The following is a 57,212-nucleotide window of genomic DNA, read 5'->3' as shown; positions in this document are numbered from 1 at the left end:
CCTTCAGCAGGCTCATGCGCTGGCTCCACGGGCACGTGCGGCCAGTTCGGCCTGGGCCTGCTCGCCACCGGCGAACAGCGCGTCGAGCGCATCTACCAACGCCAACGGGAAACGATCCACATGCACGCCATTGCCGGCAGCATCCAGGCCGCGGCAGAACAGGTAGCGGATGCCGCCCATGTCGCGCTCGTAGTCGTAGGCCGCGCCCAGGCGGAAACGCAGCCAGCGATGCAGGGCCACGGTGTAGATCAGCGCCTGCAGGTCGTACTCGCTGTGCCGCATGGCAATGGCCAGCAGGTCCGGGCTGTAGCCGGGCAGGCGGTTGGACTTGTAGTCGAGCACGTACCAGCGCCCGTCGCGCACGTAGGTCAGGTCGATCATGCCGGTCATCAGCCCTTCCAGGCGGCGACGCTGGCCGAAGCCTCGACGACCACTGGAAACGCCGTGCGCATGAAGGACTTGCAGCAGCGCCGGCACCGTGGTCGGTTCGATGGCGAAATGGAAGTCGATTTCCGCGCGGCGCTCGCCTTCGGCCAGGCTGTACAGGGCGCCGCCTTCGGGCAGCGGTACGGTCAGCGTGTGGCCAACCAACGGCACCAGCACGGCGACGCCGTCGTCCAGATCGACATCGGCATAGCCTTCGTCGTGCAGCGCCTTGCGCAGCACCTCGGCCTGCCCCTCGGGCGCTTCCATTCCCGGTTGCCAATCCGCCCATGCAGCGAAGTCGACGTTCTCCATGGCCTCATGCAGCACGTTGCCGAAGCGACTGCCCATGAAGCGCGGATCGAGCGGTGCGCTGTCCTCGGCGGCCGCGGTGGGTTCCGGCAGGGCCGGTTCCAGCGGCAGTTCCGGGCCAGCCGGTTCGTCGGCCGCCGGTGCTGGCAGCTCGGTGGCGGCCGCTTCAATATCGTCGCCGGCGCCAGCATCGGCATGGGCCAGCTGGGTAAAGCTGTAAACCCACCAGTCATGCGGCACGCGCCGGGTCAGTGCACGCACCGCCGGAAGCTCACCCTCCACTTCGGCCGCCAGCTGCGGCAGCGCGGCCGGTATCTCACTGTCATCGATGTGCACATCGGCGTGCGCGCGCAGCGCCTGCAGGTCACCCAGCAGCGGCGCCAGACGTGTCTTGCCGAGCCCGGCCAGATCACCCACGGCGATCCACAGCGCATGCTCGGCGCGGGTCAGTCCCACATACAGCAGGCGCGCATCCTCGGCACGCTGCTCGCGCTCACGCTGGCTGCTGGCCGCTTCCCAGGCCTCGTCCTTATCCAGCTTCCAGTGCAGCTGGCGCTCGCCGCCGACGTGCACGGTGCAGTGCGAGGCGGTGTTCGGTGCGCCGCCGTCGATGCCGACAAAGGGCAGGAAGACCAGCGGATACTCCAGGCCCTTGCTCTTGTGCAGCGTGATGATCTGCACGCGGCGCGCATCCGATTCCAGGCGCAGCAGCTGCTGCTCGTCATCCTGGTCGGCGCTGGCCATCTGTCCCTGCAGCCAATCCAGCAGGCCATGCATGCCCAGCGCCTGCGCCGAGGCTTCCTGCAGCAGTTCACCCAGCTGCAGGTAATTGGTCAGGCGGCGCTCGCCATCGATCAGCGCCAGCAGGCGCTCGCCCTGCGCGGCACAGACATCGGCGATCACCGCGAACGGACCGCCGCGCTGCCAGCGCTCGCGCCAGTGCAGCAGCTGCGCCTGGAACCCGCGTTGCAGGTCACCCTCGCGTTCCATCGCCGCAATCGCACTTGCGCGCTGGCCGAGCAGTACCGTGGCCAGCGCTGCGCGCAGGCGGCCTTCGTCAGCCGGTTGCAGCAGTGCCAGCAGCAGCGCACGCAGATCGCGCGCTTCAGCAGTGGAAAACAGGCTCTGCTTGCCGGCTGCCACTGCCGGAATGCCGACCGCGGCCAGCGCGCGCTGTACCAGGGTGGCCTCGCGATGCGAGCGCACCAGCACCGCGATATCACCGGGCTGCACCGGGCGTCCGCGCAACACGGCATTGCCCGCACGCGCCTCGACCAGGATCTGGTGGATGGCGGCCACGCAGGCCTGGGTGGCCGCGTCACGCGAGGCGTCGGCACTCATCGCCTTGTCACCGCCATTACGCAGCACGCGCAAGGTGAGCGCCGCGGCGGCATGGCCGTCGCGCTGGTAGTCCGCATCGCTGCGCACGCCACCGGGCCGCACCGGCTCGAACTGGATGTCGCGTTCGAGGAAGGCGTCTTCGCCAGCGTTGTCGTACAGCGCCTGCAGCGCGCGCAGCACAGCGGGTCGCGAGCGGAAGTTCTGGTCCAGCACCGGCGCCTGCTGCGCCACCTGCTTGGCCTTCAGGTAAGTGTGGATATCACCGCCGCGGAAACCGTAGATCGCCTGCTTGGGGTCGCCGATCAGGAACAACGCCGGTGCCAAGCCCAGCTCGCGCACCTCCGGCGAATCGCCGAACACGGTGTGGAAGATGCCCCACTGGCGATCGTCGGTATCCTGGAACTCATCAACCAGCGCGATGCGGTACTGCGCGCGCAGCTGCCTGACCAGCGTCAGTCGCTGCGGGCCTTCGAGGGCGAGCGCTACGCCATCGATCAGATCGTCGTAGGTCTGCACCCGGCGCGTGCGCTTCAGCGCCTGCAGCCGCTGCGTGGCGTCGGCGCGAAGCGCGTGCAGGAAATCCAGCGCGGTGGCGCGCAACCAGGCATCGCGTTCGGCCAGCAACGCGACATAGCGCGCCAACGGCGCCTGCAAAGCGGATGACGGCGTGCGCTCGGCGAACTTCTTGTTGGTCTTGGCGGCCAACGCCTCCGGCAGCAGCGCCGGCAGGCGTTCGCTGATCAGCAGCTCGCGCGGGTCGGCGCGCCCTGCCCAAGCCAGCAGCTGCCGGCCCAGCGGATGCAGCCAACCCAACTTGTAGGACACACCGTTGAGCCACTTGTTGTCGACCGCATCGCAGAGGTCGATGAAGAACTGCTCGCCATGCTCGCGCACGCTTGCGGACAGTGCTTCTGCCGCGCTCTGCAATGCCGGGTGTGGATCGGCCAGTGTCACCGGCTGTGGCAGCGGATGCAGCGGTGGCGTGCCCAGCAACGCGCGCAGATCGGCGGCCAGCGCGTCCGGGTTGGACCACAGCCAGGTCAGCGGCTCCAGCGTGGCCGGGTCGTTGGCGTGCACCCGCCACAGGTCGGCCGCCAGCTCCTCCAGCAGCTCGCGGTCACTGGCCAGCAGTTCCGGCGGATCGAAGGTATGGCCGCTCTCCAGCGCATGCTCGCGCAGCACGCGGGTGCAGAAGCCGTGGATGGTGAAGATGGACGCCAGATCGATCTCGTCGGCCGCCACCTGCAGACGGCGTTTCAATGCGGCGGCGCTTTCGCTGCCCTCGTGCAGATGACGCTGCAGCACCGCGCGGGTGAGGCGCACGTCCGGCGCTTCGCCCTCGGCCGGTTCCAGATCGACCAGGCGTGCGGCCAGCGCCAGGCGCTCGCGGATGCGCTTGCGCAGTTCCTGGGTAGCGGCGTCGGTGAAGGTCACTGCCAGGATCTGGCCGATGCGCAGGCCCTGCTCCACCACCAGGCGGGTGAACAGCGTGGCCAGGGTGAAGGTCTTGCCGGTGCCGGCGCTGGCTTCGATGAGGCGGATGCCGTCCAGCGGCAGGGTCAGGTAGGGATCACGGCTGAGGGATTCGATGCCGTCTTCGGCGATGGCGGTGCTCATGCGTTGCCCTCCTGGCGTGCTTCGGCGCCGAGAGTGCGGCCTTCGCGCACCGCGCTGAAGACCACCTGGCTGTTACGCAGCAGGTCGGCATAGCTGGCATCGGTGGCGAACGGATCGGCACCGCGCAGCAGCAGCTGCCAGGCGTCGCTGCTGGATTCACCCCAGGTGCGGTCGCTGCCGTGCCACTGCTTCCAGCCTTCGCTGCGCTGTTTTTCTGTCGGCGCGTTGTACAGCACCCAGCCAGTGTACGGGGCAAAGCGCAGCGGCTCACGCAGGCCACGCTGACGCAGCTGCAGCAACGCACGCAGCGCCGCGCGTGCAGCGGGAACCCTCAGCGCCGGTACGACGTGCGGGCCGGGACCGGCATCGCCACCATCGTGGAACTGCACAAGTGGCAGCGCGTCGCCAGCGGCGTTGGCCAGCAGCCAGTCCAGGCCCTGGCGGATCACTGCATTGCCATTGAGCGTGCCGGCACGCAGGCGCACCAGCCCTTCGGGATGCCGATCGGCGACGCGGCCATGCAGGCGCACGCCGTCGATGTCCACTTCGTAGCGGCGGCTTTCCAGTGGTTCGCCCTGCATCCAGCCCAGCAGCGCGCTGGCATACGGGCGCGTCTTCAACTGCTCCACCTCGAACTGGCGCTCGCCCAATGGCCCCGAGGGCAGCAGGCCACGCGCGCGCAGCCGCGGGTACAACGGCTCGGTATCGCCGCTGAGCGTGGCGCGCACCACCGCCGCCTGCACGCTGCGCTTTTCCGGCCCGCGCGAGGACAGCACCAGCGGTTCCAGGTCATCAACCTCGTCGACATCGTCGGCCAGACGCAGGCCCAGCGACTGTGCGAGGAACTGCCCGGCCGGGTCGCACAGGAAGCGGCGCAGGGTATCGAGCGCGACCTCCTCTTCCACTGCATCGTCGAGCGGCGGCGGCAACGGTGCATCGAACCACGGCTGCAGGCCACCGCGCTGGCCGGTGAGGCGACCGGCGGCCGGATGCCACTGGCGGCGATAACTGAAACGGCGTGGATCACCATCGCCGAACGCGGCTGGCGAGAACGGCTGCAAGGCATGACGCACGGTGAAGTCGCGGACCGCCGCAGGCGGATCGAGGTGATACGCGGCGGCGGCATCGATCAGTTCGCTGACCAGTACCGACGGCTCGCGCACGCTGCCATCGCGCGGATCGGCGCCGAGATAGCTGAGATAGAACACCTCCTGCGCGGCCGCGAACAGCTGCAGGAACAGGAAGCGGTCGTCTTCCCGGGTAGAGCGGTCACCCGGACGGCGGCGCGGCGTGTCCAGCTCGGCGGTGAGCTGGTTGAGACCAGCGGCCGGGTCGCGGCGCGGGAAATCACCATCGTTGAGCCCGAGCACGCAGATCACCCGGAACGGCAGCAGGCGCATCGGCACCATGCGGCCGAAACTGATGCCACCGGTCAGCAGCGGCGCGCGCGTATCGGCCTCGCCCAGTACGCCGGCGAAGTGCGAACGCACCACCTCCGGCGGCACGCCGTCTTCGAAACCGGCCTTGGCGGCATCGTCGGCGAACTGGTTGAGCAGCTTGCGCAGGCGCTCCAGCGCGCGCTGGCTGTTGGGCGAGCTGGGCGCGGTGGGCAGCAGTGCATCCAGCAGCGACAGCAGGCGCTGCCGCCACTGCGCCGGGGTCAGCAGCTCGCCGAGGCGACGCTGATAGATCGCCAGCACGCGCAACAGGCGCAGCAGCCGGTCCAGCGCGTCCAGCGCGCCGCCTTCCAGTTCGATCCACGGCGCCACACCGGCCAGGTCAGCCTCACTGCCGGTGGCATGGCCGAGTACCAGGCGATCCAGCGCGAACTGCCAGGTGTAGGCGTCGTCGGCCGGTGCCTGGTGCTGGTTGCGGTGCTTCGCATCCAGGCCCCAGCGTGCACCGGCCTGCTGCAGCCAGCCATGCAGGCGATCGAAGTCCACCGCTTCCAGCCCGGCCGCCTCGGCCAGCGGCGCGCTGGCCAGCAGGTCCAGCACTTCGTTCAAGCCAAAGCGCGAGACCGGCAGGCCCAGCAGATGCACGAACACATCGGCCAGCGGCTCGCCCGCCAGTGGACTGCTGTCGGCCAGCGCATACGGAATGTGCTCCTCCTCGCCGCCGCGACCGCCGAACACTGCTTCCAGGTACGGCACATAGGGATCGATGTCCGGTGCAAGCACCGCGATCTCGCGCGCCTGCAGCGGCGGGTCGAAGCGCGGATCCTGCAGCAGGCTGCGCAGCTGGTCGTGCAGCACCTGCAGCTCGCGCAGCCGGGTATGGCAGGCGTGCACCTGCAGGCTGGGGTCATCACTGCGCAGGCCGTCGCGCAGCTCGCCCGAGGGCAGTGCGCGGCGGTGGAACAGATCGCGCTGCAGGCGATGCAGCAGGCTGTCGGACAGGCCGCCTTCGTCCAGGGTCGGCCGGGTGTCCTCCTCCGGATCGGAATAGGCGGCGATCTCGCCGGCCGGATGCACTACCTCGTAACTGCCCAGCACCGCCATGAAGTCGCGCCCGGCCGCACCCCAGGCTTCCAGCAGGCGGTTCTCGCCGGCCGCTTCACCGAAGGGATCGGGCGCGCCGCTGCGCAGGCGCTCGGCCAGTGTCTGCAGGTCGCCCCAGTACGACTGCACCGGGGTAGGCATGTAGAAGTGCAGCTCGCCCACCCGGGCCTGGGTGGCCATCACCCGCAGCACGTCGGGCGAGATGTTGAGCGTTGCGAACGCGGACATGCGCGGCGGCAAGCCCTGCGGCAGCGGCTGGCCAGCACCCTCGAAGCGGTCCAGGTACTCCTGGATGCGCCGTGCGCGATAGTCGTGGCCTTGGGTGATGGTGCGCCACAGGATCGCCTGCGGATCGGCCGGATCGGCGCCGGCCGCCCAGCGCAGCAGCCAGTCACGCCGCCAGGCCTGGTACTTCTCGAACACCGAGGCCAGCTCGCCGGCGAGCGCCCACGGTTTCAATGCGTCATCGCCGGCAAGATAGGACTGCAGCGCGCGCATCGGTGGCTGCGCCAGCAACGCCGGGTCGCGCAGCGCCTGGTACAGCTTCCAGTGCAGGCCGGCGGCGTCCAGATCATCCTGCTCCCCGCTGACGTTGGCCTTCAGCGCGCGCGCCACGAACTCACCCGGGGTCAGGAACTCGAGGTTGGCGGCGACACCGAACTCGGCCGCCAGTGTCGCCTGCAGCCAACGCCGCATCGCCACCTGCGGGATCAGCACCACTTCCGGCGCCAGCAGCGGCTGGCCCGGTACCGGCGCACGCACGTTGCGCGCCAGCAGCGCGGCCAGCACGTCCAGGGAGTTGGAATGGTAGAGGCGGAAATCGCTGCCTGGGTCACTCATCATGCACAGTGTGCAGGACGGCAGGCAGTATTCAATGGTCAGCCCATCGCCGGTACGGATTGTTCCGGGCTGCCGGGTGATTGTCCCGGCCTGCGCGAGGCCTTGCCGTGCAACAATACTGGACCGTCCAGTCTGCTTATGTTCAGCCGACGGGCCCGATCCTTCGATGTCTAAAAAACGTTAATGGTGCCCATGTCGGCTTCCACCTCCAGTCTGGTGCAGTTATCCAACGTCCGCATCGACCGGAGCGGACGCACGATCCTGCGCGACGTGTCGCTGCAGGTGCCCAAGGGCAGCATCACCGCGGTGCTCGGTCCGTCCGGCAGCGGCAAGTCGACCCTGCTGGCGGCGCTGACCGGCGAACTGCGCCCGGTCGCCGGCGAGGTCACCCTGTTCGGCAAGCCGATCCCGCATGACAGCGGCGCGCTGCTGGAAATGCGCAAGAGCGTGGGCGTGCTGCTGCAGGGCAACGGCCTGCTGACCGACCTCACCGTGGCCGAGAACGTCGCCCTGCCGCTGCGCACGCACACCCGCCTGCCGACCGCCGTGCTGCGCCGGCTGGTGCAGATGAAGCTGCATGCAGTGGGCCTGCTGGCCGCCGCCGATGCCTGGCCGCGCGAGCTGTCCGGTGGCATGGCGCGCCGTGTGGCGCTGGCCCGTGCACTGGCGCTGGACCCGCCGCTGATGATCTACGACGAGCCGCTGACCGGGCTGGACCCGATCGCCTCGGGGGTGATCATGAGCCTGATCCAGCGCCTCAACCACAGCCTGGGCCTGACCAGCATCATCGTCAGCCACCACGTGCACGAGACCCTGCCGATCTGCGACCAGGTGATCGCGATCGCCAATGGCGGCATCGTGTTCCAGGGCACGCCCGAGGCACTGCAGTCCAGCCAGGACCCGCTGCTGCGGCAGTTCCTGCACGGCCAGCCGGATGGCCCGATTCCGTTCGATGCCGCGCCACGCGCGAGGGTTGCCTGATGCCGTTCGTCCAAGCCACCCGCTCGCTGGGCCGCGCCGGCCTGTTCTCGCTGACCGTGCTGCGCGGTTCGCTGCCCACGCGTGATTTCCTGGCCGAGCTGACCCGCGAGATCTACAAGATCGGCGCGCGCTCGCTGCCGATCATCGCCGTCGGCGGTGCCTTCGTCGGCCTGGTGCTGACCCTGCAGGGCTACCGCACGCTGACCACCTTCGGCGCGGCCGACGCGCTGTCGACCCTGCTCGGCCTGTCACTGTACCGTGAGCTGGCACCGGTGCTGACCGCGCTGCTGTTCATCGGCCGCGCCGGCAGCTCGATCGCCGCCGAACTGGGCCTGATGCGTGCCACCGACCAGATCAAGGCGCTGGAGCTGATGGCGATCGACCCGGTGGCCAAGGCGGTGGCGCCGCGCTTCTGGGCGGCGGTGCTGACCGTGCCGTTGCTGACCGGCATCTTCTGTTCGCTGGCGATCAGCGCCAGCTACTTCGAAGCGGTGCATGTGCTGGGCCTGGACAACGGCGTGTTCTGGTCAGCGCTGCGCAACAGCGTGGATTTCTGGGACGACTTCGGCGTGGCAATGCTGAAGTCGGCGATCTTTGGCGGCACTGCCGCGCTGGTCGCCGCCTACGTTGGTTTCCATGCCGAGCCGACCATCGAGGGCACCTCGGTGGCGACCACCCGTGCAGTGGTCAACGCTTCGCTGCTGGTGCTGATGTTCAACTTCGTGCTGTCGGCAATGTTGTTCACCTAACCCCTCCACCGGCGGTGCGCAGGCGCGCGCGGCCACCACGACTCGATCAGGTAATCCACATGGCCATCCGCGGTCCCAGACTTGAATTCTCTGTCGGCGCATTCCTGCTGCTGGCCCTGGCCTCGCTGATGGTGCTGGCCGTGGCCTCCACCAACCAGCGCTGGAGCTGGGGCAGTGAAGGCTATGACCTGAAGGCGCGCTTCTCCCAGGTCGGCCAGCTGCGCAAGCAGGCGCCGGTGAAGATCGGCGGCGTCACCGTTGGCCAGGTCGCCTCGATCGACCTGGACCCGGTGAAGTTCGAATCGATCGTGACCCTGCGCATGGACAGCAAGGTCAAGGACCTGCCGGCAGACACCTCGGCCGGCATCTTCACCAGTGGTTTGCTCGGCGAGAGCTATATCGGTCTGCAGCCGGGCGGTGATCCGGACGTGCTGAAGGCCGGCGACGAGATCGTCTTCACCCAGCCGGCGGTGGACCTGATCCAGCTGGTCGGCAAGTACATGTTCAGTGGCGGCGCCGGTGGCGGCGCTGCTCAGAAGCCCAACGATGGCGCGCAGGCGCCTGCAACGGAACCGCAACCATGAAGATGAAACTGATCCCGGCCCTGCTCGCCTCGGCGCTGCTGGCGGCTACCCCGTTCCTGGCCCAGGCCCAGGCCGCCGCGCCTGCCGCCGCGCCTGCCGCTGCAGCGACGCAGAGCCAGGCCGGCAAGGTGGTGATCGATGCCAGCAGCCGCATCCTGTCCACGCTGCAGCAGCGCAAGAGCGAGTTCACCAGCAACCCGGCCAGCCTGCGCAGCTACATCGACAGCGAGCTGACCCGCACCTTCGACCGCGACTACGCCGCGCGCCTGGTGCTGGGCCCGCACGCCCGCGGTGCCTCCGACGCCGACATCAAGCTGTTTGCCGATGCCATGGCCGACAGCCTGATGCAGCGCTACGGCTCGACCCTGCTCAACATCCAGGGCAAGCCGAGCTTCCGCCTGAAGGGTGAAAGCCCGCTGCCGGGCAATCGTGGCGTGCGCGTGAGCACCGAACTGGTGCGCGCCGGCAACGAGCCGACCCCGGTCGAGTACTGGATGCGCAACGTGAATGGCCAGTGGAAGATCTTCGACGTCAACATCGAAGGCATTTCCTACGTGCAGACCTTCCGCAACCAGTTCGATACCCCGCTGCGCCAGAAGGGCATCAAGCAGGTGGCCAACGAACTGCACAGCGGCAGCATGCAGGCCGGGCCCGCGGGCAATGGCAAGTAACGCACTGGCGCTTCTGGAAGGCGACACCCTGCGCCTGCGCGGGGTGCTCGACCGTGCCGCGGTGATCGCGCTGTGGCCGCAGCTGCAGGCCCTGCCGGCGAAGCTGTCACGGCTGGAGCTGGGTGAGGTCGAACGCGTGGACAGCGCCGGCCTGGCGCTGCTGGCCGAACTGGCCGCACGTGCGCGCAACGCCGGCCACCCACTGGCGATCTCCGGCGCACCGGCCGGCTACAACGAGCTGAGCGCAGCCTACCGGCTGTCGCCCGACCTGGATTTCAACGCTACTTCTGCTGCGAGCTGACATGAACGTCGTACGCACTTTTCCCCTGATCGTCCTGGCCACCGCCCTGACCGCCTGCGCCGGCAAGCCCGCACGCAGCGATGCGCCGGCGGCCAGCACCGTGGTCCCGGCCAGTACCATCGCCGAGGCCTCCGCCCCCACCGCCGATGCCGCTACGGTCGATACCGCGCCGGCCGCAGCCGTGGTTGCCGCACCTGCACCGGCCACGCCACCATCCGCACCGGCCCGCAGCGCCGACACCGATGCGGCCAGGGCCGCAGCGGCAACCGCCCCCGGTGGTGATGACGACTTCGATGCCCTCTATGGTGGTGCCGGCAACACCGGCAGCGCGGCGGCCTACGATCCGTGGGAACCGTTCAACCGCAAGGTGCACACCTTCAACAACGCGGTTGACCGCGGCATCGCGCGCCCGCTGGCCACCGCCTACACCCACGTGGTGCCGCGCTTCGCCCGCACCGGCGTCAGCAACTTCTTCAGCAACCTGCGCGCACCGGTGACCATCACCAACCAGCTGCTGCAGGGCCGCGGTGCCGATGCGTGGGACAGCCTCGGCCGCTTCCTGATGAACAGCACGCTGGGTATCGGCGGCCTGTTCGATCCGGCCAGCAAGGCGATGGTGCCGCGTCGCAATGAGGACTTCGGCCAGACCCTGGGTGCCTGGGGCTGGCGGCGTTCGCGCTACGTGGAACTGCCGTTCTTCGGCCCGCGTACCGTGCGCGATGTGTTCGGCCTGGCCGGTGACATTCCGCTGTCGCCGATCCGCCGTATCGAAGAGGACAAGATCCGCATCGGCCTGCAGGGCCTGCAGCTGGTCGATACCCGCGCGCAGCTGCTGGCGATCGACAACCTGCGTGACACCGCCGTGGACGAGTACTCGCTGGTACGCGATGCGTGGATGCAGCGCCGCAACTACCAGATCGAGAACGATCTGCGCAGCAAGCGCGACCGCGGCCACGACGATGCCAATTCGCCGATCCCGGTCGATGCCATGCCGATGCCGAACTGGAGCAACTGATCGCTGCAGCCCGTGCATGAGAAAACCCCGCCTCGGCGGGGTTTTTCTTTTCCGGTAGGTGCCAACCCTGGTTGGCACGCTTTCCTCAGGCCGCCAGCGCGGCCTCGATGGCTTCGCGCAGGCGCGCGTCATCGGCAGCCACGTCCGGGGCGAAGCGCGCGATGACCTTGCCGTCGCGGCCAACCAGGAACTTCTCGAAGTTCCACAGCACCGCCGGTGCTGCGTGGATCGGAATCTCCTTGCTCGCCAGGCGCTCACGCAGCGGGCCTTCGCCGATCGACTGCGGCTGGGCGGCGGTCAGCTGCTGGTACAGCGGGTGGGTGTCATCACCGGCCACGCTGATCTTGGAGAACATCGGGAAGCTGACGTCGTAGGTGAGCTGGCAGAACTGCTGGATCTCCGCCTCGCTGCCCGGCTCCTGGCCGAGGAAGTTGTTGGCGGGGAAGCCCAGCACTTCCAGGCCCTGCGCGTGCTTTTCCGCATACAGCGCCTGCAGGCCTTCGTACTGCGGGGTCAGGCCGCACTTGGAGGCAACGTTGACCAGCAGCAGCACCTTGCCCTGGTAGTCGGCAAGCGAGGACGGCTGGCCGTCGATGGTGGTGAGGGAAATGTCCTGGATCGGGGTGCTCACGTGGGGGCTCCGGCAACAGCGGGGAATGGCCCACCAGCATAGCGCCGCGCGCGCTGTTGTAGAGCCGAGCCCACCACAGCCGCCGAGCGTGGGCTCGGCTCTACAGGCAGGATTCAATCCACGCAGATCGTGCCCTGCGCCTTGCCCTCATCAATGCGCTGGCGGCAGCCGAAGTTCTGGCGCACATCGCGCTGGCAGGTCCCGGTGGCGACGCTGCCGACAGTCACCTCGCCGCCGGCCAGGCACTGGCCCGTGCAGTCGCTCTTGCGGCTGCAGGCCTTGCCGGCGTCGGCGTAAGGAATCACGCACTGTTCGCGCTGCAGCCGGCCCAGCCGCTGCAGGGTGCCGCCAGCGGCCTGGCAGTCGACGTCGCGCGCTTCGCGGTAGGCCTCGGCTGCTTCAGGGCTGGTGGCTGCAGCAGGTGCGGCCGCCGTATCGGCAGCCGGTGGTGCGCTGCTGCAGGCGGCAAGCAGCGCAGTCAGGACGAGGCTGGAGCAGAGGCGCAGGCGCATGACGATACCTGATCGAAGCGGACAGGCCGCCAGCATACGCATCGGCGATGCAGGCGGCGTGTCAGCGTGGCTCAGGCCTCGTCGCCGTCGCCTTCACTGCCCTCGTCCTCGGCGGCCGCATCACCCTCGGCCAGATCGCCGAGCAGCGACTGCGCCTGTTCGGACGCCAGCGACTCCACGCCACGCAGGCGCCGTTCGATGGTGCGGGTCTTGCGGCTGGCCTCGCCGATGCTGCGACCCACCGTGGTGATCTGCTTCTCGGCCTTTTCGAGGATGCCGGCGAACTTGCCGAACTCGCTCTTCACCGCACCCAGCAGGCTCCACACCTCGCTGGAACGTTGCTCGATGGCCAGCGTGCGGAAGCCCATCTGCAGGCTGTTGAGCAGCGCGGTGACCGTGGTCGGGCCGGCCACCACCACGCGGTGCTCGCGCTGCAACAGGTCGACCAGGCCCGGGCGCCGGATCACTTCGGCGTACAGGCCTTCGGTGGGCAGGAACATCACCGCGAAGTCGGTGGTGTGCGGCGGCGCGATGTACTTGTCGCAGATCGACTTGGCCTGCACGCGCACCGCGCGCTCCAGCTGGATGCCCTGCAGGCGCACACCCTCGGCGTCTCCCTGTTCCTGCGCGTCCAGCAGGCGCTCGTAGTCCTCGCGCGGGAACTTGGAGTCGATCGGCAGCCACACCGGCGTGTCATCGCTGCTGCGGCCCGGCAGGCGCACGGCGATATCGACCATCTCGCCACTATCCGGGCGCACCTTCACCGCACGCGCGTACTGCTCCTGGGTGAGCGTCTGCTCGAGGATGTTCTCCAGCTGTACTTCACCCCAGCTGCCACGGTTCTTGACGTTGGTCAGCACGCGCTTGAGGTCGCCGACGCCGGTGGCCAGCTGCTGCATTTCGCCGAGGCCACGCTGCACCTGCTCCAGGCGCTCGGAGACCAGCTTGAAGGAATTACCCAGCCGCGTTTCCAGCGTGGACTGCAGCTTCTCGTCCACGGTGTGGCGCATCTGCTCCAGCTTCTGCGCGTTGTCGTTCTGCAGCGCGCGCAGCTGTTCTTCCAGCGTCGTGCGCATCTCGGCGATGCGCTGCTCGTTGCGCTGCGTCAGTTCCTGCAGGCGCAGGCCAAGGCTTTCGGTCAGGCGCTGCTGCGACTGCGCGCCCTCCTCGCGGCCCTTGCGTGCATCGTCCACCAGGGTCTGGCGCAGCGCGCCGAGCTGGGTATCGGTACGCCCGGTGAGCTCCTGCAGCTGCTGGCCAAACGCATGGATGCGCGCTTCCTGCTGCTGGCCGAAGGTCTCCAGCTGGCCGCGCAGTTCCTGCAGCCGCTGTCCCATCAACGCCGCGCCCCGCTGCTGGCTCTCGGCCGCTTCGGCGCGCGCCTTGCGGGCATCTTCGCCCAGCGCTTCGCGCAGCAGGTCCAGGCGCTGGTCGGTGCGGGTGGACAGATCGGTCAGCGCGCGGGCGAAGCCATCGAGCTGTTCGCGCAGTTCGCTGCGCCCGGCGCGCGCCTCCTCACGCACCGCCTGCTCCAGGCGGTCGTGCGGCGGGCGGCGCAGCAGGGCGACCAGCTGCAGGATGAGCACGGCCAATAGAAGACCGCCGATGAGCAGATATTCGGTTTGCATGGGGCAAGTGTAGGCTGGCCGAGTCTCAGCTGCTGCGTCAGGACCATGCTCGCTCTGTACGGAAAGCCCACCTCCATCAATGTGCGCAAGGTGCTGTGGCTGTGCGCGGGGTTGGATCTGCCCCTGCAGCACGAACCGGCCCCCTCGCCGGACCTGCTGGCCACGCTGAACCCCAACCGGCAGGTGCCGGTGCTGCGCGATGGCGACTTCGTGCTGTGGGAATCCAACAGCATCTGCCGCTACCTGGCGGCACGCGCCGACCGCGAGGACCTGCTGCCACGTGCAGCAAAGGACCGGGCCCGGGTCGAGCAGTGGATGGACTGGCAGGCCAGCGACCTCAACAGCGCCTGGCGGCACGTGTTCATGGCGCGCGTGCGCCAGCATCCGGACTACCCGGATGACGCCCGTGCGGAGGCCAGCCTGGCGCAGTGGAACCGATTGATGGGCATGCTTGATGCACAGCTGGCCACCACCGACGGCTACGTGGTGGGCAACACCTTCACCCTGGCTGATGTCGTGCTGGGGCTGTCGACCCAACGCTGGCGCAGCACGCCGGGCAGCAAGCCCGCGCTGCCCCACGTCGCCGCATGGTTCGAGCGCCTGCGAGAGCAGCCCGGTTTCGCCGAACACGTCGACAACGGCGTGGCGTGAGCCGTGGTTCCCGCAGCTGTTGGTAGGTGTCGACCTGGGTCGACACGGCTGATCCATGCCATGCGTGGATGAAGCTCCGTAGAGCCGGGCCCATGCTCGGCTGCCGCCCACGCTCGAACGGCAGCCGAGCGTGGGCTCGGCTCTACAGGAGCCTTACCAGCCTTGCAGCACGATCTTGCCCTTGGCGCGATGGCTCTCCAGCAGCGCATGGGCACGGCGCAGGTTGGCCGCATCGATGCGCCCGAAGTGCTCGCCCAGCGTGGTCTGCAGCACGCCCGTGTCGATCAGCTCGGCCACCCGGTTCAACAGATCGTGCTGGCGCTGCATGTCGGCGGTGCGGTACAGCGGCCGGGTGAACATCGATTCCCAGTGCAGTGACAGCGCCTTGCGCTTGAGCGCCATCACATCCACCTGGCCCGGGTCATCGATCAGGCCGAACTGGCCCTGCGGCGCCAGCAGCTCCACGATCTGCGCGTAGTGCTGGTCGGAGTGGGTCAGGCTGGCCACGTGCTGCACCTCGCTGATGCCCAGCCGTGCCAGTCCCTCGGCCAGCGGCAGGCTGTGGTCGATCACGTGGTGTGCGCCCATTGCGTACGTCCAGTCCTGGGTATCCGGACGCGAGGCGGTGCCGATCACGGTCAGCTTGGTCAGCTTCCGCGCCAGCTGCACCAGGATCGAACCGACACCACCGGCAGCGCCGATCACCAGCAGGGTCTGGCCTTCACCGCCGCCCTCGGGGATACGCAGACGGTCGAACAGCAGCTCCCAGGCGGTGATCGCGGTCAGCGGCAACGCTGCGGCAGCGGCATCATCGAGGCTGGCCGGCTTGCGGCCGACGCTGCGCTCGTCCACCAGCTGGTATTCGGCATTGCTGCCCGGGCGGTCGATCACGCCGGCGTAGTAGACCGCATCGCCGGGCTGGAACAGGGTTACCTCGCTGCCCACTGCGTCGACGATGCCGACCGCGTCCCAGCCCAGCACGCGCGGGCCGTCGGTGGCCACGCCACGGCGGACCTTGGTGTCGACCGGGTTCACCGCCACCGCGCGCACCGCCACGCGCAGGTCACGCGGGCCGGGCTGCGGCAGCTCCAGTTCGATGTCGATCAGGGCCTGGGCATCATCGATCGGCAGGCCGGCTTGGGTGTAGGCAATGGCGCGCATGGCAGCGGTCCAGTGGGGAAGGAGGCGACAGGTTGCGCCGCGCGCGCTCCCGCAGAAAGGCGCAGAATCGGGCAGCACTTTCACTCTGGCAATGAAGATGATCCGCTTCGACGATCTGCAGCTGTTCGTCCGCACTGCCGCGCTGGGCAGCTTCTCGCAGGCGGCGCGCGAGGCCGATCTGCTGCCGGGGCAGGTCGCTGCGGCGGTGGCGCGGCTGGAACGCGAGCTGGACCTGCGCCTGTTCGTGCGTACCACCCGCAGCCTGCGCCTGACCGGCGAGGGCGCACTGTACCTGCCATATGCGCAGGAGGTGCTGGCCACCCTGCGCGAGGGCCAGGCGCGCGTGCAGGGCGAGGACACCGAGCTGCACGGCACCCTGCAGCTGTCGGCGCCCTCGGATCTCGGCCGCAACCTGCTGCTGCCCTGGCTGAGCGCCTTCCGCGCCGCGCACCCGCGGCTGCGCCTGCACCTGCGCTTGTCCGACGAGGTGGCCGATGTGTTCCGCGACCCGGTCGACGTGGCCATCCGCATCGGCCACTTCGACGACGCCAACTACGTCGCCCTGCCCCTGCTGGAAGGCAATCGGCGCGTGCTCGCGGCCTCGCCCGACTATCTGCAGCGGCGCGGCACGCCCACCCGCCTGGACGAGCTGCGTGAGCACGACTGCCTGGTCTACCAGCTCAGTGGCCGCGCCTACGATCGCTGGTCGTTCGAGGTTGACGGGCGCCGCAGCGTGATTCCGGTGCGCGGTCCGCTGGTCTGCGACGACGCCGACGTGGTGCGGCGCTGGGCGGTGGCCGGCGAAGGCATCACCTACAAGTCCTGGCTGGACCTGCGCGAGGACGTGCTGGCCGGCCGCCTGCAGCTGCTGCTGGACGGTGTTGGCAGCAGCATCCCGCTGCAGCTGGTATGCCCGCACCGCAAGCAGTTCTCGCCAGCGGTACGGCAACTGCATGCGCAGCTGCGCCAGCACCTGCAACCGCTGCTGTCTGGCATGCCTGGTGGGTCCAACGCCCCCCTGTCGCCAATCCCGGCGCTGACCGACAATGGCGGCCCCCCGTAACAAGAGAACGCCGCCATGCCGTGGATGGGCATCCAGGACCTGTGGACGTTTCTGGTCGCTGTGCTGGTGTTTCTCGCCCTGCCCGGCCCCGGCACCTTCACCCTGCTGACCGCCACCGGCCGAGGTGGCGTGAGAGGTGGCTACACGGCGCTGGCCGGCCTGCTGGTCGGTGACCAGATCCTGATGTGGCTGGCGCTGGCCGGCGTGGCGGCGCTGCTCAAAGCCAATCCGCTGGTGTTCCACGCCGTGCAGTACCTGGGTGCGGCCTACCTGGTGTGGGTGGGGATCAGCCTGCTGCGCACGCCGAAGCACGAGGGTGATGACGCCGGCCCGATCCGCATGCAGCCGGGCCGCTACTTCCAGCAGGCGATCCTGGTCAGCCTGCTCAATCCGAAGGCGATCCTGTTCTACATGGCCTTCCTGCCGCTGTTCATCGACCCGAAGGCACACCAGGGCATCGCGACCTTCGCGGCACTGGCCGGCATCATCCTGGTGGTCAGCATCGCCTACTGCTCGATGCTGATCGGCGTGGGCAACCTGGCCCGTCGCCGGTTGATCCAGCACCCGCGCATCAGCGATGCGCTGCGCCGCGTGGCCGGCCTGTTCCTGGTGGGGTTCGGCATCCGGTTGGGGCTGAACGGATGATCCGGTGGCTGCTGCTGGTGGGGTTCATCGGTCTGCTGGCCGACACCGCAGCGGCCAGCGCGCAGGACCATCGCTGCCTCACCGGGGGCCGCAACGACGGCATCCACCTGCTGTGGCGCTGGCTGGACGATGGCAGCGCCGACGTGCAGTACACCGGGCAGCGCGGCCGCCTGCAGGTGCAACAGGTGTCGCAGGAAACGACGGTGCTGGCCGAAGACCGCCCGTACCAGTTCGACAGCGTCTGGGAAGAACGCATCGGTGGCCGCCTCAATGGGCGCTACTACCTGAGCACCCAGGGCGCGCACGTCTACGGTTTCAGCTACGAGCGCGCCCACGACGGGCGACGTACCGAGTTCAACGAGGACGTCGAGGCGTGGCACGAGGATGGCTGCCATTGGCCGGGAGGCGTAGCGGCGCGCGTGGTCGATTGAAGCATGCCAACCAAGGTTGGCATCTACCGGTCGTGCATCTCCGCGCGCAGGTGGTCGATGAACACCCGCAGCTTGGGCGCCATCTGCTCGCGCGCGGGGTAGTACAGGTGGAAGCCGGGGAACGGCGGCTGCCAGTCCTGCAGCACGCTCTGCAGTCGCCCAGCGGCGATGTCGTCGGCCATCAGCGAAGCGAAGCCCTGGGCCATGCCCAGCCCCGCCCGCACGGCGTGATGGGCGACGCCGGCATCGTTGAACACCAGCCGCCCGCTTACTTCCACGTCCAGGTCGTGGCCTTCGCGGCTGAACTCCCAGGGCATCAGCCGGCCATTGGCCAGGCGGTGCACGATGCAGGCGTGGCCATGCAGGTCATGCGGGGTCTGCGGCACGCCATGGCGTTCGAAATAGGCCGGCGTGGCCACCACCACCTGCCGCTCGGGTGGCCCGACCGGCACCGCGATCATGCCCTGCGCGAGTGATTCGCCCAGGCGGATGCCGGCGTCGAAGCCCTCGGCCACCAGATCGGTCAGCGCGGGGTCGACGCAGAGTTCCACCTGCACCTGCGGGTAGCGCGCAAGGAAATCGGGCAGCCGCGGCAGGACCATGCGATCGGCGACGATGCGCGGCAGGGTCACCCGCAGCCGCCCGGCAGGCACCGAACGCGCGCTGTCCAGTTCGGCAAAGGCCTGGTCGATCTGGTCCAGGCCGCCGCGCACGCGCTGCAGGAAACGCGCGCCGTGTTCGGTCAGGCTGACCCGCCGTGTGGTCCGCTGCAGCAGGCGCACGCCCATCCGCGCTTCCAGCGCGCGCACGCTCTGCGACAGCGCCGAAGTCGACACGCCCAAGGCATCGGCGGCGCGGGTAAAGCTGGCGTGCTCGGCCACGTGGACGAAGGCGACCACAGCGTTGAGGGGGACGGAGGCATCCATTGTGAAGCCAGCCTTCAAGGTAAGTCCGGTGGCACGCAGTTTATCCACATGATGGCGTGGAGGATGCTGTGCCCCTCGCCACTGCCCATCCAGGCGTGGCGCCTTCCCCAAGGAGATCCGCATGAAGACCCGTACTCTCGGCCCCGCCGGCCCTACCGTGTCCGCCCTCGGCCTGGGCTGCATGGGCATGAGCGCCTACTACGGCGGCCGTGGCAGTGACGATGACGGCATCGCCGTCATCCGGCACGCGCTGGACCGTGGCGTGACCCTGCTCGACACCGCCGATGTATATGGCCCGCACACCAACGAAGTGCTGGTCGGCCGCGCGATCGCCGGCCGCCGCAACCAGGTGTTCCTGGCCAGCAAGTTCGGCATCGGCCTGGACCCTTCCGACCCGCAGGCGCGGCAGGTCAACGGCCACCCGGACTATGTGCAGGCCGCCTGCGAGGCCAGCCTGCGCCGCCTGGGCGTGGACCACATCGACCTGTATTACCAGCACCGCGTCGACCCGACCGTGCCGATCGAGGACACCGTAGGTGCGATGGCGCGCCTGGTGGAACAGGGCAAGGTGCGCTGGCTGGGCCTGTCCGAGGCCTCGGCGGCCACCCTCCGCCGCGCCCATGCGGTGCACCCGATCACGGCGGTGCAGAGCGAGTACTCGCTGTGGTCGCGCGAGCCGGAGCAGAACGGGGTGCTGGCCACCACGGCGGAACTGGGCATCGGCTTCGTGCCGTATTCGCCGCTGGGCCGTGGCTTCCTGACCGGCGCCATCCGCAGCCCGGACGACTTCGACGCCGACGATTACCGGCGCACCTCGCCCCGCTTCGAAGGCGAGAACTTCCGGCGCAACCTGGCACTGGTGGACACCGTGCAGGCGCTGGCCGCCGAGCGCGGCATCGCCGCCTCGCAGCTGGCGCTGGCCTGGGTGCTGTCGCGCGACGAGCACATCGTGCCGATCCCGGGCACGACGCGGCGGGCACGACTGGACGAGAACCTCGGTGCGCTGCAGGTGGAGCTGGATGCGGCCACGCTGGACGCACTGGATGCGGCCTTCCCGCTGCATGCCGCTGCCGGTGACCGGTATTCGGCCAGTGGGATGGCCAACATCCAGTCGTAGCAGCAGCCGGGACCAATGCACACCGGTGGCTGTCGCCGGATTGTGCCGATTCCGGCAGCCTGGCCGGGGCGCAGCGCGCGCCCCGCCATGCATGACCCCCGTCAGTGGCAATGCTGCGCTGCGTTCGGTCACACTCGGGAACTTGTCGTTCTTAGTCACCCCTTCCGAGGCCTGCATGTCCCTGTTCCGGCGCAAGTCCCTAGATTCCGTCACCGTCCACGAAGCCGGCAGGCGCCTGATCCCGACGCTCAGCTGGCCGCACCTGATCGCGCTGGGCATCGGCGCCATCGTCGGTACTGGCATCTACACGCTGATCGGCGTGGGTGCCAACCTGGCCGGCCCGGCCGTGCTGATCTCCTTCGCCATCGCCGGTGCGGTCTGCGCCTGTGCGGCGCTGTCCTACGCCGAGCTGTCGACGATGATGCCGGCCGCCGGCAGTGCCTACACCTACAGCTACAGCGCACTGGGCGAGGTGTTTGCCTGGGTGGTGGGCTGGAGCCTGATCCTGGAGTACTCGCTGGTGGTGAGTACGGTGGCGGTGGGCTGGTCCGGCTACTTCGTCGGCTTCCTCGAATGGGTCCACACCCAGTTCGGCTGGAATGTGCACCTGCCGGCCTGGCTGGCGGCCGGCCCGCACGTGGAAGGCGGCATGATCAATCTGCCGGCGATCATCATCACCTGGCTGGTGGCCGGCATGCTGATGGCCGGCACCAAGGAGAGCGCGACGCTCAACGCCATCCTGGTGGTGTTCAAGCTGATCGCGCTGGCCATCTTCGTGGCCGTGGCCCTGCCCGCGTTCGACAGCGCCAACCTGCAGCCGTTCATGCCGTACGGCTTCGCCAAGTCGATCGGCCCTGACGGCGTCGAACACGGCGTGATGGCGGCAGCAGCGATCATCTTCTTTGCCTTCTACGGCTTCGATGCGATCTCCACCGCCGCCGAGGAAACCAAGAACCCGGGCCGCGACCTGTCGATCGGCATCATCGGTTCGATGATCGGCTGCACCATCGTCTACGTGCTGGTGGCGCTGGCCGCCGTGGGTGCGATGAGCTACGCGGTGTTCGGCCACAGCGCCGAGCCGCTGGCCCTGATCATGCGCCAGCTGGGCCATCCGACCGCGGCGATGGTGATCGGCGTGATTGCGATCATCGCCCTGCCGACCGTGCTGCTGGCCTTCCTGTACGGCCAGAGCCGCATCTTCTTCGTGATGAGCCGCGATGGCCTGCTGCCGCGTGGCCTGTCCAAGGTCAACGCACGCACCGGCACGCCGGTGGCGACCACGCTGTTCACCGCGGTGGTGGTGTCGGCGCTGGCCGGCGTTGCGCGCCTGGACGAGATCGCCGCGCTGGCCAATGCCGGTACCCTGGCCGCCTTCACCGCCGTGGGCATCTGTCTGGTGGTGCTGCGCCTGCGTGAGCCCAACCGCGAACGCACCTTCCGCACCCCGCTGGCCTTCGTGGTCGGCCCGCTGGCCGCGCTGGGCTGCATCTACCTGTTCCTCAGCCTGCCGCACAGCACCCAGATGTATTTCCTGCTGTGGAACCTGGCCGGCCTGGTGCTGTACTTCCTGTACAGCCGCCGCCACGCGTTGATCGCGAAATAAGGGCGCCGCCGGGCACGGCCCGGCGCCTCTCTGTAGAGTCGAGCGCGGCTCGACTCTACTTGCTCCCGGCGTACTCCTGCGCCTGGCGCATCACCCGCAGCAGGTTGCCGCCCCATATGCCGGCAATCTGCTTCTCGGTATAGCCCTTGCGCAGCAGCCACGCGGTGATCTTCGGCAGCTGGCTGACATCGGGCAGGTCGCTCAGGCCACCGCCGCCATCCCAGTCCAGGCCGATGCCCACGTGTTCCGGGCCGACCACCTTGAGGATGTGCTCGAAGTGGGCGAAGAAATCGTCCAGGCTGGCATGGCGTACCGGATGCTCGTGGTCCAGCGCCTGCTCGGCCTTCAGCAGGGCAACGCCCTGTTCGATGCCCATGCCTTCCCAACCGCCCAGCTGCTTGCTGAGCGCTTCCTCTGCCTGTTTGCGCTCGGGCGTCTTTGCGGTGTCGATCAGGTAACCGCCGTAGGCGTTCACCTGGATCACGCCGCCGGCCTTGGCCAGCTTGCGCAGGCGCGCATCGTCGAGGTTGCGCGGGTGGTCGTAGACCGCCTTGGCCGAGCTGTGCGAGAGCACGAACGGCACCGGCATCATTGCCAGCAGGTCATCGAACACCGCGTCCGACGCATGTGACTGGTCGATCACGATGCCCAGCTTCAGCGCCTGCCGCACCAGCTCCTTGCCGGCCGGGCTCAGGCCTTTCCACTCCGCACCCTTGGGGTCGGTGGCCGAATCGGCGAACTCGTTGTTGGCGAAGTGCACGGTGCTGAGCAGGCGCAGGCCGGCACGGTGATAGAACGAGAGCAGGCTGGGATCGGCCACCAGCGGGCTGGCGTTTTCCATGCTGATGTAGACCACGCGCTTGCCGGCAGCCTTGATCCGCGCCGCGTCATCGGCGGTCAATGCCAGCGCGAAACGCTCGGGATTGGCGGCCAGCATTTCGCGGATCTCCACCAGCCGCTGCAGGCCATGGTCACGCTCGGCCAGATGGGCGGCGGCGGTGCGGTCGCCCTGGTCGGTGTAGATCGCCCAGAAACCGCCGTCCAGCGCGCCTTCGACCATGCGCGGGTAGTCCACCTGCGAGAGCGCGTTGCGGTCGTGGCGCTGTTCGATGTCGAAGCCAGTGCGGCCGAAATTGGCCGGCGTATCCAGATGGCTGTCGAGGGTGACCAGGCGCTGCTGCAGGGCCTTGGCGCGGGCCAGTTCCTGTGCGCTGAACTCGATGGCATGAGCCGACAGCGGCGCGCACAGCGCCAGGGCAAGCACGACGGACAGCTGACGCAACGATGGCATGGGCTCTCACCGGCATTGGGAAGAGCCCGACCATAGCGCTGCCGCCAGCCTTTTTGTAGAGCCGAGCCGCGCCCCCTCATCAATGGGGCGCCATTCTCACGAACGCATCGCAATGCGCGGAAAGCTGGCCGCCGGGCAGTGGACATGATTCATGCCCGGCGAACGCAGAAGCCGACCGTCAATCCACCACGCGGCAGAACACGGCCTTCAGGTAACGCGATTCCTGCACGTGGGCCATGAACGGATGGTCCGGACCCGCACCAGCAACCTTCAGGATCTGGATCGTGCGACCGGAGAAATAGGCCGCGCGGCGCAGCATGTCGAGGAACTGGTCCTCGGCCACCAGGCCCGTGCAGGAGAACGTGGCGAACAAGCCGCCCGGCTTCACCACGCCCAGCGCCAGCTTGTTCATGTCCAGGTACTTCTTCAGCGCGGTGATGACCTGGTCGCGGTCGCGGGTCATCTTCGCCGGGTCCAGGATCACCACGTCGTACTGCTCGCCGCGGTTGGCGGCATCGCGCAGCCACGGGAAGATGTCGGACTGGACGAACTTCGGGCGCACGTTGTTCAGGCGCGAATTGCCCTTGGCGATCTGGATGACGTCTTCATCGATGTCGATGCCGACCACGTCCGAAGCACCACGCGCCGCCGCATACACGGCGAAACCACCGGTGTTGCAGCACAGGTCCAGCACGCTCTTGCCTTCCACCTGCTGGCTCAGCCACTCACGGTTCTCGCGCTGGTCGGCGAAGAAACCGGTCTTGTGCGCACCGGCCGGGTCGGCGCGGAACTTGATGCCGTACTCGGTGATCACCGACGCTTCGGTGGTGGTGTTGCCGTGGAAGTCGAAGCTTTCCTGCTTCTGCACGTGCTCGTCGGCGAAGCTGTGGAAGCGGCAACCCGGGAACTGTTCGCGCAGGGCGTCATAGATCCACTCGCGGTGGCGGAACATGCCGGCGGCGAAGAACTCGACCACCACCAGGTCGCCGTAGCGGTCGACCACCAGGCCGGACAGGCCGTCGCCTTCGCTGTGCACCACGCGCCAGGCATCGGAGACCGCATCGAGCTTGAGCACCTCACGGCGCAGCGACACCGCCTGGGCGATCTTGCGCGAGAACCAGCCGGCATCCACCGGCACGTTCTGATCGGTTTCGAGGATGCGCACGGCGATGCGCGAGTGCCCGTTGTAGAACCCGCGGCCAATGAACTCACCATCGATGCCGACCACGTCGACGATGGAACCGGGCTTGGGCCGGACGGTCGGCTTCTCGACCAGTTTCTGGAAGATCCACGGGTGGCTGGAACGCCACGCATTCTTGAGGCGGACAATCGGAAGGGGGGTATTCATCCACCTATTGTAAACCGGGCGCCGGGGTCAGATTCCCGTAGGGGCTCTGCCCCCGGCCGGTATGCCAACCAACGTTGGCATCTACCAGAGCGGGGGTGCGGAGCCCGGTTGGGGACTCGACCCCAGTGCAGGGGCATTTGACGGCGGCCCGGCCAGGCCGCAGAATCGGCGTCAGAAGGGGAGTAGCTCCCAGACGTTGTCGCCGTCATTTCGAGCCCGCAGGCTCCGGTGCAACGGCAGTTCCAGCCGACTGGGACTGCGAGCGAGACCTTCGCCGTACTGGCGAAGCTCTGTCCCTGGATCCCCCTCCCGATCCTCCGTTGCAGATCCTCGCCGTCCGGCCTGGCATTCATCTTTCCAACGGACATTCCCAATGCAGACGATCGGTAACGTGTGGTTGTGGGGCGGCTTCGCAGCGGTGGTGGTCATCGCCCTGCTGGTCGACCTCGTGTTGATGCGCCATGGTGGACCGCACAAGGTCACCTTCAAGGAGGCCCTGTGGTGGTCCATCGGCTGGGTCGCGCTGGCCCTGCTGTTCAATGCGGGCCTCTGGTACTACCTGAATGAGACTGCAGGCCAGGTGGTGGCCAACAAGGTCGGCCTCGAATTCCTGACCGGTTACCTGGTCGAGAAGGCGCTGGCAGTCGACAACATCTTTGTCTTCCTGATGATCATGAGCTACTTCGCAGTGCCGGAAGAACAGCGCCAGAAGGTGCTGATCATCGGCATCCTGGGCGCGATCGTGCTGCGTACGATCATGATCTTCGCCGGTAGTGTGCTGATCAGCCAGTTCCATTGGCTGCTCTACGTGTTCGGTGCCTTCCTGCTGTTCACCGGCTGGAAGATGTGGTTCGCCGCCGGCCAGGAGCCGGACCTGGAGACCAACCCGGCCCTGCGCTGGATGCGCAAGCACCTGCGCCTGCTGCCGGACTACGCTGGCAACGCGCTGAGCGTGAAGCGTGATGGCGTGCGCTGGTTCACCCCGCTGTTCGCGGTGCTGATCCTGATCGCAGTCACCGACGTGATCTTCGCGGTGGACAGCATCCCGGCGATCTTCGCGATCACCACCGACCCGTTCATCGTGCTCACCTCCAACGTGTTCGCGGTGCTGGGCCTGCGTGCGATGTTCTTCCTGCTGGCCGGCATGGCCGACCGCTTCCACCTGCTGCCGTATGGCCTGGCGCTGGTGCTGGGCTTCATCGGCATCAAGATGATGATCATCGACCTGTTCAAGATCCCGACCCCGGTGTCGCTGGGCGTGGTCGCGGTGATCATCGCCGCCACCGTGGTGCTGAGCCTGAAGTACCCGCCGAAGGAAGGCGAAGGCCAGGCCTGAGCCTGAGCCGCTGGATGGCGCGGCCGGTGGGATTGTCCCGCCGGCCGTTTCCACTCTCCCGCCGCGGTGGCCTTGGTTTCGCGCCAACCACCGCCATTGCTGAGGTATGAACAACAACGCGCCCCTGCCCGCTGGCGACGTGCCGGCCCCCCGCAATGACCGCTCGCGCATCCTGCGGGCGTTCAATGTCAGCCTGGCCGCCGTGCTGGTGCTGGTGGCCGTGTTCGCCCTGCAGGGCACGTTCGACTGGCGGCCGTGGGCCGTGGCACCGCTGGAAGCCAAGGGCCTGCTCGGCCTGATCGGCGGCCCGATGCTGCATGCCTCGGTCGAGCACATAGTCGCCAACAGCATTGCGGTCCTGATCCTCGGCACGCTGGCCGGCAGCGTCTACCCGAAAGCCACCGTTCGCGCGCTGCCCCTGCTGTGGCTGGGCTCGGGCATCGGCGCGTGGATGCTGGGCAATCCGGGCAGCGTGCACCTGGGCGCCAGTGGCGTGACCCATGGCCTGATGTTCCTGCTGGCCAGCCTGGGCCTGCTGCGCCGTGATCGTGCGGCGATCGCCACTGGCCTGATCGGCATGCTGTTCTACGGCGGCATGCTGATGACCATCCTGCCGCACGCCGATGGCGTGTCCTGGCAGTCGCACATGGGCGGCGCCTTCGCCGGCATCATCGCCGCGCTGCTGTTCCGCAACGCCGACCCGCTGCCGCCGCGCCCGCGCTACAGCTGGGAAGACGAAGAAGAAGACATCGAACCGCTGGCCGACGACGAGCTGGAGCCGCCGTCACCGCAACGCGTGCCGGTGCTGTGGCAGCCGCGCGAAGGACAGGATTACGTGGTGATTCCGTTCCGCCGCCCGGACGAGCCGCGCGGTTGAGGTGACGGTAGTGCCGGCCGCTGGCCGGCAATCTCATGAGCCGGTAGTGGCCGACCTTGGTCGGCACTCCTGCCGTGTGCCAACCAAGGTTGGCATCTACCAGAGCCCGTCAGTTCGCCGCATTCCCGGCCGCACCCATCCCATCCACCGCCTGCCGGCCCAGTGCCGGGTCATCGGTGAAGAACGCATCGATGCCGGTGGCCAGGTAGGCACGCATTTCGGCGATCGATCCCTCTGCATTGCGCGCGTTGTCGGCACCCTTGCGCAGGTTGCTGGCCTGGAAATGGTTCTCCGGGCGGAACGTGTACGGAATCACCATCAGGCCCACCGCATGCGCATCGCGCACCAGCGTGGTCGGCGTGCCCAGTACGCCCTTGTCATCCAGCGGAATGATCGAGCGCAGCTCCGGGCCGATGCTGTCGGCGTAGCTGGCGATGTCCTTCAGTCTGGCCGGCGTCATCATCTGCGCGTAGGTCAGCGTGCCACCGGCCTTGGCGATGTCGGCCGGCTGGGTATCGCCCTTCCACAGCAGCTGCAGCAGGCGGATGTTGCTGCCGCGCGGGATCTTGCCGCGCAGGTAGCGCAGGTTGGCGGTCTCGAACGACTGGATGGTGACCGGGCCGACGTTGGTATAGGCGTTGCCACGCAGCGCGGCCAGTAGTTTGTCTTCCATCGGCAGGCTGATCGACTGGAAGTAGGTCGGGTGCTTGATCTCCGGCACCAGGCCGATGCCGCGGTTGGCGCGGCCGGCCTGCTGGACCAGGAAGGCCAGGATCTCGTCCAGGCTGGCGATGCGGAACTGGCCGTCGTAGGCGGTGCTGCGCAGCTCCGGCAGGCGCTCGCGCGCGTACAGGGTCTTCAGCTCGGCCAGGGTGAAGTCTTCGGTGAACCAGCCGTCGACCTTCTGCCCGTCGATGACCTTGCTGGTGCGGCGGCTGGCGAACTCCGGATGCGAGGCGACATCGGTGGTGCCACCGATCTCGTTCTCGTGGCGTGCAACCATCACCCCGTCCTTGGTCATCACCAGGTCCGGTTCGATGTAGTCGGCGCCATCGGCGATCGCCTGGGCGTAGGCCGCCAGGGTGTGCTCCGGCAACAGCGCGCTTGCCCCGCGATGGCCGTAGACCGACACCTTGTGCGCGGCCGGGGTGGAGGATTCAGCACTCATGGCCACCGATGGTGCCACGGCCAGCGACAACAGCAACGCACAACCCCACGACTTCACTGCGACTTCCCCAAGCGGTATGTGATGGGCGTCAGTATGCGGCGGCAATGTGACAGGTGGGGGAAGCCGGTCCCTGTAGAGCCGAGCCCATGCTCGGCTGTTCTACCCGCCAGCCGAGCATGGGCTCGGCTCTACAGTTACTTGCCGATGCAGAAACTGGAGAAGATCCTTCCAAGCAGGTCATCGGCACTCATCTGCCCGGTGATCTCGCCCAGCGCGTCATGCGCCAGCCGTAGTTCCTCAGCAGCCAGTTCCAGGTGCTCATGCGCCAGCTCGCCATCGGCGCGCTGCGCGTGTTCCTGCGCACGCTCGATTGCATCCACATGCCGCGTGCGCGCCGAGAACTCGCCATCCACCTGCTCCCCTGCCCCGGCCGATGCGATCGAACGCAGGCGCGCGTGCAGATCCTCCAGGCCGGCACCGGTCGCAGCGGAGACGAACACGCGGTCCGGATCGTCCAGCGCCGGCAGCACATCGAGCAGATCCGATTTGTTGTGGATGTAGACCTTGTGCGGCACCGCTGCCACGGCCTCGCCCAGCGCGGCTTCACCCGCAGCGGGATCGCGCGCATCCAGCACGATCAGGGCCAGGTCGGTGCGCTCGATCTCCACATGGGCGCGGCGCATGCCTTCGCGTTCGATGGCGTCACCGCCGTCGCGCAGGCCGGCGGTGTCGACCAGTGTCAGCTCCAGGCCATCCAGGCGGATGGTCTCGCGCAGGGTGTCGCGGGTGGTGCCGGCGATGTCGGTAACGATGGCGCGTTCGCTGCCGGCCAGTGCGTTCAGTAGTGAGCTCTTGCCGGCATTCGGCGGACCGATCAGCACCGCGTGCAGGCCATCGCGCAGGCGGCGGCCACGTTCGGCGTCGCGGCGCAGAATGGCCAGATCGCTGCGCGCCTGTTCCAGGCCACGCCGCACCTGCGCACCACCGAGGGTATCCAGCGGTTCGTCGGCGAAGTCGATGGCCGCTTCCACGTGGATGCGCAGCAGCACCAGCTGTTCGACCACTGCGTCGATGCGGCGCGAGAACACGCCATCCAGCGAGCGGCGTGCAGCGCGCGCGGCGCGATTGTCGCCGGCCGCGATCAGGTCGGCGATGGCTTCGGCCTGGGCCAGGTCGAGCTTGCCGTTGAGGAACGCGCGTTCGCTGAACTCGCCCGGCCGCGCCTGGCGCGCACCGAGCGCGATGCAGCGCGCGACCAGTTGCTGCAGCAGGACCGGACTGCCGTGGCCCTGCAGTTCCACCACTTCCTCGCCGGTGAAGCTGTTCGGCGCCGGGAACCACAGCACGATGCCATCGTCGATCACCTCATCGTCGGCATCGCGCAGGCGTGCGTAGTGCGCATGGCGCGGGCGCAGCGTGGGCGCACCCAGCGCGTTGGCGATGGCCGCCGCGCGCGGGCCAGACAGGCGCAGCAGGCCTACACCGCCAGCACCCGGTGCGCTGGCAATGGCGACGATGGTGTCAGTGCGAAAGGTATCGTCCATCGCTCAGAGCTTCTCCAGCTGCGTGCGTGCCTGCGCGGCTCCGCTGCCCTGCGGCTGCAGCGCCAGGTAGGTGGTGTAGGCCTGCTTCGCCTTGGTCTTGTCGCCCGCGTTGAAGTAGGCGTCGCCCAGGTTGAGATAGGCCACGGCACGCGAGGGGTCGATCTTCAGCGTGTTCTCCAGCCAGCGTGCGGCTTCGGCGTAGCGCTGCTGGCGGTAATAGACGAAGCCGAGGTTGTTGGCAGCCTGGGCGAAGTCCGGACGCAGCTTCAGCGCCTCGGTGAACTGCGCCACCGCCTCGTCGTACTGCTTCTCGCGGTACAGCTGCAGGCCACGGTCATTGGCCTGCTGCGCGCGCTGGCGATCCGACGCCGGTCCGGCAGTAGGCACCACCAGCTTGGCCTTGCCGCCCTGCAGGTCGGCCACGGTCACCGGTGCCTGGCTGCCCTTGGCTTCGCTGGCAGCCTCGACCTTGTTGTTCAGTGCGATCGCATCGGCGGTCAGCTGGCGCGTATCGGCATTGAGGAACTCCTGGCTGTCCGGCACCTGGAACACGAACTCCCCGCCCTGCGAACCGGGCAGGCTGCCGAAGGCCGGCGTCTGGTGCGAAACGGCCGAGACGGCCGGCGCCACGTAGGCGGCCAGTTCGGTACCGGTGATCAGGCCGTCGCCGTTGAGGTCGCCCTTGCCGGCCAATGCCTGCAGCAGCACCCAGGTGAACACCGAGTGGCCGTTCGGGCCGGCATCGGCCACCTGCTGGTCGGCACCGCCGGCGGTCAGCATCTGCCGCGCGCTGCGACGCGCGTTCTCGCGCAGGAACGACGACGACGACGGGCCGCCACGGGTCAGGCCCAGGCCGCTGTAGCAGGCATCCATCACGAACATCACGTGCTTGGCCTGCATGCTCTCGGCGATGTTCTGGATGTCGGTCATCGCGATCGCGTCGGTGGCGAATTCCTTCGGGTCCGAATCAACCGGGATGATGTAGCCGAGGTCACGCCCGGAGGAGAGCTGGCGGGTGGCGCCATGGCCGGCGAAGAACACGAACACACGGTCGTTTTTTCCGGTGCGGTCGTCGGCCAGGCGGTCGTGGAAGGCGGCCAGGATGTTGTTGCGGGTGGCCTGCTCGTTCTTCAGCACGATCACCTGCGAGGACGGGAAGCCGAACTGCCCGGTCAAGGTATCGGCCACCGCCTGCGCGTCGTGGCTGGCGTATTCCAGCTTCGGCCACTTGGCGTAGTTGTCGATGCCGACCACGATCGCCCACGACTTCTCGTAGCCGGTGGTGACGGTGGCTGCGCTGGTGTCACCCTTGCGCGCACGGGCCACGGTGAAATCGCGGCCGTTCCAGCCAGCGAACTGGTAACCATCGGCGATCAGCCGGTCGAGGATCTGCGGCAGCGCCTTCACCGCACGGTCGTGGATATCATGGAACAGGATGATGCCGCGCTGTTCCTTGTTCACCTGGTCGAGCACGCGCTGCACGATCGATTCCGGCACCGGGTCGGCCCAGTCCATCGAATCGATGTTCCACATGATCGACTTCAGGCCGGCTTCGTTGAGCAGCTGCAGGCCTTCGGCGTTGCGCGCGCCATAGGGGAAGCGGAACAGCGGCGCGCGCTTGCTGTCGACATCCTTCAGCAGCGTGTCGGTGTCGAGCACCTGCTGGCGCAGCGCATCACCGGTGGTGCGCGAGAGTTGGGCGTGGGTCAGGCTGTGGTTGCCCACCGCATAGCCCTCTTCCATCAGGTTGCGGCTGATCTTGGCCATCGGGCCGAGGCTGACCTTGCCATCAGCCTCGACCTTGCCGAGGTTGCGGCCCACTTCAAAGAACACGCCCGGCACGTCGTAGCGCTTGAGGATGGCCACCACTTCATCGGTATAGGCCTTGTGCGGGCCATCGTCGAAGGTCAGCACCACGGTCTTGGCCGGCAGGTCGCGGCCGAAGATCTCGCGATCGCTGTCCTTCATCGACATCGGGTACGGCTCGATCACGCCGTAGTCGCGCAGGATCGCTTCGCGGCTGTAGTCCTTGTGCAGGTGGGCGATGTAGTCCTCCCACTTCTCGCGCTTCAGCTCGATGGCGCGGGTGCGCTCGAAGCGGCTGAAGATGCGGGTCAGTTCCTGGTTGTAGTTGCGCTCGATCTCATCAAGCGCTTCCAGGTCCTCGCCGATGCGCTGGTGCAGCTTCACCGCCGGCAGCGACGAGTCAGTGCCAACGCGCTCATGCAGGTCACGCAGCACTTCGCGGAAGGCCAGGCGGTCGGCGTCGAACAGTTCCGGCGCCGACTCGATGTAGTCCAGCACGGTACCGAGGGTGGCGAAGCGCTGGGCGCTGGAACCGCGCAGCAGCGTATCGAACTGCGCGGCGATGGCCGTGCGCTGTTCCAGCCCATCGTGGAACAGCTGCTGGCCCACGCGCGTGGAGGTACCGCGGTCGGCGGCCGACTGCTGGTCCTCGTCGGCCAGCAGCACGATGATCCGGCGGTAGCCGTCGAGCTGCTTCTGCAGCGCGGCCAGCAACGGCGCCGCGGCGGGATCGGCGGCGGCCGCGGCCTGCGCGCTGGGCTGGGTGACGGTGGTCGCCGGCGCCTTCGCATCCTTGTCGCCGCAGCCGGCAACGACCAGGGTCAACAACAGCGAGGGCAGGAACAGGCGGAACGACGACGCACGCGGCATGGCGGACTCAATGGATGCAGGATCGGTGTGCCGGCGATTCTAACGCCGGATGCGAAAAGCCCGCCTTGCGGCGGGCTTCTGCTGGGGTCAGCCGGCCAGCGGCCGGCTCTACCGATTACTTCTTTTTGACCGGAGCCGGCGCGGTGGTGGCCGGGACCGGCTCGCCGCCATGGCGCTTGGTCATCCACCACTGCTGCAGCAGGCCCAGGCCGCCGTTGACCACCCAGTACAGGACCAGGCCGGACGGCATGAAGGCCATCATGACGCCGAACACCAGCGGCATGAACTGCATCATCTTCTGCTGCATCGGGTCCATGCCCGGTGCCGGGGTCAGCTTCTGGGTGAACCACATCACTGCCACGTTGATCACCGGCAGGATGAAGTACGGGTCGCGTGCGGTCAGGTCCTGGATCCAGCCGAACCAGGGCGCCTGGCGCAGTTCGACCGATTCCACCAGCACCCAGTACAGGGCGAAGAAGATCGGCATCTGGATGAGGATCGGCAGGCAGCCGCCCATCGGATTGATCTTTTCCTTCTTGTACAGCTCCATCATCGCGGTCTGGAACTTCTGGCGGTCATCGCCATAGCGTTCCTTCAGCTGCGCGATGCGCGGCTGGAAGCGACGCATCTTGGCACCGCTCTTGTACTGGGTCGCCGACAGCGGGTACAGCACCAGCTTCAGCAGCACCACCAGGCCGACGATCGCCCAGCCCCAGTTGCCAACCAGCTTGTGCACCTGGTTCAGCACCCAGAACAGGCCCTGGCCGATCACCGCCATCATCGAGAAGCGGCTGTAGTCGACCACGCGGTCCAGGCCCGGCACGTCTTCCTTGGCGATCAGGTTGACCAGCTTCGGGCCGACCCACAGGCGGGCTTCGGTGCTGGTGGACTGGCCCGGGGCCACGGTGAAGGCCGGGCCGCGCGCTTCGATCAGGTCACGACCGGCCACCTGCGACAGCACGTAGTGTGCGGTCTGGTCCTTCTGCGGGATCCAGGCAGTGAAGAAGTGGTGCTGCAGCATCGCCAGCCAGCCACCGGTGATGTTCTGGTTCAGCGTGCCGTCTTCCAGGTAGTCCTTGAACGCACGACGCTGGTACTTCTTGTCGTTGTCGTACCAGGTGGCGCCGTTGAAGCTGAAGGAATCCGGATTGGTCATGCTCCGCGACAGGATGGTCGGGGTGCGGTCCAGGGTGCGGTAGACGTAGCCGTTCCAGGGAGCGGCACCAGTGTTGCTGACTTCGTCCTTGAAGCGCACGGCGTACTCGTTGCGCGAGACGGTCAGGGTGCGCTTGATGGTCACGCCGTTGTCGGCAGTCCACACGAACGGGATCTGCAGCTCGTTCTGGCCCTTGGCCAGCACGAAGTCCTTGGTGTCACCCACCAGCTTGAAGCCGTCAGCGCCGGGGACCGGGGTGTTCTTGTCTTCGCTGGCCCAGCCACTGATCGCGCTGTAGGGATGCGCGGGGTCTTCGGTCAGCAGGCGGACCGGCGGGCTGCCTTCGTCCTTGGTCTGCGGGAACTGCAGCAGCTCGGCGTCGAGCACGCGGCCGCCATCGAGCACCAGGCGCAGGACGTCGGTGGTGACGGTCACGCGCTGGCTGGCCGGGGTGGCGCTGGCCTGCGCCTGCACGGCGGCCTGGCCGGGCGCACCCGGAACCTGGGCGCTGGGGATGGCGCCCGGGGTTGCGCCCGGAACGCTCTGTGCAGCGGCCGGGGCCGACGTGGTCGTCGGTGCCGGGGTCGGAGCAGCCTTTTCACGGCTCCACTCCATCCACAGCAGCACGGCCACCATCAGCCAGGCAAAAATGAGGAATACGCGGGTCTGGTTCATCAGCGGACAGGCTCGGCGGGGCCGGGACGCGATGCCGGCTCGGTCAAAGAAGGAGTTGCGATGCCATCAGGCGGCGGCATTGTGCCGTCCACGCCCGGCGTGGGCAATGCACGCAGGCGACGCAGCAGGCGCAGGAAGGCCTGGCGGATCTCGTCGTTGCTGGCGGAACGCGCAGCACTTCGAGCCACGACGACAAAGTCGCCTGGCTGGATGTCGGTACGTGTCTGACGCAGGATGTCGCGCAGGACGCGCTTGATCCGGTTACGCCCAACGGCGTTCGGATCAACCTTGCGGGAAACCGCCAGACCCAGCCTGGCCGGCCGGTCAGCCGGCAGCCAGTGCAGGGTCATCAGCGGATCGGACACACGGCGGGCGCCGTTGAAGACCGTTGAATATTCGGCACGCGTGCGAACCCGCGCAGAGCGAGGGAATCGCTTGCGCGGGTCTGCAGTATTCACTGTCGAAGGGATTGCGTCTGCCGCGATGTGCGGCATGGCAATCAGGCGCTCAGGACTTTGCGGCCCTTGGCGCGGCGACGCGACAGGATCTTGCGGCCGTCAGCGGTCTTCATACGGGCACGGAAGCCGTGGTCGCGCTTACGCTTGAGGTTGCTGGGCTGGTAGGTGCGCTTCGTGGCCATTGGGGGCCTCTCGTATGAATGGGACGGAAAGAACCGGAAATTCTAGAGAGGTACCCCGCCCCAAGTCAACCCCTGGCAGCTACGCGAATTCACTGGGCTGTGCAATAGCTGTGGATGTTTTTGTGAATAAGTAGGGGACAAGCATTCCGAAGGCGGGCGCTCGGTGGTAGTCTGAGCCATCCATTTCCCCCCTTTCCGGCCTGTGTTTGGGCGCCTTGTCGCGTCCATGCCCCGGCCACCGGACGATTATTGCTGATGGATGCTTGGTCCCGTAGTCTCGAGCGCCTCGAAGCGGAGTTCCCGCCGGAAGACGTTCATACCTGGTTGAAGCCACTGCAGGCCGATCTGCGCGTGGACAGCCTGGTGCTGTATGCACCGAATGCCTTCATCGTCGACCAGGTCCGCGAGCTGTACCTGGCCCGGATCCGCGAACTGCTGGCGCATTTCGCCGGTTTCAGCGACGTTTTTCTTGAAATCGGCTCGCGCCCGCGTCCCGTGGAGGCGCAGAACGCGCCGGTTTCCACGCCCTCGGCGCATGTGTCCAGTGAACCGCAGGTACCGTTCGCCGGCAACCTGGACAATCACTACACGTTCGCCAACTTCGTCGAAGGCCGCAGCAACCAGCTGGGCCTGGCCGCCGCCTTCCAGGCAGCGCAGAAGCCGGGCGACCGCGCGCACAACCCACTGCTGCTGTACGGAGGCACCGGCCTGGGCAAGACCCACCTGATGTTCGCCGCCGGCAACGCCATGCGCCAGGCCAATCCGGGCGCGAAGGTGCTGTACCTGCGTTCGGAACAGTTCTTCAGCGCGATGATCCGGGCCCTGCAGGAAAAGACCATGGATCAGTTCAAGCGCCAGTTCCAGCAGGTGGACGCGCTGCTGATCGATGACATCCAGTTCTTCGCGGGCAAGGACCGCACGCAGGAAGAGTTCTTCCACACCTTCAACGCGTTGTTCGATGGCAAGCAGCAGATCATCCTGACCTGCGACCGCTATCCGCGCGAGGTCGAAGGCCTGGAAGCGCGCCTGAAGTCGCGGCTTGCCTGGGGCCTGTCGGTCGCGATCGAACCGCCGGACTTCGAGACCCGCGCCGCGATCGTGCTGGCCAAGGCACGCGAACGCGGTGCCGAGATTCCCGATGATGTTGCGTTCCTGATCGCCAAGAAGATGCGCTCCAACGTGCGCGACCTCGAAGGTGCGCTCAATACCCTGACCGCCCGCGCCAATTTCACCGGCCGCGCGATCACCACCGAATTCGCCCAGGAAACCCTGCGCGACCTGCTGCGCGCCCAGCAGCAGGCGATCAGCATTCCCAACATCCAGAAAACCGTTGCCGACTACTACGGCCTGCAGATCAAGGATCTGCTGTCGAAGCGTCGGACCCGTTCGCTGGCACGTCCGCGCCAGGTCGCCATGGCCCTGACCAAGGAACTGACCGAGCACAGCCTGCCCGAGATCGGCGATGCCTTTGCCGGTCGCGATCACACCACGGTGCTGCATGCCTGCCGTCAGATCCGGACCCTGATGGAAACCGACGGCAAGCTCCGCGAGGACTGGGACAAGCTGATCCGGAAGCTGAGCGAATGATGCACGGATGCCGATGAGGCGTCATCGCACAAAACGGTGCAGAATCCGGTAGCAAGCGCGGGACACGTTGTGGATAAAAATGGCGTTTGAAATCGCGCCGAATTTATCCACAGCTTTCCCCACCCCCTGGGGGTCGGTAATACAGAGGGTTTCGAGGTCTGAAATTCTTTTATTTACAAAGACTTAGCGTTGTTTTCCAGCGATTCTGTCTCTACCAGCACCACCAAGCTTTTGATTTATTCCACATTTTTTAAAGCATAGGGGCACGGAACCACATGCGTTTCACACTGCAGCGCGAAGCCTTTCTCAAGCCGTTGGCACAGGTCGTCAACGTGGTCGAACGCCGCCAGACCCTTCCGGTTCTGGCCAATTTCCTGGTCCAGGTGCAGAACGGCCAGCTGTCGCTGACCGGTACCGACCTGGAAGTGGAGATGGTGTCGCGGATCGCGGTTGAAGATGCTCAGGACGGCGAAACCACCATTCCCGCCCGCAAGCTGTTCGAGATCATCCGCGCCCTGCCCGATGGCAGCCGGATCACTGTCTCGCAGACCGGTGACAAGATCACCGTGCAGGCTGGTCGCAGCCGCTTCACGCTGGCGACCCTGCCCTCCAATGACTTCCCTTCGGTTGACGAAGTGGAAGCCACCGAGCGCGTAGCCATCGGCGAAGCGACCCTCAAGGAGCTGATCGAGCGCACCGCGTTCGCAATGGCCCAGCAGGACGTTCGGTACTACCTCAACGGTCTGCTGTTTGACCTGCGCGGTGACGCCCTGCGTACCGTTGCCACCGACGGCCACCGCCTGGCTCTTTGTGAAACCGACCTGGCCAAGCCCAGCGGTTCCAAGCGCCAGATCATCGTGCCGCGCAAGGGCGTGACCGAACTGCAGCGCCTGCTGGAGAGCGGCGATCGCGAGATCGAGCTGGAAGTCGGCCGCAGCCACGTCCGCGTCAAGCGCGACGATGTCACCTTCACTTCGAAGCTGATCGATGGCCGTTTCCCGGACTACGAAGCGGTGATCCCGATCGGTGCCGACCGCGAAGTGAAGGTGGATCGTGAAGCACTGCGTGCCTCGCTGCAGCGCGCCGCGATCCTGTCCAACGAGAAGTACCGCGGCATTCGCGTGGAAGTCTCGCCGGGCAACCTGAAGATCAGCGCGCACAATCCGGAACAGGAAGAAGCCCAGGAAGAGATCGAAGCCGACACAACGGTCAGCGATCTGGCCATCGGCTTCAACGTGAACTACCTGCTGGATGCCCTGTCTGCCCTGCGCGACGAGGAAGTGATCATCCAGCTGCGCGACTCCAACTCCTCGGCGCTGGTGCGTGAATCCAGCAGCGAGAAGTCGCGCCACGTGGTGATGCCGCTGCGTCTCTGACGGAAACGCTGTTTCACGTGGAACCCAGAAGCGCCCGGGACCTCCCGGGCGTTTTTTTATGTTCCACGTGGAGCATTGTCGAAACGGATCGGAGAAATCCCGGACGTGCCCTGCTCCGCCCCAGACCAACCCGATCTCGCTTGCTCTAAGCAACTCGGGATCCAGGACGCTGGGAATTCGCCTTGCAGTGCTCGTCGGGCTCCATGCGATTGGGGATCTGGCAGCGAGCGCTTCACATATCCCACTTCGCTGTCCTGATCTTCAATGCTGGAAGCAGCAGATCATCTTCCGCGGGAGGAGGTCCTCCGCTTCTGCGAACGGCACTGTCCACAGGCCGGCACGGAGGCAATTTTGGGCAATCCTAGCTTCTAAATCTGGGTATAAATCTAAAGCATGGTGGTGATGGTAGAGCCAGATTTCGTGGAAAAATGCACTATCTATTTGTTTTTAAAGATATTTATGAGCCTGAAACCCCCTGTATAGAGGGCCCTCGGGCTGGGGGGGAACCTGTGGATAGTTTTCACCGCGGATCAAAAGAGCTTTTTTATCCACAGATTGCCCATACCTTGTGTATAAGTCATACATACCTCCTGTGGACAGCGTGGAACGAGCGTCCTGAATTTCTTGAAATCTGTGGAACCCTCCAGGGCATCGGATCGCAGATTTGAAGGAATCGGCGGGGTCATCCGTCGGAACCACCCGCGAGGTGTCCCGCAATGGCCCTTCAGTGCTCGTGAAATCGGCGAAATCTGAGGGCCTGAACCCTGGAACCCCGCGCAGATTTGAAGAAATTTCGGGCCGTTCCAGCCCGGCACGCGCGGGAGCGTCACCCGCATTCCACGTGGAACGGGTCCATCGATGGGTGCAGAAGCTGCACCTTCGGCTCGACCGGCCTGCCCCCGCGCCCGGCTTGACCGATGCAGTAAGCTGATGGATTCCCTGCCCCTCTACCGCCTCGTGCGGATGGTCTTTCGCGCCCCATGCAGATCCGCCGCCTCGCCTTGCATCAACTGCGTCGCTTCAGTGCGGTGGACCTGTCGCCCCAGCCGGGATTGAACCTGCTGACCGGCGACAACGGTGCCGGCAAGACCAGCGTGCTCGAAGCCCTGCACCTGATGGCCTATGGGCGCAGCTTCCGTGGTCGAGTGCGCGACGGTCTGGTGCGCCAGGGCCAGGAAGCGCTGGAAATCTTCGTGGAATGGGACGAACAGCGTGCCAATCACCCGCCCCACCGCCGAAAGGCCGGGTTGCGCCACAGTGGCCAGGACTGGAAGGGGCGATTGGACGGCGAAGATGTCGCGCAGCTGGGTAATCTCTGCGCAGCGCTGGCCGTGGTGACGTTCGAGCCCGGGAGCCATGCACTGGTCAGTGGCGGTGGCGAACCCCGCCGCCGCTTCCTCGATTGGGGCTTGTTCCACGTGGAACCGGATTTTCTATCCCTGTGGCGCCGCTACTCCCGGGCGCTGAAGCAGCGCAATGCCCTGCTCAAGCAGGGCGGGCCGTCGCGGATGCTCGATACCTGGGATCACGAGCTGGCCGAGGCCGGGGAACCGCTGACCAGCCGCCGCCAGCACTACCTGGAGCGTCTGCAGCAGCGCACGGTGGCTTTGGCCGCCAGCCTGGCGCCGCAACTGGGCATCCAGGGACTGGAACTGAGCCCCGGTTGGCGGCGGCATGAGCTTCCCTTGGCCGATGCCCTGCTTCTGGCCCGGGAACGCGACCGGCAGGCCGGGTATACCTCGGTCGGCCCGCACCGGGCGGACTGGAGTGTGGATTTCCACAGCATTCCGGGGCGTGATGCACTGTCCCGCGGCCAGGCCAAGCTGACGGCATTGGCGTGCCTGCTGGCACAGGCCGAGGACTACGCGGAACAGCGCGGCGAATGGCCGGTGATCGCGCTGGATGATCTGGCTTCGGAACTGGATCGCACCCACCAGGCGCGGGTATTGGAGCGCCTGCTCAATGGCCCGGCACAGATCTTCATCACCGCCACCGAAACCCCGGCGGCGCTGCAGGAGCTGACCCACATCGCCCGGTTCCACGTGGAACATGCACAGATCGTGGCTGTGCCATAGTGGGCACACCAGGGCCGCTCGACCCCGGCTGGTATAATTCGGGTTGGAATCCTTTCATTCTCGGCGCATCGCCCCAAGCGGTGGCCGACCTGCGGAGCCTACGGCAAGCGCAATGAGCGACGAACAGAACACCCCGGCAAACAACGGCAATTACGACGCCAACAGCATTACCGCCCTGGAAGGCCTGGAGGCTGTCCGCAAGCGTCCAGGCATGTACATCGGCGACGTGCATGACGGTACCGGTCTGCACCACATGGTGTTCGAGGTCGTCGACAACTCGATCGACGAAGCGCTGGCCGGCCACGCCGACCATGTTGCAGTGACGATCCACGCCGACGGCTCGGTCTCGGTGTCCGACAACGGCCGCGGCATTCCGACCGGCAAGCACGAGCAGATGAGCGCCAAGCTCGGCCGCGAAGTGTCTGCGGCCGAAGTGGTCATGACCGTCCTGCACGCGGGCGGCAAGTTCGACGACAACAGCTACAAGGTTTCGGGCGGCCTGCACGGCGTCGGCGTCAGCGTGGTCAACGCGTTGTCGCAGAAGCTGCTGGTGGACGTGTTCCAGAACGGTTCCCACTACCAGCAGGAATTCAGCAACGGCGCAGCCGTGACCGCGCTGGCCAAGCTGGAAGCCACCACCAAGCGCGGCACCACCGTGCGTTTCTGGCCGTCCACCGTCGCCTTCCACGACAACGTGGAGTTCCACTACGACATCCTGGCCCGCCGCCTGCGCGAGCTGTCGTTCCTGAACTCCGGCGTCAAGATCGTCCTTGCCGACGAGCGTGGTGATGGCCGTCGCGATGATTTCCACTACGAAGGCGGCATCCGCAGCTTCGTGGAGCATCTGGCCCAGCTGAAGACTCCGCTGCACCCGAACGTCATCTCGGTCACCGGCGAGCACAACGGCATCGTGGTGGACGTGGCGCTGCAGTGGACCGACTCCTATCAGGAGACGATGTACTGCTTCACCAACAACATTCCGCAGAAGGACGGCGGCACTCACCTGGCCGGTTTCCGCGGTGCGTTGACCCGTGTGCTCAACAACTACATCGAGCAGAACGGCATCGCCAAGCAGGCCAAGATCAACCTGACCGGCGACGACATGCGCGAAGGCATGATCGCGGTGCTGTCGGTGAAGGTGCCGGACCCGAGCTTCTCCAGCCAGACCAAGGAAAAGCTGGTCAGCTCCGACGTGCGTCCGGCGGTGGAAAATGCCTTCGGTGCGCGCCTGGAAGAGTTCCTGCAGGAAAACCCGAACGAAGCCAAGGCGATCGCCGGCAAGATCGTCGATGCCGCTCGTGCACGTGAAGCCGCGCGCAAGGCCCGCGACCTGACCCGCCGCAAGGGCGCGCTGGATATCGCCGGCCTGCCGGGCAAGCTGGCCGACTGCCAGGAAAAGGATCCGGCACTGTCCGAACTGTTCATCGTCGAGGGTGACTCGGCAGGTGGCTCGGCCAAGCAGGGCCGCAACCGCAAGAACCAGGCGGTGCTGCCGCTGCGCGGCAAGATCCTCAACGTGGAGCGCGCGCGTTTCGACCGTATGCTGTCCTCCGACCAGGTCGGTACGCTGATCACCGCGCTGGGCACCGGCATCGGCCGTGACGAGTACAACCCGGACAAGCTGCGGTACCACAAGATCATCATCATGACCGACGCCGACGTCGACGGCGCCCACATCCGCACCCTGCTGCTGACGTTCTTCTACCGTCAGATGCCGGAGCTGATCGAGCGCGGTTACGTCTACATCGGCCTGCCGCCGCTGTACAAGATCAAGCAGGGCAAGCAGGAGCTGTACCTGAAGGATGATCCGGCGCTGGACAGCTACCTGGCCAGCAGCGCAGTGGAAAACGCTGCACTGGTGCCGGCCACCGGCGAGCCCGGCATCGAGGGCCTTGCGCTGGAGAAGCTGCTGCTGACCTACGCGGCCGCGCTGGATTCGATCGAGCGCAACGCACATCGCTACGACCGCAACCTGCTTGAAGCGCTGGTCGACTTCGTACCGATGGACCTGGAAAGCCTGCGCGCTGCCGGCGAAGGTGAAGGACTGGACGCACTGGCCAAGCGCCTCAACCAGGGCAGCCTGGGCAGCCCGCGCTTCACGCTGGAACTGCAGGAAGCCAACGACGAGCGCCCGGCCGCTGTGCTGGTGACCCGTCGCCACATGGGCGAACAGCACATTCAGGTGCTGCCGATGTCGGCCTTCGAAAGCGGCGAGCTGCGCGCGATCCACCAGGCATCGAAGCTGCTGCACGGTCTGGTCCGCGAAGGCGCGACCATTTCCCGCGGTGCCAAGTCGATCGAAGTCGACAGCTTTGCCAAGGCACAGAACTGGCTGCTCGAGGAGGCCAAGCGCGGCCGCCAGATCCAGCGATTCAAGGGCCTGGGTGAAATGAATCCGGAGCAGCTGTGGGACACCACGGTGAATCCGGAAACCCGTCGACTGCTGCAGGTGCGCATCGAAGACGCTGTCGCTGCTGACCAGATCTTCAGCACGCTGATGGGCGATGTCGTCGAACCGCGTCGCGACTTCATCGAAGACAACGCGCTGAAGGTCGCAAACCTGGATATCTGACACAATCGGGACACGGCCGGTGCGCGGGGAGGCGCGCCGGCCTTCGACTCTTGAACACAGGTACCTGATGTCCGCATCCGCCCCGGTTTCCGCTCCGCCCCCGGTTCCGCCGGCTTCTGCCGCGCCGCGTGCCGTTTCGCCGTTGGCGGGGTTCTTCATCGACCTGGGCATCGCCGCCGTCACTCTGTTCGGCCTGAGCCTGATCAGCGGCCTGCTGTGGGGCCTGTACCGTGGCGTGGTGGTCGGTTACGCGAACGCGCAGGCCGGCGCTGGCGCACCCGAGGCCAGTTCGGTAGCGGCGTCACTGGGCCAGCCCGGCGCGCTTGCGCAGATTCTCATGGCGCTGTTTGCCACCGGCGGCGCCGCGCTGCTGCTGTACTTCTGGCGACGGCCGGCCAACGCGGCCGAGCGCCACGCGTCGCGCCAGGCGCTGCGCCGTCCCTCCACCTGGGGCTGGACCCTGCTGGTGGCGACTCTGATCGTGCTCGGCAGCAATGGCATCGCCTTCCTGGCCAAGCAGTTCGGTATCGAGCCGGTCCCCACCAACCTGGCGCTGATGCAGAGCGCGATCGCGCGCTTCCCCTTGTTCCTGGTGCTGTTCGCGGTAGTACTGGCACCGGCCTACGAGGAGCTGCTGTTCCGCCGCGTGCTGTTTGGCCGCCTGTGGAAAGCCGGGCGCCCGTGGCTGGGCGTGGTACTGAGCAGCCTTGCTTTCGCCCTCATCCATGAAATCCCTGGCACCAGCGCCAACGGCCCGGCCGAGATCGCGCAGCTGTGGCTGGTCTATGGCGGCATGGGTGCCGCGTTCTGCTGGTTGTACCAGCGCACCGGTACGCTCTGGGCCGCGATCGCCGCGCACGCGCTGAACAACGGCGTGGCGCTTGCCGCACTTGTGTTCTTCGGGGCAACGTAACGCCGTGTCCGCTTGACGAAAGATTAAGCCGTTACGCTACACACTGCGCATATGAACACGGGGGTGGATCCATGAAACAACTGCTGCTGGCCTTTGTCATCACCACCCTGGTCAGCGCCTGCGCGACCACGACCTCCCCTACCGGCCGCCGGCAGATGGTGGGCGGGGTGTCGCAGGCGCAGCTGGATCAGCTCGGCGCACAGGCGTTCGCCGAAACCAAGCAGAAGGAAAAGATCAGCACCGACGGCCGCCAGAACGGCTACGTGCAGTGCGTGGTCAATGCCCTGGTCGCGCAGTTGCCGCCTCAATACCGTGGCGTACGGTGGGAGACGGCGGTGTTCGTCGACAAGGAGCCCAACGCCTTCGCCCTGCCCGGCGGCAAGGTCGGCGTGAACACCGGCATCTTCACCGTCGCCAAGAACCAGGATCAGCTGGCTGCCGTAATCGGCCATGAAATCGGCCACGTCATCGCCCGCCACCACGAGGAGCGCATCACCCGGCAGATGGGCGCGCAGACCGGGCTGGCCGTGCTCGGTGCGCTGGCCGGCGCGGCGTACGGCGAAGGCGCTGCCAGCACCGTCAACCAGCTCGGTGGCATGGGCGCGCAGACCGCCTTCCTGCTGCCCGGTTCACGCACCCAGGAAAGCGAGGCCGACGTGATCGGCCAGCGACTGATGGCCCAGGCCGGCTTCAACCCGGCGCAGGCGGTCGACCTGTGGCAGAACATGATGGCCGCCAGTGGCGGTCGCAGCCCACAATGGCTGTCCACCCACCCTGACCCAGCCAACCGGATCCAGGAACTGCGACGCGATGCACCGGCTTTGACACCGGTCTATCAGCAGGCGCAGGCGGCCGGGCTGCGGCCAAAGTGCGGATGAGTGCGCATTTCTATGCTGTATTGCAGCACATAAAACGATTTCTCACGCCATCTGTTTCTGATACGTTTGGCGGCTCAGATTTTTCTGACAGTCCGACTTTGCCGCTAACCGGCGGTTCGATCGAGGTGAACGATGATTTTCCGTAACCACAAAGCTGTGCTTTCCGTCCTCGTCGCGACCGCCCTGACCGGCGCCGTGGTCACCGATGCCTTCGCGCAGTCCTCGCGTTCCTCCGAGCGTGGCAACCGCGGCGGCAAGCAGGCCAAGGCCGAAGCGCTGTACCCGAACGCGACCCGCGAGGAGCCGACCGTCAAGGCTTCGGCCAAGCTGGGCAGCAAGCTGCAGAAGATGATCGACAGCTACAACAAGGAAAAGTTCCCGGAGACGCGCACGCAGGCCGACGCGATCCTGGCTGACAGCGCCGCGAACGAGTACGACAAGTCGCTGGCCGCGCAGCTGGCCTCGCAGGCCGCCTACCAGACCGACGACACCCCGGCTGCCGTTGCCTACCTGAAGCAGGTCCTGCAGTTCAACGGCCTGGACAACAACGGCCACTTCCAGTCGATGCTGATGCTGGGCCAGCTGCAGCTGCAGGAAGACCAGACCGCCGAAGGCCTGGCGACCCTGGACAAGTACTTCGCCGAGAGCAAGTCGACCAAGCCGGAAGAACTGATCGCCAAGGGACAGGCGCTGTACCAGCTGGAGCGCTACCAGGAAGCGATCCCGGTGCTGAAGCAGGCCATCGCCGGCGCCACCGAACCGAAGGACAACTGGAACCAGCTGCTGATGGCGGCCCTCTCCGAAGCCGGCCAGTCCGGTGAAGCGGTGAAGGAAGCCGAGGCACTGGCCGCCAAGAACCCGAACGACAAGAAGGCCCAGCTGAACCTGGCCAGCATGTACATGCAGGCCGATCAGATGGAGAAGGCGGCCGCGGTGATGGACAAGCTGCGCAGCAGCGGCCAGCTCACCGAAGAGCGCGAGTACAAGCAGCTGTACTCGATCTATGCCAACACCGAACACAAGGAAAAGGACGTCATCGCGGTCATCAACGAAGGGTTGCAGAAGGGCATCCTGAAGCCGGATTACCAGGTCTACCTGGCGCTGGCCCAGTCCTACTACTACTCGGACCAGGTGCCGCAGGCGATCGATGCGTGGCAGAAGGCTGCCCCGCTGTCCAAGGACGGTGAGACCTACCTGAACCTGGCACGCGTCCTGCATGCCGAAGGTCGCATCCCGGAGGCCAAGCAGGCCGCCCAGCAGGCGCTGGCGAAGGGTGTGAAGAACCAGGCTGATGCCAAAAAAATCATCAACCTGAAGTAAGTAGGAATAACGCCTGAATGCCTGCACAGTTGATGCGCAGGCGCTCAGGATTGGTATAAGCTTGGAGGTTCCTGCGGTGTCATGCACCGCTGATCAGGGATTCCGCCCCCGGCATCCCGGCCCCACTATTGAGCTCTTGGCGCATGACGGAACAACTAGTCGTTCACCGGTACGAACAACCCGATGACAAGGGGCTGAGCTGGCCTCGCATCGTCGGCATCGCGTTTGTAATTGCCCTGCATCTGGCCGCGTTCATGATGCTCCTGATCCCCGCCGTGGCTCCCAAGGCCGTGGCTGAGAAGGAGCGCAACGTCATGGTGACGATCGTCGACGCCCCGCCGCCGCCGCCCCCGCCGCCGCCGCCGCCGCCGCCGACCGATACTCCGCCGCCGCCGGTGAAGAATCTGTCGCCGCCGAAGCCGTCGCCGGTCCCGCCGCCGCCGCAGGCGCCGGTCGTGGATGTGCCGGAACCGCGCCCAAGCGATATCGTCACCCCGCCGTCGCCTCCGTCGCCGCCGGCTCCGCCGACCTCGATCGAGGCCAGCGTGGACATCTCGTCGAAGGCCATGAATCCGCCGCGCTACCCGCCGGCAGCCTTCCGCGCTGGTATCCAGGGCGAAGTGATCCTGATCATTGATGTCGATGCCAGCGGCAACGTCACCAATGTCACGGTGGAAAAGTCCAGCCGTAACCGCGACCTGGACCGTGCTGCGATGGAAGCAGCTCGCAAGTGGCGCTTCAACGCCGCTGAATCTGGCGGTAAGAAGGCGGCAGGTCGCGTTCGCGTCCCGGTCAACTTTGCGCTGAACTGATGCGACCGGGTGGCCGCCTGGCCACCCCCGCTCCCAGTTCGATTGTTTAGCTTAGCTACACCCTTTATCACCACACACAACAAAGGTAAGCGTCATGCTGCAGGAAATTTTCATCGCCGCTGCTGCCGGGGGCAATCCGTCCAACGCCCTGTCGCAGATGGGCTTCGAGCACCTGATCCACGAAATGACCACCAAGCCGGGTGATTTCGCGGTTTCCTGGGTCGTGCTGCTGACCCTGGTCGTCATGTCGGCCATGTCCTGGTACTGGACCGTCATCAACATCTTCCGCGCCACCCGCCTGAAGAGCGCCGCTGATCGCGTCGTCAGCCTGTTCTGGGATACCCCGAACGCGCAGGACGCCATCCGTGCGATGGAAGAACAGCCGGCTTCCGAGCCGTTCTCCAAGATCGCCCTGGACGCTGCCCAGGCTGCTGCCCACCACCAGCGCGCTGAAGGCGGCGCCACCGGCGGCGTGGGTGAGAACCTGAGCCGTTCGGAGTTCGTCGACCGCGCCCTGCGTCAGGCCGTGACCCGCGAAAGCAACAAGCTGCAGTCGGGCATGACCCTGCTGGCCACCGTCGGCGCGACCGCTCCGTTCGTCGGTCTGCTGGGTACCGTGTGGGGCATCTACGGCGCGCTGATCAAGATCGGTGCCACCGGCTCCGCTTCGATCGACGCCGTTGCAGGCCCGGTGGGTGAAGCGCTGATCATGACCGCGATCGGTTTGTTCGTCGCGATCCCGGCCGTGTTTGCCTTCAACTTCTTCAGCAAGATCAACAGCGCGACCATCAGCAAGTTCGATACCTTCGCGCACGACCTGCACGACTTCTTCGCCACCGGTTCGCGCGTCCGCTAATTGCGACGCGCTGTACCCAGCGAGAACGTAGTCAACACGATCTAGACGGAGCCCGTTATGGCTTTCAGTAGTGGTAACAGCGGCGGCCCCATGGCCGACATCAACGTTACGCCCCTCGTGGACGTGATGCTGGTGCTGCTGATCATCTTCATCATCACGGCGCCCCTGATGTCCCACAAGGTCAAGGTGGATCTGCCGGAGGCCAACCTGGTCCAGAAGCCGGACGACACCAACGACCGCAAGGGCCCCATCACCCTGGCAGTCAAGGAAGATGGCTCGATCTACTGGAACGACGAAGAAATCAACAAGCAGACTCTCGAGTCGCGCTTGGCGACCGCCGCCCAGCAGACCCCGCAGCCGCCGTTGAACCTGCGTGGTGACCGCACCACCAAGATGCGTGTCATCAACGAGATGACCAAGATCGCGCAGGAACAGGGCATGCTGGACGTCGGCTTCGTCGCGACCAAAGAGAAGGGGCAGTAAGCCATGGCATTCAGTAGTGGTGGTGGCAAAGGCCCCATGGCAGACATCAACGTCACGCCCCTCGTGGACGTGATGCTGGTTCTGCTGATCATCTTCATCGTGACCGCGCCGATCATGACGTACCCGATCGCCGTGGACCTGCCGCAGCGCGTGCTCAACCCACCGCCGCAGCTGGTCGAACCGCCGCCGCCGATCGAACTCAAGATCGACGCCAGCAACCAGGTCTCGTGGAACAACAGCCCGATCAATGCGAGCGAGCTGCAGCAGCGGATGGAGAACGAGGTCCAGAAGGACCCGACCAACCAGCCGGAACTGCGCATCGACGCCAGCCCGGATTCCGAGTACGACGTGATGGCCAAGGTTCTGGCTGCCGCGAAGAACGCTCAGATGAAGAAGATCGGTTTTGTGCAGCAGTAACTGCTACACCGCAATACAACAGTCATGACGCGACTGCAGACGCCCCTGGAAACAGGGGCGTCTTTTTTATGCCTGACAGCCTGGACCGTTATGATCGGCGGATGCTCGCCCTCTTCGACTCCCTGCGCCACTGGCTCGACGGCATCGCCCACCTCGGCACGATCCTGGCGGTAGCCTACCTGCTGTACCTGTTCGCGCTGGCGGGCTGGATCATGCTGCAGAAGCGCGAGCCGGTGGCCACACTGAGCTGGATCCTGTCACTGGCGCTGCTGCCCTACCTGGGTCTCTTCATCTATTACCTGCTGGGCCCGCAGAAGGTGAAGCGGCAGCGCCTGCGCCGTGGACGCGCGCGGTCGGGCATGGAGCACTACAGCGACGTCTGCCCGCCCGATGCCGACTGCACCGAGCTGGCCAAGGTCGCGCAGGCCACGACCGGGCTCGCGCCGAGCAGCGCCACTGAAGTGACTTGGCTGGTGGACGGCGCGGCAACCTACGCGGCCCTGCTGGACGCCATCACGCAGGCCCGCGATCACGTCCACCTGGAGTACTACATCTTCAACCCGGACCACGCCGGCACCGCCCTGCGCGATGCCCTGGTCGAGCGCGCCCGCGCGGGTGTGCAGGTGCGCCTGCTGCTCGACGCGGTGGGTTCGTCGGCCCTGCCCCGTCGCTTCCTGCAGCCGCTGCTCGATGCCGGTGGCGAAGCGATCTGGTTCCACCCACGGCAGCTGCTGAAGCCGTTCAAGCGCCCGTGGTTGAACCTGCGTACCCACCGCAAGCTGGTGATCGTCGATGGCCGCCTCGCCTTCACCGGTGGCATCAACATCACCGACGACGAGGATGAAAGCCGCAGGGCGGATGCCTACCGCGACCTGCACATGCGCATCCGCGGCCACGTGGTGCGCAGCCTGCAGCTGGTGTTTGCCGAGGACTGGCTCTACGCCAGTGGGCAGGACCCCTCGCGCATGGACATCGCCCGTCTGTGGCCGGCGGACATGCCGCTGCGTGGCGATGGTGCCATCAACGCCCAGGTGCTGGTCTCCGGCCCGGACTCGGGCTGGGAAACGATCCATCGCCTGCATGTGGCGGCGATCCAGGAAGCGCACGAGCGTGTCTGGCTGGTCACGCCCTACTTCGTGCCGGGCGAAGCGGCGCGGATGGCACTGACCTCGGCCGCGCTGGGCGGGCTGGACGTCCGCCTGCTGGTGCCGAAGATGAGCGATTCCTGGTTCGTCACCCAGGCCGCCCGCTCCTACTTCGACGAGCTGCTGCATGCCGGGGTGAAGATCTACGAGTACGGCCCACGCATGCTGCATACCAAGGCCTTCATCGCCGATGACGACGTCTGCATCGTTGGCAGTGCCAACTTCGACCACCGCAGCTTCCGGCTGAACTTCGAGCTGTCGATGATGATCAGTGACCGTGACCGGGTGGCTGCCCTGGCCGAATTGCTGCAGGGCGAATTCGACCGTTCCACGCGGGTGCGCGACCAGGCCGGCCGCTCGTTGTGGCTGCACCGCCTGCCCGAGGCCTTCGCCCGGCTGGCCTCGCCGCTGCTCTGACGCAGCGCTACACTGCGGCCATCACCCGGGGAGCCCCACTATGTACTGGTTGTACCTGCTGCTGGCGCTGGGCTGTTTCGCCTTCGCGCTGAAGACCCCCAGCGCCGGGCTGATGACCCTGTGCCTGCTGGCCGCCCTCGCCTTCCTGCTGGCCTGGGTACGAGGCCGCTACGTGGCCCGCTTCGGCGATCTGCAGCGCGATCCGTCCACACTGGTCGATGCCGACGAACTGCGCCGCCTGCGCGAGCAGGCCCAGGCCCGCCCTGGTGACGACCACAACGATCACGATCCATCCCCTCTTTCCAAGTAGTTCCGTTCCATGACCCAGCTCAGCGTCAACGTCAACAAGATCGCCGTCCTGCGCAATTCGCGCGGCGGTGCCGAACCGGACGTGGTGCGTGCCGCCCAGGCCTGCCTGGATGCCGGCGCGCATGGCATCACCGTGCACCCGCGACCGGACCGCCGCCATATCACCGCCGAGGACGTGCTGGCCCTGTCCACGCTGACCCGCGCGCGTGGCGTGGAGTTCAACATCGAAGGCAACCCGTTCGCGCCGCCGCGCGAGGGCTATCCGGGGCTGCTGCCCCTGTGCGAACAGACCCGTCCGGCGCAGGCCACCCTGGTCCCCGATGGTGATGGCCAGATCACCTCCGACCACGGTTTCGACTTCGAGCGGGATGCCGAGCGGCTGCGCCCGCTGATTGCCGAACTGAAAGCCATGGGTTGCCGCGTCAGCCTGTTTGTCGACGCGGGCAACCCGCTGCTGGAACAGGCGGCCGAAGTCGGGGCCGATCGCATCGAGCTGTATACCGGCCCCTACGCCGAAGCCCACGCGGCCGGCGATGCTGACGCGATGCTGGCGCTGTTCGCCACCGCCGCACGCCGTGCACAGGCCGTCGGCCTGGGCGTGAACGCCGGCCACGATCTGTCGCAGGACAACCTGCGCGATTTCCTGGCCCACGTGCCGGACGTGCTGGAGGTGTCGATCGGCCACGCGCTGATCGGCGAGGCGCTGTATGACGGGCTGGATGCTACGGTGCGCGGCTACCTGGCGCTGCTCTGATGCATTGCAGCCGAGCGTAGGCTCGGCTCTACAAGGTCTCTGCATCCACTGTAGAGCCGAGCCCATGCTCGGCTCAGCACCGCCCTGAACCCTTCAGGCGGCCGTCGCAGCCATTGAGACGGCCACGACGTACGCTGCCGCAATGGGTATTGCGATCAAGGGCCGAGGTTCCACGTCCCACCTTGCCGGGCGCTTTGAAAGCACCGTCAGCGAGGCGGTGGACGACGGCTGGGCGGTGGACGAGAGCGAGGAGTTCCTTGCCCCGCGCCTGCGCACCGAGGTGCGTGCCGAGACCGCGCGCAGCATCATCACCCGCAACACCTCGCCGGACGTCGGCTTCAGCCAGTCGGTAAATCCCTACCGCGGCTGCGAGCATGGTATCAATACCCCCTGATTGTTCACTAGATAAATCCATATAGATCAACAGGTTAGAGAATAATCAGTAAACACATTGCTATCGGCACAATCCCCCGCGCAGTGCCGGCCAAACACGCCCATCCTGGAGAGGTTGGCCAACCTTCGTGGTCTGCAAAGAGTGTTAGAGCCCTGCGGCGCGCAGCAGGGCCGACATCGAGGTACCCATGCCTTTAGCAACTCGCTCCAAGGTAGCGAGAGTGAGGTTCTTTTCGCCACGCTCGATCTTGCTGTAGTAGGCGCGGTGCATCTGGATGTGGTCAGCAAAGGCTTCTTGGCTGACACCCAGATCAATGCGATGCGCGCGGATCACATCTGCAAGTTTCGCTTGGTTCGTATGCTCGACCATACGAAGCAGCTTGTGGTTCCAGTACTTTAAAGACTACGCCTCTAAAGGTAGTCTACTTATAAGTACTAATTGCATCTCCCATGAACTTTTACCTCGTATGTCCGGAACTGGAGTTCACTCTTGAGCTTCCCTTTTCTCCCATGGGCAGGGAGCAGGTCGCTATGCAGATGCGTCGAATGCAAGAAGAGGAAGGGCAAGCAAGAGGCTTTGAGTACCGCCTGGCAGAAGAGCTCTCAAAGCTCATCCCCCAGCTAACGGATTGGGACATCAAGCCGCCCACGGGTGCACAGATGGCATATGCGACTTCGCTCTGCGCACAGTTGGGCATTCCACTGCCTGCAGCAACACGTCGATCGCGGGCATTGATGCAGATCTTCTTGGCGGAAGCCAAAGCGCTCCATGGCCAACGCAGCTGATAAAGGCCTTGCCAGCCGAAGCTGTGGATAAGCCTGGGCAGAACCTACTCGCCAAACGACCGTATGGCCTACAGCTAGCTGAATTTCACGGTGTTGCGGCGCCTGTGGTTAGCAATAATACTAACGGCCCGACCTTCCCAAGTTGTCGCCATGGAACAGGATGCTCGAAAGGCCCAAGTTCCCCTCAAAGGCAGAGGGGCCGCATCGCGTGTCCCAAGCCGTTTCGATACCACTGCAACAGTGGGAGTCGACGACGGCTGGGAGTCGGTCTACCAGGAGATGGAAGACGCGCCACCGCTGAGAACTCAGGTGCAGGAAGAGCGAGCGCGCACAGTGATCAGCCACAACTCATCCCCTGACGTTGGCTTTAGCGCGTCGGTCAACCCGTACCGCGGCTGCGAGCATGGCTGTGTTTACTGTTTTGCTCGCCCTTCTCACTCCTACTTGAGCCTTTCACCAGGCTTAGACTTCGAGACGCGCCTGTTTGCAAAGACAAATGCCCCGGAGCGCCTCAGAGCAGAAATTAGCAAGTCGAACTACAAGTGCACCCCGATTGCGTTGGGGATAAACACAGACGGCTATCAGCCGATTGAAAGGAATTACCAAATTACACGCCAATGCCTTGAGGTGCTTGCTGATGCCAAGCATCCGGTGAGCTTCGTCACCAAGAGTGCCTTGATCACCAGGGACGTCGAACTGCTGGCGTCGATGGCCAAGGATCGGTTGGTTACGGTCTACTTCTCGGTCACCACGCTCGACAGGAAGCTATCTGCAAAACTGGAACCACGAGCTGCTGCTCCCCACGCAAGGCTGCGAGCAATGAATCAGCTGCACGAGGCAGGAGTACCGGTAGGGGTTTTGATCGCGCCGGTCATTCCCATGATCACCGACCATGACCTAGAAGCCATCCTTGAGGCTGCTCACGAACACGGCGCTCGGGCAGCAGGCTACGTGCTTCTCAGGCTACCCAACGAGATTAAGGACATTTGGAGAGAATGGCTCGAGCTGCACTATCCGGACCGCGCTGCGCACGTGCTTAGCTTGATGCGACAGATGCATGGTGGAAAGGAGTATGACGCCAGCTTTGGCACCAGGATGTCCGGAACTGGCCCTGTAGCGGACTTGATCCGGAAGCGCTTTGAAAAGAAGCATCGTGAACTCGGTTTCACTAGGCTGCCAGCGCTGGCCACTCATCTTTTTCAACCTCCCCAAGACAAGTCGCCACAGGGGCAACTTTTCTAGCCGAACGGAAAACGAGGCTAGCATCAGTACAAAGCTATGGATGCAGTCCGAGCGGCGCCTACAGGGACAGAGCGTCCTAGGTTTCTGAGTACTGATACCATCTCCCCGAAAAGGAAATAGCATCTCCTCCGCAGCAAGCTTAGACGGCTTTCCAAACATATTTGGTTATCCCGCTTCCTCATGAAAAGGACCAGCGTATGCCCAAGCAAGTGAGAGGTTTATCAGTCTACCGAAGCACGATTGAGCGGCTGCCACAGTTTCGCATTCTTAGCGGCCCACTCACAGAACACCAAGCGGCGATGCTGGGATTCGACGACCTTCCGCTCGCAGGCGCTTCCATTGTGCCAAGCGCCGAAGGACCCGCGACGTTATTCAATGCCCGAGGCAAAGAGATCATCCGAAAGGACCTTCCGATGGTCACCAAGTCTCGATCAATCAATACCTCGTGGAAGGACTGGCACGGACACACTCACCACGGTACTCAGACAAGATCCTATGAGACCTATCCCAGGGAATACGTTGCACCACCTGGTGAATTCCTCACTGCTGTAGATACAGACAGTGGTATCGCAATGGCTACTAGGATCATTGACCGGACGGAGCCAGAAGAGAGCATTGCAAACCTCCTCAACATCTACCTGGAATGCTTCCAACACTTCGAAATCGTTGACCCGGACCTCGCGGTGCCGGTCAGGGTCGAGAAGATCAACTGGCGCATTCTCCCTCCGGGGAAGTTCCCGTTCGATAGAGCGATGCAGGTATTGGATAGTTATCTGAAGCAGTTGACCGACAGCGACCGCGCAGTCGCTAAGCAGCGCATCCGGACCATCACTCGTCACGAGCCCGACTTCATGGCAGTCGGATTAGGCGGTTTCAGTGAGTACATCGTTTTTGGGTTCACGGGAAGGAATCGATACGTGTTCGAGAGTCCCGAGTCAGGCAATGCCACTTACATCTTCAGGAACGAGTGGGAGGCGGTGTCTCAGCTCACCAAACGCCAGATCCTTCAAGAGCAGCTGCAGGAGACCAGGATCATCCACACCTCGCGTTGGGCCGTAGAGGTCTCAGAAGCAATCCAACGGAAGTGAAGTGGTTGGGCAAAGTTTCAGAGGGGCGTAGCCCGAACCGGTACCCTGTGACCCACGCCATGGATAGCTACCTACCGATGCGTTTACTCAGGCTTAGAAGCTTAGACAGGAACTCCCAATGAAGCCAACCATCCTGGCACTGGACCTCGAAGGCACGCTCATCTCCAACGCAGTCAGTCAGATTCCTCGCCCTGGGCTTCACCGGTTCCTAGAGGATGTCCGATCGCAGTTCGAGGAACTTGTACTGTTCACTACGGTTCCCGAGGCACTTGCAAGAAGAATTGCCGGACTCCTGGCTAGGGAAGGCAGTGTTCCGGCATGGTTTGTCGAGCTTCGATACATCCACTGGTCTGGAAGGACAAAGGATCTTTCCTATGTCTCCCCCCACGTGGGTGAAGCCCTTCTCTTGGATGACCATGGCCCCTATGTGCATGATGGGCAGGAGAGACTGTGGGTCGAGATCCCGCTGTTCGGCTCCCCGTACTCGTCAGACGATGACGGGTTGCAGATCGCAGCTGAACGCCTGACCGATCGCATCATTGAACTGCAGAGTGCATCCGACCTTGGCCACATGATCGCCGATCATGGCTGAGCAGCGCGTTGTCTCGATGGCTCGTTGAAAGAGCGCGTATGCAGCGGCCGTCCTCTCGCACATTCGGCACAGTTAGGGATCAGCACGCGGGCAGCACTCGAGAAACTCTTTGATAGCGTCGCTCCGGAGAACCCGGAGACGGCCAACCAAAGGTTGCCAGCAATCAAAAGTGGTGCAGTGGCGTTGCGGCAACCTTACCTTTGCCGGCAGCAATTGAATCGGTAGCTCCAGGCGTACCCACTGCCCAGCCAACACGCTTCCCTAAAGAACGCGCAGTAGCAACCGCGGCGTCTCCCGATTGATGATGTCAACTCACTGCCAGCCTTGGGTAGCCATTGACCGCGCGCTACCGATTGCCGCGCCAAGCGGACACCAACATTGGTACTGAAGGAGCAAATCTAGCCTGCGCGACGAACGAACCCACCTCTCTGTTGCGCACTTCCCCCGTACCAGCGAGCAGGTCTTCCTTCACACCGAGCGTACCAGTAGGGTCACGATCACGCGTAAATATATGAATCAATGGAAGTAAAAAGTAGGCATGATTCTCATTTCAGTTGTTAACGTACCGTAAGGCTCACAGCAAAAAAAACTTTCCGTATACCTGATAGCTTTCGGCGCCATGGTCTATGACGTCGAAATATGCACCGCACGTGCAATCGCTTCGGAAGCGACAGGAATCAAGTGTGCGCAAGGCGTACCCTTACCCGAAGGCTTCTGCTTTTTGGTCAGCAGGTCTGATGGAACGATCGTTCAGCCCGCTTTTGAATTCTTTGCAGATGCCCATCTAACGATCGGTCCAAAGCCAAAGCTTGCCTGCAGCAAGAACACAACCGCAGCTATCGCGGCTGACCTCACCGACTTCCATCACTTTCTTGACGCAAGAAAAAAGCTCGTTTCCGACGTAGATGAGGATCTCCTCAGATCCTATGCGGACACCTTGACTGACCTGGACTCTGCGGTGACCTTGGATAAGCTCGCCGCCGCGACTATTCATCGAAGATGGTCGACCGTGACCAAGCTAATCGCATTCTGCGTGAAACGGGGATACCTGAGGAAGGCACCAGCGCTGCTGAGCAAGCAGACGAAGCGAGGAACTGTTCAAGTTCTCGACGTTGGCGTCGACCTTCCCGGGCTGAACGACGCTGACGAACTCATCACTGCGCTCCATCCCGAGACCGTCGTCGGTATTCTTGACGAACTAGGTCCAAACCCTGTGCTCGAGCGAAACGGTCTGGTTGAACTGGCATACGCAACCACGGCGCAGCGATTGATGGCTGAGCTTTGCTATCAAGCAGGACTGAGGCGGGCGGAAGTGTGCGATCTCAAAGCGAAAACCATCCTTCAGGCCCGTACGGAAGGGCGCGATCCTCTCACTGCAGTCGCCATCCCCGTGCTCGGGAAAGGTAACAAGAAGCGCAATGTTCCCGTTCCAGTCTGGCTACTCAACGCGTTGAAGCGCTATGCCAAAGGTGTTCGGCAGCGCCTCGTTGACCTCCGACTGGGATACCACAAGCTCGAGGATCACGGCGTCCTATTCGTCCTCGACGCAAACAACCGCAAGCATGCGGGCAATCCGATAACCCCGCAGATCTTCGACCGGCATTTCGCCCAGGCCAAGGACAGGCTGCTCAAACGGCTCTCCAAAGAGCGTGACCTGGCTCGCTACGAATCCACGCAGCGCGAGCGAATAACCATTCACGCCCTTCGACACACCTTCGCCTTGTACACGTACATGGAGAAGCGCGCAAACGGTGACATGGATGCGATCAAGTATGTTCAGTCGGTACTGGGACACAGTCTCAGGGATACGACTGAGTCCATCTACCTGCGAAGCGCGAACGCATTCGAGAGCGAAACCAGGGAATCGATCAGACTGCACCTTGAAGGTCAACCCTTTATGCGAATCGGCGTCGAGGCCTGACGAGTTGGAGCTCACACGGCTCCACGGCCAGCATACGCACTACTCCTCGCATGTGACCGACTCACCTTATCAAATCAGATTGAACACGGATTGGAGCGTTACGTGGCAGGAAGAAGATCCGCCCAGCTGCGGCACGCCGTAGTAGTTGAGGAAAAGGTAGGCAACACAAAGAAATGGGATGTCCGCGAGAGCGCTGGTCGCCTAGAAGTCGCGTTCAGGCGCGCCGGAGACCTGCGCGACAACATCGTTAATCTCAGCCGGTGGAAGGGCATAGGTGCAGCGGCACCGCTCTTCGCCGAGGCGTTCTGCCGAGCTAACAAGAACAGCAGGGAGACGACTAGATCCTCTTCAGCTAACAACATCGTGAGTGGCCTGGTGCAGTACCTAACCGTAAAAGGGGTAAAGATAAGCGGCCCAGACGACACTCCAATGGATCTCGGCGAGTCCTTTCTAACGTATCTGAAAGGTAGGGATACCACGCACCCGACAGTTCTCTCGGTGGAGACCCAGCGCCACTATTACGGGACCTTCAAGAAGGTCGTTCTTGCGCTGCACGAGATGGATCCACGGTGGAAGGTGATCCGTATTCCGCCAAAGCCGTTCGCAGGACTGCCACGGAAGAGCAAGCCGAAAGAGCTGGACCGTGCGGCTTGGGCCAACGTCATGAAGGCGGCGGTCGAAGAATGCATATCGACAATGGACGAAGTGTGGCCGCTTCTAGATAGGGTTCACAGTGCCCTCGCTCAGAAGAAAAAGGGCGACGCTGTATCGCTAAGCGATCCGGCAGAGGCAATTGCTCAAATATTGGCAAACTTTGACGGTCATCTTCCTCGCCAAGGCGCGGTTCACAAGCTCCCAGGCG

At 65.4% G+C, this 57,212-nt stretch carries 50 protein-coding genes and 2 pseudogenes (2 of these 52 cut by a window edge); 35 read left to right on the top strand and 17 right to left on the bottom strand.

The features are described from left to right. The 3 genes in view from recD to recC are tightly spaced (each overlapping or abutting the next) and all read right to left on the bottom strand, a layout consistent with a single transcriptional unit that may run on beyond the window. Window positions 1-16, bottom strand: partial view of an exodeoxyribonuclease V subunit alpha gene (gene recD / locus N5D20_RS11955; protein ID WP_197579254.1) — the 5' portion only. The gene continues 1,865 nt to the left of window position 1, outside the view; only the first 16 of its 1,881 coding nucleotides appear in the window; it begins with the start codon at window positions 14-16; its stop codon lies beyond the left edge, outside the window. Continuing rightward, window positions 13-3,693 carry an exodeoxyribonuclease V subunit beta gene (recB, locus tag N5D20_RS11950; protein ID WP_197579255.1) on the bottom strand — a complete coding sequence of 1,227 codons (3,681 nt, stop codon included), beginning with the start codon at window positions 3,691-3,693 and terminating at the stop codon, window positions 13-15. Before recB ends, recD begins: the two co-directional genes overlap by 4 nt. Beyond that, window positions 3,690-7,037: an exodeoxyribonuclease V subunit gamma gene (recC, locus tag N5D20_RS11945; protein ID WP_197579256.1), complete on the bottom strand. Its 3,348-nt coding sequence runs from the start codon at window positions 7,035-7,037 to the stop codon at window positions 3,690-3,692. Before recC ends, recB begins: the two co-directional genes overlap by 4 nt. 189 nt (window positions 7,038-7,226) lie before the next feature. Between recC and N5D20_RS11940 the strand changes: the two genes are divergently transcribed. From N5D20_RS11940 to N5D20_RS11915, 6 genes and pseudogenes are all read left to right on the top strand, one after another. After that, window positions 7,227-8,015 (top strand): ATP-binding cassette domain-containing protein, encoded by a 789-nt coding sequence (locus N5D20_RS11940; RefSeq protein ID WP_010487485.1) that lies wholly within the window; start codon window positions 7,227-7,229, stop codon window positions 8,013-8,015. Beyond that, on the top strand, window positions 8,015-8,764 hold the full coding sequence (locus N5D20_RS11935) for an MlaE family lipid ABC transporter permease subunit (protein ID WP_005414955.1): 750 nt from the start codon (window positions 8,015-8,017) through the stop codon (window positions 8,762-8,764). Before N5D20_RS11940 ends, N5D20_RS11935 begins: the two co-directional genes overlap by 1 nt. A 59-nt stretch (window positions 8,765-8,823) precedes the next feature. Beyond that, window positions 8,824-9,288: pseudogene (mlaD, locus tag N5D20_RS11930) on the top strand (outer membrane lipid asymmetry maintenance protein MlaD); the annotation flags it as partial. 56 nt (window positions 9,289-9,344) lie between these two features. Next, a complete protein-coding gene (locus N5D20_RS11925; protein ID WP_197579257.1) occupies window positions 9,345-10,019 on the top strand; it encodes an ABC transporter substrate-binding protein in 675 nt (224 codons plus the stop codon). Then, window positions 10,009-10,320 carry an STAS domain-containing protein gene (locus N5D20_RS11920; protein ID WP_019337965.1) on the top strand — a complete coding sequence of 104 codons (312 nt, stop codon included), beginning with the start codon at window positions 10,009-10,011 and terminating at the stop codon, window positions 10,318-10,320. Before N5D20_RS11925 ends, N5D20_RS11920 begins: the two co-directional genes overlap by 11 nt. Window position 10,321: 1 nt before the next feature. After that, window positions 10,322-11,335 (top strand): VacJ family lipoprotein, encoded by a 1,014-nt coding sequence (locus tag N5D20_RS11915; protein WP_197579258.1) that lies wholly within the window; start codon window positions 10,322-10,324, stop codon window positions 11,333-11,335. 85 nt (window positions 11,336-11,420) lie between these two features. On the opposite strand, the gene N5D20_RS11910 is transcribed toward N5D20_RS11915, so the two are convergent. From N5D20_RS11910 to rmuC, 3 genes are all read right to left on the bottom strand, one after another. Continuing rightward, complete coding sequence (locus tag N5D20_RS11910; RefSeq protein ID WP_010487473.1) at window positions 11,421-11,966, bottom strand: glutathione peroxidase; 546 nt, start codon at window positions 11,964-11,966, stop codon at window positions 11,421-11,423. Window positions 11,967-12,079: 113 nt separating this feature from the next. Continuing rightward, window positions 12,080-12,478: a hypothetical protein gene (locus N5D20_RS11905; protein WP_197579259.1), complete on the bottom strand. Its 399-nt coding sequence runs from the start codon at window positions 12,476-12,478 to the stop codon at window positions 12,080-12,082. Window positions 12,479-12,549: 71 nt separating this feature from the next. Continuing rightward, window positions 12,550-14,106, bottom strand: coding sequence for a DNA recombination protein RmuC (gene rmuC / locus N5D20_RS11900; RefSeq protein ID WP_029380156.1), 1,557 nt, complete (start codon window positions 14,104-14,106; stop codon window positions 12,550-12,552). Between the two features lie 45 nt (window positions 14,107-14,151). Between rmuC and N5D20_RS11895 the strand changes: the two genes are divergently transcribed. Beyond that, window positions 14,152-14,757 carry a glutathione S-transferase N-terminal domain-containing protein gene (locus N5D20_RS11895; RefSeq protein WP_197579260.1) on the top strand — a complete coding sequence of 202 codons (606 nt, stop codon included), beginning with the start codon at window positions 14,152-14,154 and terminating at the stop codon, window positions 14,755-14,757. Window positions 14,758-14,910: 153 nt separating this feature from the next. Here N5D20_RS11895 and N5D20_RS11890 read toward each other — a convergent pair whose 3' ends face one another. Beyond that, window positions 14,911-15,918: a zinc-binding alcohol dehydrogenase family protein gene (locus N5D20_RS11890; protein WP_049436092.1), complete on the bottom strand. Its 1,008-nt coding sequence runs from the start codon at window positions 15,916-15,918 to the stop codon at window positions 14,911-14,913. A gap of 91 nt (window positions 15,919-16,009) precedes the next feature. On the opposite strand from N5D20_RS11890, the gene N5D20_RS11885 reads away from it, so the two are divergent. The 3 genes from N5D20_RS11885 to N5D20_RS11875 are packed head-to-tail and all read left to right on the top strand — an operon-like array spanning window position 16,010 to window position 18,057. Next, window positions 16,010-16,981 carry a LysR family transcriptional regulator gene (locus N5D20_RS11885; protein WP_049436095.1) on the top strand — a complete coding sequence of 324 codons (972 nt, stop codon included), beginning with the start codon at window positions 16,010-16,012 and terminating at the stop codon, window positions 16,979-16,981. Window positions 16,982-16,996: 15 nt separating this feature from the next. Further along, window positions 16,997-17,626: a leucine efflux protein LeuE gene (gene leuE / locus N5D20_RS11880; protein ID WP_043397672.1), complete on the top strand. Its 630-nt coding sequence runs from the start codon at window positions 16,997-16,999 to the stop codon at window positions 17,624-17,626. Continuing rightward, entirely contained in the window at window positions 17,623-18,057 is a 435-nt protein-coding gene (locus tag N5D20_RS11875; protein WP_197579261.1) for a hypothetical protein, read from the top strand. The genes leuE and N5D20_RS11875 overlap by 4 nt, the downstream gene beginning before the upstream one ends. Window positions 18,058-18,080: 23 nt before the next feature. On the opposite strand, the gene N5D20_RS11870 is transcribed toward N5D20_RS11875, so the two are convergent. After that, window positions 18,081-18,983 carry a LysR family transcriptional regulator gene (locus N5D20_RS11870; protein WP_049436099.1) on the bottom strand — a complete coding sequence of 301 codons (903 nt, stop codon included), beginning with the start codon at window positions 18,981-18,983 and terminating at the stop codon, window positions 18,081-18,083. A gap of 121 nt (window positions 18,984-19,104) precedes the next feature. On the opposite strand from N5D20_RS11870, the gene N5D20_RS11865 reads away from it, so the two are divergent. After that, on the top strand, window positions 19,105-20,100 hold the full coding sequence (locus N5D20_RS11865; RefSeq protein WP_197579262.1) for an aldo/keto reductase: 996 nt from the start codon (window positions 19,105-19,107) through the stop codon (window positions 20,098-20,100). A 175-nt stretch (window positions 20,101-20,275) separates the two neighbouring features. After that, window positions 20,276-21,703 carry an amino acid permease gene (locus N5D20_RS11860; RefSeq protein WP_197579263.1) on the top strand — a complete coding sequence of 476 codons (1,428 nt, stop codon included), beginning with the start codon at window positions 20,276-20,278 and terminating at the stop codon, window positions 21,701-21,703. A gap of 55 nt (window positions 21,704-21,758) precedes the next feature. On the opposite strand, the gene N5D20_RS11855 is transcribed toward N5D20_RS11860, so the two are convergent. Next, the gene (locus N5D20_RS11855) at window positions 21,759-22,994 is read right to left on the bottom strand and encodes a dipeptidase (protein WP_197579264.1); all 1,236 of its coding nucleotides are present in this window, start codon (window positions 22,992-22,994) and stop codon (window positions 21,759-21,761) included. Between the two features lie 178 nt (window positions 22,995-23,172). After that, complete coding sequence (locus tag N5D20_RS11850) at window positions 23,173-24,342, bottom strand: class I SAM-dependent rRNA methyltransferase (protein WP_049436108.1); 1,170 nt, start codon at window positions 24,340-24,342, stop codon at window positions 23,173-23,175. A 373-nt stretch (window positions 24,343-24,715) separates the two neighbouring features. Between N5D20_RS11850 and N5D20_RS11845 the strand changes: the two genes are divergently transcribed. After that, window positions 24,716-25,678 carry a TerC family protein gene (locus N5D20_RS11845; protein ID WP_010487446.1) on the top strand — a complete coding sequence of 321 codons (963 nt, stop codon included), beginning with the start codon at window positions 24,716-24,718 and terminating at the stop codon, window positions 25,676-25,678. 106 nt (window positions 25,679-25,784) lie between these two features. Further along, window positions 25,785-26,555, top strand: coding sequence for a rhomboid family intramembrane serine protease (locus N5D20_RS11840; RefSeq protein ID WP_197579265.1), 771 nt, complete (start codon window positions 25,785-25,787; stop codon window positions 26,553-26,555). A 109-nt stretch (window positions 26,556-26,664) separates the two neighbouring features. On the opposite strand, the gene N5D20_RS11835 is transcribed toward N5D20_RS11840, so the two are convergent. The 6 genes from N5D20_RS11835 to rpmH form a co-directional block, all read right to left on the bottom strand. After that, window positions 26,665-27,780, bottom strand: coding sequence for a glycerophosphodiester phosphodiesterase (locus tag N5D20_RS11835; RefSeq protein WP_197579266.1), 1,116 nt, complete (start codon window positions 27,778-27,780; stop codon window positions 26,665-26,667). A gap of 137 nt (window positions 27,781-27,917) precedes the next feature. Continuing rightward, a complete protein-coding gene (gene mnmE, locus N5D20_RS11830; protein ID WP_197578849.1) occupies window positions 27,918-29,267 on the bottom strand; it encodes a tRNA uridine-5-carboxymethylaminomethyl(34) synthesis GTPase MnmE in 1,350 nt (449 codons plus the stop codon). A gap of 3 nt (window positions 29,268-29,270) precedes the next feature. Next, window positions 29,271-31,943, bottom strand: a complete 2,673-nt coding sequence (locus N5D20_RS11825) for a polysaccharide deacetylase family protein (protein WP_197578848.1) — start codon at window positions 31,941-31,943, stop codon at window positions 29,271-29,273. A 115-nt stretch (window positions 31,944-32,058) separates the two neighbouring features. Continuing rightward, a complete protein-coding gene (gene yidC, locus N5D20_RS11820) occupies window positions 32,059-33,774 on the bottom strand; it encodes a membrane protein insertase YidC (RefSeq protein WP_043397705.1) in 1,716 nt (571 codons plus the stop codon). Beyond that, window positions 33,774-34,268, bottom strand: coding sequence for a ribonuclease P protein component (rnpA, locus tag N5D20_RS11815; protein WP_021203275.1), 495 nt, complete (start codon window positions 34,266-34,268; stop codon window positions 33,774-33,776). Before rnpA ends, yidC begins: the two co-directional genes overlap by 1 nt. Window positions 34,269-34,273: 5 nt before the next feature. Next, window positions 34,274-34,414, bottom strand: a complete 141-nt coding sequence (gene rpmH, locus N5D20_RS11810; protein ID WP_005411729.1) for a 50S ribosomal protein L34 — start codon at window positions 34,412-34,414, stop codon at window positions 34,274-34,276. A gap of 255 nt (window positions 34,415-34,669) precedes the next feature. Between rpmH and dnaA the strand changes: the two genes are divergently transcribed. From dnaA to N5D20_RS11735, 15 genes and pseudogenes are all read left to right on the top strand, one after another. Next, entirely contained in the window at window positions 34,670-36,001 is a 1,332-nt protein-coding gene (gene dnaA, locus N5D20_RS11805; RefSeq protein ID WP_005411730.1) for a chromosomal replication initiator protein DnaA, read from the top strand. A 275-nt stretch (window positions 36,002-36,276) separates the two neighbouring features. Further along, a complete protein-coding gene (gene dnaN / locus N5D20_RS11800; protein WP_005411731.1) occupies window positions 36,277-37,377 on the top strand; it encodes a DNA polymerase III subunit beta in 1,101 nt (366 codons plus the stop codon). A 980-nt stretch (window positions 37,378-38,357) separates the two neighbouring features. Then, complete coding sequence (gene recF, locus N5D20_RS11795; RefSeq protein ID WP_126929271.1) at window positions 38,358-39,452, top strand: DNA replication/repair protein RecF; 1,095 nt, start codon at window positions 38,358-38,360, stop codon at window positions 39,450-39,452. Between the two features lie 112 nt (window positions 39,453-39,564). Further along, entirely contained in the window at window positions 39,565-42,024 is a 2,460-nt protein-coding gene (gene gyrB, locus N5D20_RS11790) for a DNA topoisomerase (ATP-hydrolyzing) subunit B (RefSeq protein ID WP_049436120.1), read from the top strand. Window positions 42,025-42,091: 67 nt separating this feature from the next. Continuing rightward, complete coding sequence (locus N5D20_RS11785) at window positions 42,092-42,937, top strand: CPBP family intramembrane glutamic endopeptidase (RefSeq protein ID WP_054172881.1); 846 nt, start codon at window positions 42,092-42,094, stop codon at window positions 42,935-42,937. Window positions 42,938-43,008: 71 nt separating this feature from the next. Beyond that, window positions 43,009-43,815, top strand: a complete 807-nt coding sequence (locus tag N5D20_RS11780; protein WP_197578847.1) for a M48 family metallopeptidase — start codon at window positions 43,009-43,011, stop codon at window positions 43,813-43,815. Window positions 43,816-43,947: 132 nt separating this feature from the next. After that, complete coding sequence (locus N5D20_RS11775; RefSeq protein WP_032128511.1) at window positions 43,948-45,135, top strand: tetratricopeptide repeat protein; 1,188 nt, start codon at window positions 43,948-43,950, stop codon at window positions 45,133-45,135. A gap of 254 nt (window positions 45,136-45,389) precedes the next feature. Then, window positions 45,390-45,947, top strand: a complete 558-nt coding sequence (locus N5D20_RS11770; RefSeq protein ID WP_180836271.1) for an energy transducer TonB — start codon at window positions 45,390-45,392, stop codon at window positions 45,945-45,947. Between the two features lie 94 nt (window positions 45,948-46,041). Continuing rightward, window positions 46,042-46,803, top strand: a complete 762-nt coding sequence (gene exbB, locus N5D20_RS11765) for a TonB-system energizer ExbB (RefSeq protein ID WP_004132614.1) — start codon at window positions 46,042-46,044, stop codon at window positions 46,801-46,803. A gap of 57 nt (window positions 46,804-46,860) precedes the next feature. Then, window positions 46,861-47,286: a biopolymer transporter ExbD gene (locus N5D20_RS11760; protein WP_012509603.1), complete on the top strand. Its 426-nt coding sequence runs from the start codon at window positions 46,861-46,863 to the stop codon at window positions 47,284-47,286. A gap of 3 nt (window positions 47,287-47,289) precedes the next feature. Beyond that, window positions 47,290-47,703 carry a biopolymer transporter ExbD gene (locus N5D20_RS11755; protein ID WP_032129281.1) on the top strand — a complete coding sequence of 138 codons (414 nt, stop codon included), beginning with the start codon at window positions 47,290-47,292 and terminating at the stop codon, window positions 47,701-47,703. Between the two features lie 101 nt (window positions 47,704-47,804). Beyond that, window positions 47,805-49,265, top strand: a complete 1,461-nt coding sequence (gene cls, locus N5D20_RS11750) for a cardiolipin synthase (RefSeq protein ID WP_197578846.1) — start codon at window positions 47,805-47,807, stop codon at window positions 49,263-49,265. A gap of 40 nt (window positions 49,266-49,305) precedes the next feature. Further along, the gene (locus N5D20_RS11745; protein ID WP_049436128.1) at window positions 49,306-49,575 is read left to right on the top strand and encodes a hypothetical protein; all 270 of its coding nucleotides are present in this window, start codon (window positions 49,306-49,308) and stop codon (window positions 49,573-49,575) included. A 9-nt stretch (window positions 49,576-49,584) separates the two neighbouring features. Then, window positions 49,585-50,328, top strand: coding sequence for a pyridoxine 5'-phosphate synthase (locus N5D20_RS11740; protein WP_197578845.1), 744 nt, complete (start codon window positions 49,585-49,587; stop codon window positions 50,326-50,328). Between the two features lie 142 nt (window positions 50,329-50,470). Then, window positions 50,471-50,707, top strand: a pseudogene (locus N5D20_RS11735) (radical SAM protein); the annotation flags it as partial. 159 nt (window positions 50,708-50,866) lie between these two features. Here N5D20_RS11735 and N5D20_RS11730 read toward each other — a convergent pair. After that, on the bottom strand, window positions 50,867-51,091 hold the full coding sequence (locus N5D20_RS11730) for a helix-turn-helix transcriptional regulator (protein WP_012478633.1): 225 nt from the start codon (window positions 51,089-51,091) through the stop codon (window positions 50,867-50,869). Between the two features lie 80 nt (window positions 51,092-51,171). On the opposite strand from N5D20_RS11730, the gene N5D20_RS11725 reads away from it, so the two are divergent. The 6 genes from N5D20_RS11725 to N5D20_RS11700 form a co-directional block, all read left to right on the top strand. Then, complete coding sequence (locus N5D20_RS11725; RefSeq protein ID WP_012478634.1) at window positions 51,172-51,507, top strand: hypothetical protein; 336 nt, start codon at window positions 51,172-51,174, stop codon at window positions 51,505-51,507. 150 nt (window positions 51,508-51,657) lie between these two features. Then, window positions 51,658-52,749: a PA0069 family radical SAM protein gene (locus N5D20_RS11720; protein WP_021204599.1), complete on the top strand. Its 1,092-nt coding sequence runs from the start codon at window positions 51,658-51,660 to the stop codon at window positions 52,747-52,749. Between the two features lie 413 nt (window positions 52,750-53,162). Then, a complete protein-coding gene (locus N5D20_RS11715) occupies window positions 53,163-53,837 on the top strand; it encodes a hypothetical protein (RefSeq protein WP_229298499.1) in 675 nt (224 codons plus the stop codon). 118 nt (window positions 53,838-53,955) lie between these two features. Next, entirely contained in the window at window positions 53,956-54,429 is a 474-nt protein-coding gene (locus tag N5D20_RS11710; RefSeq protein WP_021204601.1) for an NIF family HAD-type phosphatase, read from the top strand. Window positions 54,430-55,048: 619 nt separating this feature from the next. After that, window positions 55,049-56,350: a tyrosine-type recombinase/integrase gene (locus N5D20_RS11705; protein WP_012478638.1), complete on the top strand. Its 1,302-nt coding sequence runs from the start codon at window positions 55,049-55,051 to the stop codon at window positions 56,348-56,350. A 90-nt stretch (window positions 56,351-56,440) separates the two neighbouring features. Continuing rightward, window positions 56,441-57,212, top strand: the beginning of a protein-coding gene (locus N5D20_RS11700; RefSeq protein WP_021204602.1) for a hypothetical protein. The gene runs 1,070 nt beyond the window's last position; only the first 772 of its 1,842 coding nucleotides appear in the window; the start codon lies at window positions 56,441-56,443; the stop codon falls past the right edge of the window.

The organism is Stenotrophomonas sp. GD03877, assembly GCF_029840555.1.
Lineage (GTDB): Bacteria > Pseudomonadota > Gammaproteobacteria > Xanthomonadales > Xanthomonadaceae > Stenotrophomonas > Stenotrophomonas geniculata.
Note: the sequence above shows the minus strand (reverse complement) of the source record. Positions and strands in the feature narration are given on the sequence as shown.

Bases quoted from the DNA above. Each gene is read 5' to 3' on its own strand.
- N5D20_RS11745 (WP_049436128.1), top strand. From the start codon at position 49,306: ATGTACTGGTTGTACCTGCTGCTGGCGCTGGGCTGTTTCGCCTTCGCG.
- N5D20_RS11915 (WP_197579258.1), top strand. From the start codon at position 10,322: ATGAACGTCGTACGCACTTTTCCCCTGATCGTCCTGGCCACCGCCCTG.
- N5D20_RS11935 (WP_005414955.1), top strand. From the start codon at position 8,015: ATGCCGTTCGTCCAAGCCACCCGCTCGCTGGGCCGCGCCGGCCTGTTC.
- yidC (WP_043397705.1), bottom strand. From the start codon at position 33,774: ATGAACCAGACCCGCGTATTCCTCATTTTTGCCTGGCTGATGGTGGCC.
- recF (WP_126929271.1), top strand. From the start codon at position 38,358: ATGCAGATCCGCCGCCTCGCCTTGCATCAACTGCGTCGCTTCAGTGCG.
- N5D20_RS11940 (WP_010487485.1), top strand. From the start codon at position 7,227: ATGTCGGCTTCCACCTCCAGTCTGGTGCAGTTATCCAACGTCCGCATC.
- N5D20_RS11715 (WP_229298499.1), top strand. From the start codon at position 53,163: ATGGTCACCAAGTCTCGATCAATCAATACCTCGTGGAAGGACTGGCAC.
- recB (WP_197579255.1), bottom strand. From the start codon at position 3,693: ATGAGCACCGCCATCGCCGAAGACGGCATCGAATCCCTCAGCCGTGAT.
- N5D20_RS11705 (WP_012478638.1), top strand. From the start codon at position 55,049: ATGGTCTATGACGTCGAAATATGCACCGCACGTGCAATCGCTTCGGAA.
- leuE (WP_043397672.1), top strand. From the start codon at position 16,997: ATGCCGTGGATGGGCATCCAGGACCTGTGGACGTTTCTGGTCGCTGTG.
- N5D20_RS11925 (WP_197579257.1), top strand. From the start codon at position 9,345: ATGAAGATGAAACTGATCCCGGCCCTGCTCGCCTCGGCGCTGCTGGCG.
- N5D20_RS11710 (WP_021204601.1), top strand. From the start codon at position 53,956: ATGAAGCCAACCATCCTGGCACTGGACCTCGAAGGCACGCTCATCTCC.
- N5D20_RS11725 (WP_012478634.1), top strand. From the start codon at position 51,172: ATGAACTTTTACCTCGTATGTCCGGAACTGGAGTTCACTCTTGAGCTT.
- N5D20_RS11895 (WP_197579260.1), top strand. From the start codon at position 14,152: ATGCTCGCTCTGTACGGAAAGCCCACCTCCATCAATGTGCGCAAGGTG.
- recC (WP_197579256.1), bottom strand. From the start codon at position 7,037: ATGATGAGTGACCCAGGCAGCGATTTCCGCCTCTACCATTCCAACTCC.
- N5D20_RS11850 (WP_049436108.1), bottom strand. From the start codon at position 24,342: ATGAATACCCCCCTTCCGATTGTCCGCCTCAAGAATGCGTGGCGTTCC.
- rmuC (WP_029380156.1), bottom strand. From the start codon at position 14,106: ATGCAAACCGAATATCTGCTCATCGGCGGTCTTCTATTGGCCGTGCTC.
- N5D20_RS11840 (WP_197579265.1), top strand. From the start codon at position 25,785: ATGAACAACAACGCGCCCCTGCCCGCTGGCGACGTGCCGGCCCCCCGC.
- N5D20_RS11855 (WP_197579264.1), bottom strand. From the start codon at position 22,994: ATGCCATCGTTGCGTCAGCTGTCCGTCGTGCTTGCCCTGGCGCTGTGC.
- N5D20_RS11875 (WP_197579261.1), top strand. From the start codon at position 17,623: ATGATCCGGTGGCTGCTGCTGGTGGGGTTCATCGGTCTGCTGGCCGAC.
- N5D20_RS11905 (WP_197579259.1), bottom strand. From the start codon at position 12,478: ATGCGCCTGCGCCTCTGCTCCAGCCTCGTCCTGACTGCGCTGCTTGCC.
- N5D20_RS11785 (WP_054172881.1), top strand. From the start codon at position 42,092: ATGTCCGCATCCGCCCCGGTTTCCGCTCCGCCCCCGGTTCCGCCGGCT.
- N5D20_RS11775 (WP_032128511.1), top strand. From the start codon at position 43,948: ATGATTTTCCGTAACCACAAAGCTGTGCTTTCCGTCCTCGTCGCGACC.
- exbB (WP_004132614.1), top strand. From the start codon at position 46,042: ATGCTGCAGGAAATTTTCATCGCCGCTGCTGCCGGGGGCAATCCGTCC.
- N5D20_RS11780 (WP_197578847.1), top strand. From the start codon at position 43,009: ATGAAACAACTGCTGCTGGCCTTTGTCATCACCACCCTGGTCAGCGCC.
- N5D20_RS11885 (WP_049436095.1), top strand. From the start codon at position 16,010: ATGAAGATGATCCGCTTCGACGATCTGCAGCTGTTCGTCCGCACTGCC.
- N5D20_RS11845 (WP_010487446.1), top strand. From the start codon at position 24,716: ATGCAGACGATCGGTAACGTGTGGTTGTGGGGCGGCTTCGCAGCGGTG.
- N5D20_RS11870 (WP_049436099.1), bottom strand. From the start codon at position 18,983: ATGGATGCCTCCGTCCCCCTCAACGCTGTGGTCGCCTTCGTCCACGTG.
- N5D20_RS11890 (WP_049436092.1), bottom strand. From the start codon at position 15,918: ATGCGCGCCATTGCCTACACCCAAGCCGGCCTGCCGATCGATGATGCC.
- N5D20_RS11720 (WP_021204599.1), top strand. From the start codon at position 51,658: ATGGAACAGGATGCTCGAAAGGCCCAAGTTCCCCTCAAAGGCAGAGGG.
- gyrB (WP_049436120.1), top strand. From the start codon at position 39,565: ATGAGCGACGAACAGAACACCCCGGCAAACAACGGCAATTACGACGCC.
- N5D20_RS11755 (WP_032129281.1), top strand. From the start codon at position 47,290: ATGGCATTCAGTAGTGGTGGTGGCAAAGGCCCCATGGCAGACATCAAC.
- dnaN (WP_005411731.1), top strand. From the start codon at position 36,277: ATGCGTTTCACACTGCAGCGCGAAGCCTTTCTCAAGCCGTTGGCACAG.
- dnaA (WP_005411730.1), top strand. From the start codon at position 34,670: ATGGATGCTTGGTCCCGTAGTCTCGAGCGCCTCGAAGCGGAGTTCCCG.
- rpmH (WP_005411729.1), bottom strand. From the start codon at position 34,414: ATGGCCACGAAGCGCACCTACCAGCCCAGCAACCTCAAGCGTAAGCGC.
- N5D20_RS11920 (WP_019337965.1), top strand. From the start codon at position 10,009: ATGGCAAGTAACGCACTGGCGCTTCTGGAAGGCGACACCCTGCGCCTG.
- N5D20_RS11770 (WP_180836271.1), top strand. From the start codon at position 45,390: ATGATGCTCCTGATCCCCGCCGTGGCTCCCAAGGCCGTGGCTGAGAAG.
- mnmE (WP_197578849.1), bottom strand. From the start codon at position 29,267: ATGGACGATACCTTTCGCACTGACACCATCGTCGCCATTGCCAGCGCA.
- N5D20_RS11740 (WP_197578845.1), top strand. From the start codon at position 49,585: ATGACCCAGCTCAGCGTCAACGTCAACAAGATCGCCGTCCTGCGCAAT.
- rnpA (WP_021203275.1), bottom strand. From the start codon at position 34,268: ATGCCGCACATCGCGGCAGACGCAATCCCTTCGACAGTGAATACTGCA.
- N5D20_RS11730 (WP_012478633.1), bottom strand. From the start codon at position 51,091: ATGGTCGAGCATACGAACCAAGCGAAACTTGCAGATGTGATCCGCGCG.
- N5D20_RS11865 (WP_197579262.1), top strand. From the start codon at position 19,105: ATGAAGACCCGTACTCTCGGCCCCGCCGGCCCTACCGTGTCCGCCCTC.
- N5D20_RS11860 (WP_197579263.1), top strand. From the start codon at position 20,276: ATGTCCCTGTTCCGGCGCAAGTCCCTAGATTCCGTCACCGTCCACGAA.
- N5D20_RS11825 (WP_197578848.1), bottom strand. From the start codon at position 31,943: ATGCCGCGTGCGTCGTCGTTCCGCCTGTTCCTGCCCTCGCTGTTGTTG.
- cls (WP_197578846.1), top strand. From the start codon at position 47,805: ATGCTCGCCCTCTTCGACTCCCTGCGCCACTGGCTCGACGGCATCGCC.
- N5D20_RS11760 (WP_012509603.1), top strand. From the start codon at position 46,861: ATGGCTTTCAGTAGTGGTAACAGCGGCGGCCCCATGGCCGACATCAAC.